We start from the raw sequence: 55,327 nt of genomic DNA on the forward strand, positions 1-55,327 counted from the left end.
GTCTACGTGTGCGTAGTGGCGAGTCGGGGTGTCATACTCAACGTGAGAGGTGTTGATGGTGATACCACGAGCTTTTTCTTCTGGTGCGTTATCGATCTGGTCGAAAGCACGAGCAGCACCGCCGTAGGTTTTAGCCAGTACGGTAGTGATTGCAGCAGTCAGGGTAGTTTTACCATGGTCAACGTGGCCGATAGTACCAACGTTGACGTGCGGTTTTGTACGTTCAAATTTTTCTTTAGACACGGCTATATTCCTTACTATAGTGCTCTCCCCTTCGGAGAGAGCACGGGACTTAGGTTTTAATCCTGTGGATTACTTACCACGGGCTTCGATAACGGCCTGAGCAACGTTGTTCGGCGCATCATCATACTTCAGGAATTCCATAGTGTATGATGCACGACCTTTGGTCAGAGAACGCAGCTGAGTTGCATATCCGAACATTTCAGACAGCGGAACTTCAGCGTGGATCTTAACGCCAGTTACTTCGGATTCCTGACCACGCAGCATACCGCGACGACGGCTCAAGTCACCGATAACGTCACCGGTGTTCTCTTCCGGAGTTTCTACTTCCACCTTCATGATTGGCTCAAGCAGAACTGGTTTTGCTTTCTTAAAGCCTTCTTTAAAGGCAATAGACGCAGCCAGTTTAAACGCCAGTTCAGAGGAGTCAACGTCGTGGTAAGAACCGAAGTGCAGACGAACACCCATGTCTACAACCGGGTAACCAGCCAGAGGACCAGCTTTCAGCTGCTCCTGGATACCTTTATCAACGGCAGGGATGTATTCGCCAGGAATTACACCACCTTTGATGTCGTTGATGAACTCGTAACCTTTAGGGTTAGAGCCCGGCTCCAGTGGGTACATGTCGATCACAACGTGACCGTACTGACCGCGACCACCAGACTGCTTAGCGTGTTTACCTTCAACATCGGTAACTTTCGCGCGAATCGCTTCGCGGTAAGCAACCTGAGGTTTACCCACGTTCGCTTCAACGTTGAATTCACGCTTCATACGGTCAACGATGATGTCCAGGTGCAGTTCACCCATACCAGCGATGATGGTCTGGTTAGATTCTTCATCAGTCCATACGCGGAATGATGGGTCTTCTTTCGCCAGACGGCCCAGAGCCAGACCCATTTTTTCCTGGTCAGCTTTGGTTTTTGGTTCAACCGCGATGGAGATTACCGGCTCAGGGAATTCCATACGCTCCAGAATGATCGGGTGATCCGGGTCACACAGGGTGTCACCAGTAGTCACGTCTTTCAGACCGATAGCAGCAGCGATGTCGCCCGCACGAACTTCTTTGATCTCTTCACGTTTGTTAGCGTGCATCTGTACGATACGGCCAAAACGTTCACGCGCCGATTTCACGGAGTTCAGGATGGTGTCACCGGAGTTAACCACACCAGAGTAAACGCGGAAGAAGGTCAGGTTACCCACGAATGGGTCGGTAGCAATTTTGAACGCCAGCGCAGAGAACGGCTCGTCATCACTTGCGTGACGCTCAGCCGGAGTATCTTTACCGTCGTCCAGGATGCCGTTGATCGCAGGAACGTCAACCGGGGATGGCAGGTAGTCAACTACCGCATCCAGCATTGCCTGAACACCTTTGTTCTTGAACGCAGAACCACAGGTTACCAGGATGATTTCGTTGTTCAGAACACGCTGACGCAGAGCAGATTTGATCTCTTGCTCAGTCAGTTCTTCACCACCCAGGTATTTCTCCATCAGCTCTTCAGAAGCTTCTGCTGCGGATTCGATCAGGTTCTGGTGCCATTCGTCAGCCAGGTCCTGCATCTCTGCCGGGATATCTTCGTATTCGAAGGTAACGCCCGCATCTGCTTCGTTCCAGTTGATGGCTTTCATTTTCACCAGGTCGATAACACCGGTGAAGCCTTCTTCAGCACCAATTGCCAGCTGAAGCGGAACAGGGTTCGCGCCCAGACGGGTTTTGATCTGGCCAACAACTTTCAGGAAGTTAGCACCCATACGGTCCATTTTGTTAACGAACGCGATGCGTGGAACTTTATATTTGTTAGCCTGACGCCATACGGTTTCAGACTGTGGCTGAACACCACCAACTGCGCAATAAACCATTACCGCGCCGTCAAGAACACGCATGGAACGTTCTACTTCGATGGTGAAGTCAACGTGCCCTGGGGTGTCGATGATGTTTACGCGATGCGGTTCGTACTGCTTAGCCATACCTGACCAGAAAGCAGTAGTCGCTGCGGAGGTGATAGTAATACCACGCTCCTGCTCCTGTTCCATCCAGTCCATGGTGGCTGCGCCGTCATGAACTTCACCGATTTTATGGTTTACACCGGTGTAGAACAGAATACGTTCGGTAGTAGTGGTTTTACCGGCGTCGATGTGCGCACTGATACCGATGTTACGGTAGCGTGCGATGGGTGTTGTACGAGCCATTTGATTCCTCGTTTATATCTTTAGGCGTTCAGTTAAGTTACCCAGAGCGGGCGGCTTCTCTGAAGCGCCCGCCTGGTGACTACGACTCCGAAGGGATTACCAACGGTAGTGTGCGAACGCCTTGTTGGCTTCTGCCATACGGTGAACGTCTTCACGTTTCTTAACTGCAGTACCTTTGTTTTCTGCAGCATCAGAAAGTTCGTTCGCCAGACGCAGAGCCATGGATTTATCACCGCGTTTACGAGCAGCTTCAACGATCCAACGCATTGCCAGAGCATTACGACGAACCGGACGAACTTCAACTGGAACCTGATAAGTAGAACCACCAACGCGGCGAGACTTAACTTCTACAGTCGGGCGCACGTTGTCGAGAGCGACTTCGAAAGCTTCCAGTTCATTTTTACCAGAACGCTGAGCCAGGGTCTCCAGCGCGCTGTATACGATTGCTTCTGCAGTAGATTTTTTACCATCTACCATCAGGATATTTACAAATTTTGCCAGCAGTTCTGATCCGAATTTCGGATCTGGAAGAATTTTACGCTGACCAATGACGCGACGACGTGGCATGGGATTACTCCGTTGTTAATTCAGGATTGTCCAAAACTCTACGAGTTTAGTTTGACATTAAGATAAATCAGTTTGGCCTTACTTAACGGAGAACCATTAAGCCTTAGGACGCTTCACGCCGTACTTGGAGCGAGCCTGCTTACGGTCTTTAACACCTGAGCAGTCCAGCGCACCACGAACGGTGTGGTAACGAACACCCGGAAGGTCTTTAACACGACCGCCACGGATCAGGATCACGGAGTGCTCCTGAAGGTTGTGACCTTCACCACCGATGTAGGAAGTCACTTCGAAACCGTTAGTCAAACGCACACGGCATACTTTACGCAGTGCGGAGTTTGGTTTTTTAGGAGTGGTGGTATATACACGAGTACATACGCCACGTTTCTGCGGGCAGGCTTCCAGCGCAGGCACGTTGCTTTTTGCAACTTTGCGTGCACGTGGTTTGCGTACCAGCTGGTTAACTGTTGCCATTAAATAGCTCCTGGTTTTAGCTTTTGCTTCGTAAACACGTAATAAAACGACCTCATACAATATGAGGACGCGAAATTTTAGGGCTACGTCGAAAAGGTGTCAAGAAATATACAGCGATCTCAAATCACCAGTTCATTTGACTGGCGTGCGTCACAGTAAGATTGACGAAATCAGTATAGCCAACCACGTCAATTTTGGCTGAAATTTGACCAGAAAGACCCCGCGCATCCAGATCCTCTTTAAGCGCAGAGACTGTTATGGGGGCATTAGCGAGGATTTCAACAAAACGGCTGCCATCAAGCGCCGCGAGCACGCCATCCTGAATCAGCAGCAGATCATCGCCTTCGCGCAGCATGCTCAGTAACGTGTCGATATCGCATTGCCACGGTGAACGGCTCAGGGTATGGAGCATGATAGCCTCAGAAAGTCAGAACGGTATCGTAGTGAGAAAGTTGTTCGCGCAGCGCAGAAGATGTCAGGATCGTCACGTCCAGCACGAACGGTATTTTCTCATTTAACCCACGAGCGGCCAGCGAGTCGGCGCACACATAGAAGGTTTCAATGTCATAGAGCGGCAGAACTTTAAAGGTCGCAATGTAGTCGCGCGCAAGAATGGCCTGCGGTTGTTGGCCTGCCAGAAGCTGGAATACGCCATCGCCTAAAAAGAAGACGCCAATATCTTCGGTTAAAGCCGAGGTCGCGAGCAATGCATCCAGCCCTTCCCGGCCTGAAGCGCTGCCATGCGGGGCAGAAGTAAAAACAAACGCTACGCGCTTCATCAAAATTGCACCACTCTGTCGCAGGTCAACGCCGCCTGTGCTAATGCGCCTAATCCGCTGAGCGAAAAGCCCGGTTGCAGGTTAGCCCCTGCCAGACCAAGGCGTTCGGCTTCAGTCGCATCCGTCACGCCGCGACGCAGTGCCGCCGCGACGCAGATATGCAGGTCGACGCCCTGCGTTTCGTTTAATTTTTGCCAGGCGCGCACAAGGTCAAACTCATCGCTCGCCGGGGACGTAAACTGGTTCGCGTTATAGACCCCTTCACGATAGAAGAAGACGCTTGCCAGTTCATGACCGGCATCAAGCAGCGCATGGGCAAACTGTAGCGCGCTGCTGGCCTGCTGGGTACCGTACGCCGGGCCCGTCACCATTAACGCAAAACGCATTACTTGTCTTGCCCCAGGAAGTCGCCGCTTTTGAACTGGCGAATATAGAGGTAAACCGTGTGTTTGGAGATATTCAGGCGATCGGCCACCTGGTTGATGGCATCTTTGATATCAAAAATCCCTTTCTCATAGAGGTTCAGGACGATCTGACGATTCTTGGCGTTGTTGGATACGTTGCGATCGGCATTCACCTCTTCAATGGTGAACTCCAGCGTCTGTGTCACGAGATCCTCAACAGAAGAGGCAAAGTTCACCGATGAGCCCACGTCCGGCGTTTCTGGCGGAATGAAAGTGCTCATGATTTGCGAGAATGGCACATCAAGGTTCATGTTGATGCACAGCAGACCGATCACCCGGTGTTCGCGGTTTCGAATCGCGATAGTTTCTGATTTCATCAGCACGCCGCTTTTGGCGCGGGTGAAATAGCATTTTGAGACGCTGCTGTCCGCGCCGGTCATGTCATGCAACATACGCAATGCAAGGTCGGTGATTGGCGAACCAATTTTACGGCCAGTGTGCTCACCATTCGCAATGCGGATAGCGGAACACTTAAGATCTTGCAGGGAATGCAATACGATTTCGCAGTGGGAACCAATGAGCATCGCTAACCCGTCCACTACCGCTTCGTAGGATTTCAGAATATCGAAGTCGGTCTGGTCAAATGGACGTTGATCCAGCAAATCAAGTTCACTGGTTTCGTTGGTTAAAAGCGACCTGGACATGAAAAAAACACTCCTTTTCAGGAGCCTGTCGTTAGGTTTTCAGGGCAGGCTCATTATCTACACGGACAACTAAATTAATACAGCGTGTATAACGCTTTCCAGTGTTAATTATATCTGCCCCACAATAAAAAAACCGCCGCCTGTAAAGGCGGCGGTTTTTTTCAGCATTACTTCTTAGCTGCTGCGGCTTTGTCGTCAGCCGGTGCGTCTGTTTTCGCATCCGCTTTCGGCGCCGGTTTGATGTCCAGCAGTTCTACATCAAATACCAGCGTAGAGTTAGCCGGGATACCCGGAACGCCGGTTTTGCCGTAAGCCAGATCCGGTGGGATGACCAGCTTGATTTTACCGCCTTTCTTGATGTTCTTCAGGCCTTCGGTCCAGCCCGGGATCACACCGTCCAGACGGAAGGAGAGAGGCTCACCGCGAGTATAAGAGTTATCGAACTCTTTACCGTCGATCAGCGTACCTTTGTAGTTAACTACAACGGTGTCGCTGTCTTTAGGCGCGTCGCCGGTACCTTCTTTCTCAACTTTATAGATCAGGCCAGTAGAAGACGTTTTAACGCCTTTCTCTTTAGCGAACTTATCGCGGTAGGCTTTGCCTTTCGCTTCGTTATCTTTAGCGTCTGCTTCCATCTTGGTCTGAGCGGCGCCTTTCACGCGCGCTTCAAACGCTTGCAGAGTCTGCTCGATTTCCTGGTCAGACAGTTTGCTCTTGTCTGCGAACGCATCCTGAACCCCTGCGATCAGCTGGTTTTTGTCCAGTTTGATGCCCAGTTTCTCTTGTTCTTTCAGAGAGTTTTCCATGTAACGGCCCAGAGACGCGCCAAGTGCGTAGGCGGATTTCTGGTCGTCATTCTTGAATGCCGCTTTGCTGTCTGTAGTCGCAGCAGGCTTCGCAGCAGTATCAGCAGCGAAAGACAGCGGCGCATTGAGCGCTACAGCCATAGTGGTCGCCAGCAGCGTAACTTTAAACAGTGATTTCATCCATATCTCCAGGACCTGAGGTCTCTCACCCCAGTGTTAAACGTAAATGAGTGACGTACTATAAAACGTTGTGGAAGAAATCTACAGACAGACTCCCCCGAATGTCGCTTCTTTTCAGACTATTTTTGTTTAAATAAGTTTCTTGTCAGGGAGATGGATACTGTACTTAAGGAAAAAGTCAGATAAACTTCGCCGCCGCTGGTCCATTATGGCGCATGAGAGATAAACGAGGTGAATGATGAAGGATACAACGATCGAAGCGAGACTGGCTGAGCTGGAAAGCCGCCTGGCTTTTCAGGACATCACCATCGAAGAACTGAACCAGACCGTGACGGCTCATGAGCTTGAAATGGCAAAAATGCGCGATTTGATGCGACTTCTCACTGAAAAAGTGAAGGCAACGCAGTCGTCGCACATCGCCTCTCAGGCTGAAGAGACGCCACCACCTCATTATTGAGGCGTAAAAAAAGCGGGATTATCCCGCTTTTTTATTTTCCGCAGTACGGAATCAGTGGCAGCCGCAGCCGCCGTTACCGCAACCACCTTTACCGTGGCCGTGATCATGACCATGATCGTGGCCGTGACCACCGCAGCAGCCGTCGTGGCCGTGATCGTGGTCATGGTCGTGACCGTGCGCACCATGAACGTGGCCATGAGCCAGCTCTTCTTCGGTCGCTTCACGGATAGCAACAACTTCTACGTTGAACTTCAGGTTCTGACCAGCCAGCATGTGGTTGCCGTCAACCACAACGTGGTCGTCTTCAACTTCTGTGATTTCAACCGGAACCGGACCCTGGTCAGTTTCAGCCAGGAAGCGCATGCCAACCTGCAACTCGTCAACGCCCATGAACACGTCTTTAGGAACGCGCTGAACCAGGTTGTCATCATACTGACCGTAAGCGTCGTTCGCGCCGACAGCAACGTCGAATTTGTCGCCAACTTCATGACCTTCCAGCGCCGTTTCCAGGCCGGAAATCAGGGAACCGTGACCATGCAGGTAGTCCAGCGGCGCACTCACCGGAGACTCATCAACCAACACACCGTCTTCTGTACGTACCTGATAGGCCAGGCTGACCACCAGGTCTTTTGCTACTTTCATGATATCTCCTGAGCGTGGGAAAATTGCTGGCGCAGATTGTAGCGGAATTCTGCACCCGTGTACCCTTAAGCTTAAAAAAACTCAGAGCATATCGCTAGTCTGGATGAAAAATGCCGATCACTTGCTCTTCTTTGCGAACGTGATCGCGGGCTTCTTTGTCGGCCTCACGCATCTGGTGACCGCACTTAACACATTCAACAATATCGATATTATTCTCCCGCCACATGGCCAGCGTATCTTGCGCCTGGCAGGACGGGCATTTTGCGCCCGCGATAAAGCGTTTACGTAAAGCCATCTTTCGTTACCCTTTATTCAAATTCATCCCAGCCGTCGAGCTGGCGTCGTTCCTGTTGCATCTCACGCTGGAAGATCTCCTCCAGTTCGCGACGCGCTTCCCGCACGCGGGAGATCTGCGCCGTGTCGCTGTGCACAGGCATCAGTTCACGCAGCATTCGCATATCCAGCCGGCGGAAATGCATCTGGGCGCGTTGCGCCTGGTGAGGATGCATACCCAGCGAAACCAGCGCCTTGCGCCCCAGCTCCAGCGCGCTGGAGAAGGTTTCGCGGGAGAAGTGTTTCACACCCGCCTGCAAAAGTTCGTGAGCCTCAACACGTCCGCGCGCACGCGCCAGAATATGCAGATGCGGGAAATGCTGCTGGCACAGCTCCACCAGCTTCATTGTGTCTTCCGGATCGTTACAGGTGATGACGATGGACTCCGCAGCCTCTGCGCCCGCCGAGCGCAACAGCTCAAGCTGCGTCGCATCCCCGTAGTACACCTTATAACCATATTTGCGCATCAGGTTGACGGCGCTGATATCGCGCTCCAGCACCGTAATGCGCATTTTATTTGCCATCAACAGGCGACCAATCACCTGTCCGAAGCGGCCAAAGCCCACGACGATCACCTGCGGTTTATCATCTTCCACCCACGGCGCTTCGTCTTCATCGTCTGCGGGATTCAGGCGGCGCGACAGCAGTTTGTCCACCAGCTTCATCAGCAGCGGCGTGGTCATCATCGACAGCGTGACCGTCACCAGCAGCAGCGCCATCTGGTCATCTTTGAACAGCTTCTGAGACGACGCAGTGGAAAACAGCACAAACGCAAACTCTCCGCCCTGACTTAACACGCTGGAAAACTGCATCCTTTCCGAGCTGCGCAGCCCGTAAATCCGCGCGAGGAGATACAGCACCAGCGTTTTGACCGCCACCAGCACGGCGACACTCGCAATAACCCACAGCAGATGGGTATAGAGCACGCCAAGATTAAGCGCCATACCCACCGAGATAAAGAACAGCCCTAACAGCAGCCCCTTAAACGGATCGATGGCGGTCTCCAGCTCGTGGCGGTACTCGCTTTCCGCAAGCAGCACCCCGGCGATAAACGTCCCGAGCGCCATCGACAGCCCCAGCGCATCCATAAACAGCGCTGAACCAAGCACCAGCAGCAGCGTTGCGGCGGTGAATACCTCGCGTACGCCGGATGCCGCAATAAACCGGAACACTGGACGCAGTAAAAACCGTCCGCCGATCAGCATCCCCGCGAAGGCCAGCACCTTCATGGAGATCTTCATCCAGTCGAAATGATCGTCTCCGGAGCCTGCCAGCAGCGGCACCAGCGCCAGCGCCGGGATCACCGCTAAATCCTGGAACAGCAGCACCGAAAAGCCCAGTTGCCCCGCCTCGTTGCGGTTCATCCCTTTGTCGCGCATCAGCTGAAGCGCCATCGCCGTCGACGACATCGCAAGACCGATCCCGCCAATCACCGCGGCCTGCCAGGAAAACTGCGTCAGCATCAGCAGGCCCGCCAGAATGGCGGCGCTGAGCAACACCTGCGCCGCCCCGACGCCAAAAATAGATTGCCGCAGTTGCCACAGCTTGGACGGATTAAGCTCAAGCCCGATGATAAACATCAGGAACACCACGCCCAGCTCGGAGAAGTGGAGAATTTCATCCACATCGCTGATAAACCCAAGCCCCCAGGGACCAATGGCTATCCCCGCCAGCAAATAGCCCAGCACCGCGCCAATGCCGAGACGCGCGGCAAGGGGGACCGCGACGACGGCGGCAAACAAAAACAGCACCCCGGCGAGGAGTAAATTCGAACCGTCCATTAGCGTCCTCCCGCCGGAATCGGTGACGCCAGCCATTCGCCATAGGCCCTGGCATGGCTCGCCAGCGCTTTCGGATCCTGCCGCCGTGCCCAGTAGATAATAATCGGGCTCATCCAGTGCATACGGCACATCGCCGCCGTCAGCTCAAACGGCCGCAGAATGTCGCTCATGGGGTAACGGTTCAGCCCGTCGTGACGGTAAGCGCTTTCCGGCTCACCGGTGGTGATGACACTCCGCCAGTACTTTCCCGCCAGCTGGTTGCCCCCCACCCCGCTGGAAAAGCCCCGGCTCAGCACGCGGTCCAGCCACTCTTTCAGCAGCGCCGGACAGCTATAGGTATAAAGCGGATGCTGGAACACAATCACGTCGTGCTGACGCAGCAGTTCCTGCTCGTAAGGAATATCAATAAAGAAATCGGGATAGTGCGCGTAGAGATCGTGCACCGTTACGTTACTGAGCTGTGTGGCCGGCTTAAGCAGCACCCGGTTTGCCACCGAGTCCTGTGATTCCGGATGGGCATACAGCAGCAGCACTTTCGCTGTCTGAGACATCACTCCCCTCCCGGTTCTGTTTTTGTGTATTGTTGTCGTTTTGGGCTACCATGGCGGCCCGGTGGGGAAATTGGCCCACACCTTACATTATCATAATGACAAATTAACATAGTCGGAACATACGGCGCTTCTATGATTGTTTTCTCCTCGTTACAAATTCGTCGCGGCGTGCGCGTCCTGCTGGATAACGCGACTGCTACCATCAACCCGGGCCAGAAAGTGGGGCTGGTCGGCAAAAACGGCTGCGGTAAATCCACCCTGCTGGCACTGCTGAAAAACGAGATAAGCGCGGATGGCGGGAACTTTACCTTCCCGGGCAACTGGCAGCTCGCCTGGGTAAACCAGGAGACCCCCGCGCTGAGCGAACCGGCGCTCGACTATGTTATCGACGGCGACCGTGAATACCGCAAGCTCGAAGCGGAGCTCAACGCCGCCAACGAGCGCAACGACGGCCACGCCATCGCCACCGTCCACGGCAAGCTGGACGCCATCGACGCCTGGACCATTCGCTCCCGCGCCTCCAGCCTGCTGCACGGCCTGGGCTTCAGCAACGAACAGCTTGAACGCCCGGTGAGCGATTTCTCGGGTGGCTGGCGTATGCGCCTTAACCTGGCGCAGGCGCTGATCTGCCGCTCTGACCTCCTGCTGCTCGATGAACCGACCAACCACCTCGATCTCGATGCGGTTATTTGGCTGGAGAAGTGGCTCAAGAGCTATCAGGGCACTCTGATTCTGATCTCCCACGACCGCGACTTCCTCGACCCGGTGGTGGATAAAATCATTCATATCGAACAGCAAAGCCTGTTCGAGTACACCGGCAACTACAGCTCTTTCGAGCGCCAGCGCGCGACGCGCCTCGCCCAGCAGCAGGCGATGTATGAAAGCCAGCAGCAGCGCGTGGCGCACCTGCAAAGCTTTGTGGATCGCTTCAAGGCCAAGGCGTCAAAAGCCAAGCAGGCGCAGAGCCGCGTCAAAATGCTGGAACGCATGGAGATGATCGCCCCCGCGCACGTGGATAACCCGTTCCACTTCAGCTTCCGCGAGCCGGAGAGCCTGCCGAACCCGCTGCTGAAGATGGAAAAAGTGAGCGCGGGCTATGGCGATCGCATTATTCTCGACTCTATCAAGCTCAACCTGGTGCCGGGTTCACGCATCGGTCTGCTGGGGCGTAACGGTGCCGGTAAATCGACGCTGATCAAGCTGCTGGCGGGCGAGCTTAACCCGGTCAGCGGCGAAATCGGGCTGGCGAAGGGCATCAAGCTTGGCTACTTCGCTCAGCATCAGCTGGAATTTTTACGCGCCGATGAATCGCCGATCCAGCACCTGGCGCGCCTGGCGCCGCAGGAGATGGAGCAGAAGCTGCGCGACTACCTCGGCGGCTTTGGCTTCCAGGGCGATAAGGTGACTGAAAATACAGCGCGTTTCTCCGGCGGCGAAAAAGCGCGTCTGGTGCTGGCGCTGATCGTCTGGCAGCGTCCAAACCTGCTGCTGCTCGATGAACCGACCAACCACCTCGATCTCGACATGCGTCAGGCGCTGACCGAAGCGCTGATCGAGTTCGAAGGGGCGCTGGTTGTCGTTTCGCACGATCGCCACCTGATCCGCTCCACCACCGACGATCTCTATCTGGTTCACGGCGGCAAAGTGGAACCGTTCGACGGCGACCTGGAAGATTACCAGCAGTGGCTGACGGACGTGCAGAAGCAGGAAAACCAGCCGGAAGAGTCAGCGAAAGACAACGCCAACAGCGCCCAGGCGCGTAAAGACCAGAAGCGCCGTGAAGCGGAACTGCGCACCCAGACTCAGCCGCTGCGTAAAGAGATTACCCGTCTCGAAAAAGAGATGGAAAAGCTTAACGCCACGCTTGCCGCCGTCGAAGAGAAGCTGGGCGACAGCGAACTGTACGATCAGAGCCGCAAAGCGGAGCTGACGGACTGTCTGCAAACGCAGGCGAAAACCAAATCCAGTCTCGAAGAGTGCGAAATGGCATGGCTGGACGCGCAGGAACAGCTGGAAGCGATGCTGCAAGCCGACTAACACGCCGGGAGGGTTATGGGCTTCGATACCACGAGCGAGATTACATTCCGTAAGCTCAGCATCTTTATGACGTTCATGGACAAGGGCAATATCGCACGTACCGCCGAAACGCTCGGCCTGAGCGGTGTCAGCGTGCACCGCGCGCTGCATACCCTCGAAGAGAACGTCCGCTGCCCGCTCTTTGCTCACAAAGGGCGTAACCTGATTGCCCTCCCCTCCGCGTGGACGCTGCTGGAGTATTGTCAGGAGGTGATGCAGGTGATGGAGCGCGGGCTGGAAGAGTCGCGCAAGATTGCCGGTATCGGCCAGGGACGGTTGCGCGTCGGTACGCTTTACTCGCTGACGCTGGAAACCGTGCCGCGCCTGATAATGGGCATGAAGCTGCGCCGTCCGGATCTGGAGATGGATCTGACGATGGGCTCGAACGAAACCCTGCTCCATATGCTGGATGAGGGTTCGCTGGATGCGATTTTAATCTCTATCTCCGAGAGCGATATCGACCGTAACAGCCTCGAAGTGCTGCCCCTGTTCCATGACGATATTTTCCTTGCCGCACCGGCCTCTGCCACGCTGAATACCAGCGGTCCCGCCGATCTGCGTGACTATAAAGATCAGAAGTTTGTCGCCCTCGCGGAAGGGTTCGCCACTTACGCCGGGTTTCAGGAAGCGTTTCATATTGCCGGTTTCGAGCCGGAGATTGTGACGCGGGTAAACGATATTTTCTCGATGCTGAGCCTGGTGCAGGCGGGGGTCGGGTTTACGCTGATGCCGGGCAGGATGAAGAAAGTGTACGAAAATTCGGTGCAGCTACTGAAGCTGGCACAGCCGTACCAGATGCAGCAGCTGATTGCGATCGTCTTTGCCCGCAACCGCGAGCAGGATCCGAGCCTGCGGGCATTGGCCGCGGAAGGGCGGATGTACGCCAGAAGTTTGCAGGACGGAGCCTGAGGCCTTGCCGGGTGGCGACGCGTTGCGTCTTACCCGGCCTACAAAATAATACAACCGAACCCGTAGGCCCGGTAAGGCGCAGCCGCCACCGGGCAAAAAAACTCACGCACGAAGTCGACCCCCCAGATGCACCGCCACGTCCACCCCGCTGCGCTCCAGCGAAATAGATTCGCCTTCCCACGCCGCCTGCCGCGTCAGGCAGGTTAATATGCCTCCCGGCGGCATCTCAATCGCCAGCCGCGCTTCACGCTCGTTAGCGGAAATCACCGCCTCCTGCCAGCGCACGGTTCGCGCCATGTTCATTGCCAGATCGTCGGCAATTTTCTCCGGCTGCCAGAGCACGCGTCCGGTACTGCCGCTCAGGTACGCGCAGCGGGGACGGGAAAGCGTGACCGATTCAAACGCCGCTGCCAGCTTCTTCGCCGGTTCCGCCAGCAGCGCGCAGTGCGATGGCACGCTCACCGTCAGCCGTTTGGCCTTGCTTGCACCCTTCGCCAGCGCGCGCTCCGCCACCTGCGCCATACCTTCATCGGTTCCGGCAATCACGATCTGCGTTTCGGCGTTCAGGTTAGCGATATAGGTTCCAGTCCCCTGAATCAGGTTTTCCACCTGCGGCAGGGTCAACCCCATAATCGCCGTCAGGCCGTAGCCGTGCGGATACGCCTGCTCCATCAAATCACCGCGCAGCGCCACCAGCTTCAGCGCATCCGTAAAGTCCAGCGAGCCTGCGATAACCGCCGCAGGATAAGCGCCAATGGACAGACCGCTGACAATATCCGGCGACACGCCGCGACGTTCCAGCTCGCGCGCCCAGGCCACGCCGGCAATCAGCAGTGAAAGCTGAACCGCACGGGTGTGGGTTAACGAGGATGCGCTGTCCAGGGTATCGACTTCCGCCCCCAGCACAGCACGGGCCTGCTCCAGCTCCGTTCCCGGCAGGTTTTGCAGCATACCTTCGTGCTGTGTGCCCTGCCCCGGAAAGGTAAACAGTATTTTCATTACTCCTCCCTGTGCCATGGATCCGCTACCAGGCGCGGTCCACATTGCGTTTTTAGCAGCGTTTTGCCGTCGCGTAACCATTCTGCCAGCGCGAATCCGCCCTCGGGCGTGTCCACCTGCGTATCCGCCCGGCACAACGCACGGCTGAGCTGAGCCTGCCAGTCAGTAAACGCCTCAGGGGAAACGGTACGCGGGGCGCGGATCAGCAGATCGAGATCGCTATCGGCGTGGATCACCGGAATGCCGGTCGCCAGCGCGTAACCCGTACTGCCGGTTATCCCCCACGTCCACGGCCACGACTGCTGCGCAAGCTGAAGCGCCACCTGAACCGGCGGCTGAGTGACAAACGGCGAACGCAGCAGGTCGGCGGCAACGCTCAACTCTTCGGGCGACACCACGCGCAACACGTTCTCAGGCTTCACCCATCCGGCCGCCCGCTGGTCGCGGCGCAATCCGCGCACGCCAACGGGAATACGGCCTTCATTATCAACATCACGCCGCACCACTACCGGCAGCCCGGTATGCCAGGCCGCGTCTGCCCAGGATTCGGTAATCCCTTCCAGGGCGTCGCGCGCGGTAAGCCAGATGAGGTCGTGTGGGCGTAATGTTGCGGTCATGATTACATTCCTGAAGTCAGCGAGATAAACAGCGGCAGCGACAGGATACACAGTATGGAGCTCAACAGCAGCACGGCTTCAGCATCCGGCGACTGCACGCCAAAGCGGTTACCGAACACCACGCCAAAGAAGCCCGCAGACAGCGCAATCATCAGGATGGCGGTGATCGCCACGGAGCCGTGCAGACCGAAGATTAAAACAATACCCCAGGCAATCGCTGGCTGGATCAGCAGCTTGGCGATAGTGGAAGTGATCACCATGGTGTTGATCTGAAGCTTACGCGCGGAGAGGATCACCCCGGTCAGGAACAGCGCCGCAGCGGTCGCGGACAGTCCCAGCGGTTTAATCGCCGCCAGTACCAGCTCTGGCATTTTGATGCCGATAGCGGACAGGATCACACCCAGCAGCGGGCCCATCACGATCGGTTTTTTAATGGAGCGCCACATCAGCACCGGCAGCATGGAAAGCGTTGAACCGGAGTTATTGCCCTCGGCGCGCGCTTTTTCACGCTCCAGAATAAGCAGGCAGAACGGGGTCATCAGCACCGAACCACAGGCGATGGAGACCGCCACGGAGAGTGAAGTAGAAGAACTTTCACCCAGCACGCTGCCCAGAATCGGCAGGCCGAGCGCCGCATAGTTTGGCAGGGCGACGGTCAGCGTCAGTACGGCCGCATCCTGCGGAGATTTTTTAAAGACTTTGGTGGCGAGGAAGTAGATGGCCGCATAGGTGATCCACATCGCCAGGGTGAGCACCAGGATCAGCGGCGACTGCGCCACAATGCCGGTCCACGGGGTTTGCACGGTGGCGCTGAACAGCGCGGCAGGGAGTGCAAAATCCATAACGAAGATATTCAGCAGGGAAACATTTTTGTTATCGACCATCTTTGCTTTACCGGCCCAGAATCCCAGCAGCATGATGACGAAAATCGGTGCAAGAGCATGAACAATTACGTAAGTCATAAATCACCTGTAGTAAAAAAGTTTAAGCACTGGCGCGATGTTTATTATTTTCAGGATGCAGGTTCCCGCGTGGACGCAACGGGCGCGCCCACGGGGTAATGCATCTGGCAGGTCTCTTTTTACTTACCAGCTGGCTCGCATACGTTCACGTACGAGCGCCGAGCTGCGGCGGTTGTCAGCACCCAGACGGTTTTTCAACGTGGTGTCCTGACGAGCGTCGCTGATGGCCTGTTGCAGGGTAGTTTTCACCCGCGTCAGATCGCTTTCGGAAGGGGCATCCGGGTTGCTGATATCCAGCAGGTCGGAGAGCAGCCCCAGCGTGGCGTAGTTGCTGATGTCGTACGCCATTGGCGGAATGGTTGCCGCCAGTTTTTCCAGCGCCTCCACGGTACGCAGCGTAATGCGCGCCGCAGACTCTTTGCCCATGGCATGGATCAGCACGCCTTTATCGTTGAAGGCAATCAGGCGGTTGGCCTGGTAGCCGTGCGCCAGAAACGCGCCGGACATGGCCTTACCGACGATAAGACCAATCACCGGATGCCCCGCCAGCCGCGCATTGGCATAGGCGGCAGCGGCGCCGGCCAGCGCCTGGTGGATACCAAACGCCTCTTCGCGACGGCCATAGGCCTGGCTTGGGACATCGATCACCGCCACAATCGGGCGCTTCACGGCTTTATCGGCGTCAGCGGCGACGGTTTCGCTGACCACTTTTGCCAGCGTCCAGCCCTCCAGCAGCCCCACTTCCCCTTGCGCCGCGCGCGGGAAGTGGTTGTTGGCGTCCGGCACCACGGCGACAAAACGCACCGTTTCACCGTTCAGCTCGCCGTCTGCCGCCTGCACGGACGGGCATAACCCCTCCAGACGTTTCGCGTTCGGGGCCAGAGTTTCCAGCCAGAGTTCGCCACGGCTAATTGAGTTAGTCATCATTTCACCTCCCGGGCAAAAAGCGCTTTAATCTGTTCGGCATCGGCCTGTTTGCGGGTGTCGAAATTCGTCAGACGGTTCAGGTAATCGTCATAGTTATCGGTGCGATGTTTCGCCGGTACGCCTTTGGCGATGGCCTCGTTCATCGCGGCTTTCACCGCGTTCACGCCGTCGCCCACCAGCGCGTCCACCAGCCCACTTTCATAGCGCACTTCGCCGCCGGTCATGCTCCAGATAAACGGACGGTCGCGGGAGTCATACTCTTCAATGCCCGCTTCCTGCTCAATAACCTGCGGGCCGTTGAGGCCAAGACGCGCTTCGCGGGTTACAATCAGGTAGCTGCACAGCGCCGCGGCGATAGACATCCCGCCGAAGCAGCCCACGGTCCCGGCGACAATCCCGACAACCGGGGTATAGCGACGCAGGTCAACGATCGCGGCGTGGATATCGGCAATCGCCGCCAGGCCGAGGTTGGCTTCCTGCAAACGTACGCCGCCGGTTTCGAGGCACAGTACCGCCTGAGTCGGAATGCCGTTGCGGTTATCTTCCGCCGCCAGCTCCAGCGCCGCCGCCATTTTGGCACCGGACACTTCGCCCATGCTGCCGCCCTGGAAGGTGCCTTCAATCGCCACCACCACTGCAGGCTGGCCGTTGATGGTCCCTTTCGCGACTACCATGCCGTCATCGGCCTGAGGAACAATCCCCTGTGGCCCAAGCCACGGAGAGATAATGCCTTCAAACGGATCCAGCAGTTCGCGGTAGCTGCCGTCGTCGAGCAGCGCCTGCGCACGCTGGCGCGCTTTTAATTCGATAAAGCTGCTGTCATCACGCATGGTTCACCCCTTCAAAAACCTGTTCGATACGAATGCGTGCCACGCCCGGCGTCGCGCCGAAGTCGTGGATGGTCAGCTTACCTGCGGGCAGGCTGCTGACGGTTTGCAGGCGATTGAACAACGCCTCCCAGCGCCCACGGCTGTTGTCGACGGAGGTGGTGATATCAATGGTTAAGGTCTGGCCCGGTTCGGCGGTGAAAAGCACCTCCATATCCCCGGAACCGACTACCCCTGCCAGCGCCCTGCCGCTTACTTCGCGGCTGGCGGGCACGGTCAATGTGATTTTTTCCATAACATCCTCTTAATGCTTTGAATAGGGCGTTTCGACGCGGTCAAGAAACAGCGTGGCGGCAAGCAGGTCTGCGGCTCCGCCCGGCGAGGCGTTAAGCGTCAGCATCTGACGGTCTAACCGCGCCAGCGCCTGCTGCCCCGCAAGTGTTGCGCATCCTCCCGCGTTCAGCACCGCACGGGCGCCGTTCTGCATGGCATCCAGCCCCTCCATGCCGGCGCGCGACAGCACGCAGGTGTCGGTGAGCGAGGTCATGATCGCCATCAGCGCGTCGAGTCTGGCCTGCGTTTCGCTGCTGCCGTTGAGGCGGCTGAGGTGAAGCTGCGGCAGCGCGCGCTGCATGATGTGCGGAAACGCCTGCTGAGCCTCTTCACGCGCGCCCGGTACACGGTAGCGGTGCGTGACGCGTAACCCCTTGCTGAATACTTTCGGCGCCGCGTCATCCGGCAGTTTCGCCAGCTGAGCGGCGGTGTTCGCGACGGTTTGCGCCCGGGCATCGCCGCCCAGCATCGCCACCGCGCTCACCAGCAATCCCAGCGCCCAGATCGCGCCACGGTGTGTGTTCACGCCGTCGGTAGCGGCCATCATCTGCCGTTCGCCTTCACGACCCAGGCGGCCAACGGTTTGCCTGAGGGCAATATCCGCCGGACGCTGCCAGCTCTGTTGCGCCAGCGCCTGAAACGTGGGGGTCAGGCTGTGAGCGGAGCGCTCCATCAGCGCAAGCGATAAATCGTGATGCGCGCCGTTCCCCCGGCTGTCCACCAGACCGGGCTTCGGGCTTAAACGTGCTTCGTCAATCAGACACTGCGTGGCGGTTCGCGCCAGCCATTCGGCACCGCCTTCAACCTGGATCTGGGGCAGAAGTTTCATTACCAGCTCCGGAATTTCGCAGGTGGGTTATACAGGCCGCCGGACCACTCAACGAGGTCAGCCACGCTGCCCGCAGCCAGCAGAGAGCGGGTGGCATCGGTACGACGAATGCCCATATCTTCCGGATACACAACCTTGCCGCTCTGGCGCAGTTCCGCCACGCGTTTGGCGTCAACGCCCAGACCGATATCGGTGATACCCGCCACGGCGGCGACCATGGCGCGACGCTCTTCCAGATCTTTCGCCCGGTAGAGGTAAGCAATCCCCTCTTCCGTCAGCACGTGGGTGACGTCATCGCCGTAAATCATGACCGGCGCCAGCGGCATGCCGGAGGCTTTCGCCACGTCTACGGCGTCGAGTTTCTCCACGAAGGTTGGCTTCACGCCCGCCTGGAAGGTTTCCACCATCTGCACAACCAGCTTTTTACCGCGCTGCATCGGGTCAGGCTCGGTGATCATGTTCAGCCAGGCCGGAGTGGCGTGGCGACGACCGTGCGGATCGTGGCCCATGTTTGGTGCGCCGCCGAAGCCGGAGAGACGGCCGCGGGTCACGGTTGAGGAGTTAGCGTAACCATCAACCTGTAGCGTGGAACCGATAAACATGTCGACCGCGTACTGACCAGCCAGCTGACAGAAGGCGCGGTTAGAGCGCATGGAGCCGTCAGCACCGGTAAAGAACACGTCCGGACGGGCGCGGATGTACTCTTCCATCCCCAGCTCGCCGCCGAAGCAGTGGACGCTCTCCACCCAGCCGCTTTCGATGGCCGGGATCAGCGTTGGATGCGGGTTCAAAGTCCAGTGTTTACAGATTTTGCCTTTGAGTCCGAGCTGTTCGCCGTAGGTTGGCAGCAGCAGTTCGATCGCTGCGGTATTAAAGCCAATCCCGTGGTTCAGGGACTGCACCTGGTGTTCAGCGTAGATGCCTTTAATCGCCATCATCGCCATCAGGATGTGTTCCTGTTTAATCAGGCGCGGGTCGCGGGTGAAGAGCGGCTCAATAAAGAACGGCTTGTCCGCCACCACCACGTAATCGATCCACGAGCCCGGAATATCGACGCGCGGCAGGTCGCACTCGTCGTCCACCAGCTCGTTCACCTGTGCGATGACGATGCCGTCGTGGAACGCGGCGGCTTCCACCAGCGCCGGGGTATCTTCGGTACTCGCCCCGGTGTAGAGGTTACCTTTACGGTCCGCTTTAAAACCGGCAATCAGCGCCACGTTTGGCGAAAGGTCGACGTATAAACGTGAGTAGAGTTCGATGTAGGTGTGAATCGCCCCGATTTCGAGCTGACCATCCTCCAGCAGCTGCGAAATACGCAGGCTTTGCGTACCGGAGAAGGAGAAGTCGAGCTTGCGGGCGATGCCTTTCTCAAAGATGTCCAGATGTTCGCTGCGGCCCACGCTCGGCATGATCATATGCAGATCGTGCACGATTTGCGGGTTCACTTCGGCCAGTGAACGGGAAAGGAAATCCGCCTGCTTCTGGTTGTTGCCTTCCAGAACGACTTTGTCGCCTGGTGCGATCAGTTTTTCCAGCATGGCGACAAGATCGCCGGTTGGCAGTACCTTGCCCTGCACCGGTACGGACGCCAGACGACGCGCTTTCTCGCTGCGTCGGGTGTTCCATTGCCGGGTGGGTGTTTGCCCAGATAACATTATTAACCTCCTGATTCAGCACATCATTCTGATTTGCTTAACGTTGAGTAAAGTGTGCGCTCTGGTGAGAAAGGCATCAATTAAGCGTAGGACGTAATCATTAGCCTGAGAGTAATAATCAAGGTAAAGAAATGTGATCGGGATCAGTTCATGTTTCGGAAAAACGGGCTAAACGGGGTACAATTCGGAAGGTATAGTTAATTTCTGACAAGAATCAGCATCGCCCTTATGACCCAAATCATTCCCTCAGACTTCGACATTGCAGCCGAAGAGAGCGCAGAGTTCGTGCCCATGCGCGGTGTGGCTAACCCTCACCTGCAAACCATGCTGCCGCGCCTGATCCGCCGCAAGGTGCAGTTCAACCCCCACTGGCAGCGCATTGACCTGCCGGACGGTGACTTTTTGGATCTCGCCTGGAGCGAAGATCCGGATCGGGCCAGACATAAACCCCGTCTGGTGGTGTTTCACGGCCTGGAAGGCAGCCTGCACAGCCCTTACGCACACGGTCTCATTGAGGCGGCGAAAGCCCGCGGCTGGCTTGGGGTGGTGATGCATTTTCGCGGATGCAGCGGCGAGCCTAACCGTCAGAAACGCATTTATCACTCGGGTGAAACCGAGGACGGCTCCTGGTTCCTGCGCTGGCTAAGAGACAATTTCGGCGAAGCACCAACGGCAGCGGTGGGGTATTCGCTGGGCGGGAATATGCTGGCCTGCCTGCTGGCGAAGGAGAGCGACGCGGTGCCGCTGGATGCGGCGGTGATTGTCTCTGCGCCCTTTATGCTGGAGCAGTGCAGTTATCATATGGAAAAGGGATTTTCGCGGGTCTATCAGCGCTACCTGCTCAACCTGCTGAAAGCCAACGCCGCGCGTAAACTTAAGGCCTATCCGGATACGCTGCCTGTGACGCTGCAACAGCTCAAACGCGTGAAGCGCCTGCGCGAGTTTGATGATTTGATCACCTCTAAAATTCACGGCTTTGCCGATGCGATTGACTATTACCGTCAGTGCAGCGCCATGCCTTTACTGAATCAAATCACGAAACCCACGCTGATTATCCACGCCAAAGACGATCCGTTTATGGATCATCACTCGATCCCCGCCCCTGACTATCTGCCGGATAACGTGGAGTATCAGCTCACCGAGTTCGGCGGGCACGTGGGCTTTGTTGGCGGCACGCTGCGTCGGCCAAAAATGTGGCTTGAGACGCGTATACCCGACTGGTTAACGGCCTATCTGGACGGTAAAAAATGATTATTCCCTGGCAGGATCTCTCTCCCGACACGCTCGATAATCTGATTGAAAGCTTTGTCTTGCGCGAAGGCACCGATTATGGTGAACATGAACGTTCGCTTGAACAAAAGGTCAACGATGTGAAGCGCCAGCTTAAAAGCGGCGACGTGGTGTTGGTATGGTCCGAACTGCATGAGACGGTGAATATCATGCCCCGCAACGCGTTTCATGGCTGATCTTACACTTTTCCAGTCAGGGAGTTGCTATGTCTGCCAGACATCCGGTTATTGCCGTTACGGGTTCGAGTGGGGCGGGAACCACTACCACCAGCCTCGCCTTCCGCAAGATTTTCGCCCAGCTTAACTTACGGGCGGCAGAGGTAGAGGGCGACAGCTTTCACCGCTACACGCGCCCGGAGATGGATATGGCCATCCGCAAGGCGCGCGATCTGGGTAAACACATCAGCTATTTTGGCCCGGAGGCCAATGACTTCGGCCTGCTGGAGCAAACCTTCCGTGAATACGGGCAGAGCGGCACCGGGCAGTCCCGCAAGTATCTCCACACCTACGATGAAGCCGTGCCCTGGAACCAGGTCCCCGGCACGTTCACGCCCTGGCAGCCGCTGCCGGAACCGACTGACGTGCTGTTTTACGAAGGATTGCACGGCGGCGTAGTGACGCCTCAGCACGACGTGGCGCGCCATGTGGATTTGCTGGTGGGGGTGGTGCCGATTGTTAACCTTGAGTGGATCCAGAAGCTGACGCGTGACATGAGCGAGCGCGGCCATTCGCGAGAGGCGGTAATGGATTCGGTGGTGCGCTCCATGGAAGATTACATCAACTTCCTCACGCCGCAGTTCTCCCGAACCCACATTAACTTCCAGCGCGTCCCCACCGTGGACACCTCCAACCCGTTCGCCGCAAAAAGCATCCCTTCCCTGGACGAGAGCTTTGTAGTGATCCACTTCCGCAACCTGGAAGGCATCGATTACCCCTGGCTGCTGGCGATGCTACAAGGTTCGTTTATTTCGCACATGAATACGTTAGTGGTACCGGGCGGAAAAATGGGGCTGGCGATGGAGCTGATCATGACGCCGCTGGTGCAGCGGCTGATGGAAGGAAAGCAAATCGCGTGAGTTGTTTTGCCCGGTGGCGCTGCGCTTACCGGGCCTACGGGCGTGCTTTTGTAGGGCGGGTAAGCGAAGCGCCACCCGCCAAAAATTAAGCCTCGATCACTTCATACGAATGGGTGATGTTTACCGCTTTCTCCAGCATTAGCGCCACAGAGCAGTATTTCTCCGCAGACAGGTCAACCGCACGCGAGACCGCCGCATCCTTCAGTTCTTTGCCGGTGACGATAAAGTGCAGATTAATATGCGTGAACAGACGTGGCGCCTCTTCGCGACGTTCTGACGTCAGCTTCACTTCACAATCGGTCACGTCATGACGGCCTTTTTGCAGGATCGACACTACGTCGATCGCGCTGCATCCCCCTGCCGCCATCAGCACCATTTCCATCGGGCTGGGGGCTTTATCGCCGGAGTTGCCATCCATCAAAACCTGGTGCCCGGAAGCAGACTCGCCCAGGAACGTTAACCCTTCAACCCATTTCACACGCGCTTGCATATTCACTCACTCCAACGTTGCATTTTTTATGACAGATTACGTGTACGTTACATTTCTCGCAACGGAAGGCGACCTGCGTCATGCTGAAGCGAGACACCAGGAGACACGCGGCGAAAGCTATGCTAAAACACTCTGGATGCTACAGTAATACATTGACGTTACACATGTATGCAGAGGACATCAAACTTTACTGGCTGCGAAACGTTACGACAGCCGACTTCCCAGGTATGGGTAAGAATTCGATTGCAACCCCAGAGTCCGGATGCATCTTATGACTCTGGTGACAGCTTATAACAGAGGATAACAGCGCATGGTGCTTGGCAAACCGCAAACAGACCCGACTCTCGAATGGTTCTTGTCTCATTGCCACATTCATAAGTACCCATCAAAGAGCACGCTGATTCACCAGGGTGAAAAAGCGGAAACGTTGTATTACATCGTTAAAGGCTCGGTGGCCGTGCTGATCAAAGATGAAGAAGGGAAAGAGATGATCCTTTCTTATCTGAACCAGGGCGATTTTATCGGTGAACTGGGCCTGTTTGAAGAAGGCCAGGAACGTAGCGCCTGGGTTCGTGCAAAAACAGCATGTGAAGTGGCTGAAATTTCTTACAAGAAATTCCGTCAGCTGATTCAGGTCAACCCTGACATCCTGATGCGTCTTTCTTCCCAGATGGCACGCCGTCTGCAAGTGACCTCTGAGAAGGTGGGTAACCTCGCCTTCCTGGACGTGACCGGTCGTATCGCGCAGACTCTGTTGAACCTGGCGAAACAGCCAGACGCCATGACCCACCCTGATGGTATGCAAATTAAAATTACCCGCCAGGAAATCGGTCAGATCGTCGGCTGCTCCCGTGAAACAGTGGGCCGTATCCTGAAGATGCTGGAAGACCAGAACCTGATCTCCGCCCACGGTAAAACCATCGTGGTTTACGGGACCCGTTAATTCCGGTCAGACGGCGTGCCGCCGCAGGGTGGCACGCCGTTTTTGTCTCTACTCCTTATGTGGCGCAGGCTGATCTATCACCCGGAAGTTAACTACGCACTGCGACAAACGCTGGTGTTGTGTCTTCCCGTGGCCGTGGGCCTGATCCTCGGACATCTTCAGCAAGGCCTGCTGTTTTCTCTCGTGCCCGCCTGCTGCAACATTGCCGGTCTGGACACCCCGCATAAACGCTTTTTCAAACGCCTGATTATTGGCGGCTGCTTGTTTGCCGGCTGTAGCCTTGCCGTGCAACTCTTACTGGCCCGCGACATTCCTCTGCCGCTGATCCTGACCGTGCTGGCGATGACGCTTGGCGTAACCGCTGAAATCAGCTCGCTGCACGCCCGCCTGCTTCCTGCGTCGCTGATTGCCGCCATCTTCACCTTAAGCCTTGCGGGCAATATGCCGGTGTGGGAGCCATTGCTGATCTACGCCCTCGGCACGCTGTGGTACGGGCTGTTTAACTGGTTCTGGTTCTGGTTGTGGCGGGAACAGCCGCTTCGCGAATCCCTGAGCCTGCTCTACGTGCAGCTTGCTGAATACTGCGAAGCAAAATACACCCTGCTCACGCAACATACCGACCCGGAAAAATCCCTGCCGCCGCTGCTGGCACGCCAGCAAAAAGTGGTGGATCTGATCAGCCAGTGCTATCAGCAGTTGCACATGCTTGCCGCCAACAAAAATCATGAATATAAGCGGCTGCTGCGTACCTTCCAGGTCGGGCTGGATTTGCAGGAGCATATTTCCGTCAGCCTTCATAATCCGGAAGAGGTGCAAAAGCTGGTGGAGCGCAGCCATGCGGAAGCGGTGATCCGCTGGAACGCGCAGACCGTCGCGGCGCGCCTGCGGGTGCTGGCTGACGATATCCTCTATCACCGCTATCCGACGCGCTTTAACATGGACAAACAGCTCGGCGCGCTGGAAAAGATTGCGCGTCAGCACGCGGATAACCCGGTCGGGCAGTTTGCCGCCTGGCATTTCAGCCGCATCGCCCGGGTGTTGCGCACCCAGCGCCCGCTTTATACCCGGGACCTGATGGCCGATAAGCAAAAACGACTGCCGTTGCTGCCTGCGCTCAAAAGCTACCTGTCACTGAAGTCTTCCGCCCTGCGCAACGCCGCAAGAATTAGCGTCATGCTCAGCATCGCCAGCCTGATGGGAATGGCCCTGCACCTGCCGAAACCCTACTGGATCTTAATGACCGTGCTGTTTGTCACCCAGAACGGCTATGGCGCCACGCGGGTGCGCATTCTGCATCGGGCGGGCGGCACGATGGCGGGGCTGATTATCGCGGGCGTAACGTTGCACTTCCACGTGCCGGAAGGGTATACGCTGGTCGGCATGCTGGCGATTACGATGGTGAGTTATCTGATCATCCGTAAAAACTACGGCTGGGCGACGGTGGGCTTTACGGTAACGGCGGTGTACACCCTGCAGTTGCTTACGCTCAACGCCGATCAGTTAATTATTGCCCGCCTGGTCGATACCCTGATTGGCTGCCTGATCGCCTTTGGCGGCATGGTCTGGCTGTGGCCGCAGTGGCAAAGTGGATTACTGAGGCAAAACGCCCACGACGCGCTGGAGGCGGATCAGCAGGCCATTCGCCTGATCCTGAGCGACGACCCGCAGCCGTCTCCACTGGCCTACGAGCGCATGAAGGTCAACCAGGCGCATAATGCCCTGTTCAACTCCCTTAACCAGGCCATGCAGGAGCCGGGCTTCAACTCGCACTATCTGGCAGACATGAAGCTGTGGGTCACGCACAGCCAGTTTATCGTCGAACACATCAATGCCATGACCACGCTGGCGCGCGAGCACACCATGCTGACGCCGGATCTGGCGCAGCGCTATTTGCAGTCGTGTGAAATTGCCCTCCAGCGCTGTCAGCAGCGTCTGGAGTACGACGCGCCGGGCGAGTCAGGGGATTCGAACATTCTGGAAGCGCCGGAGACGCTGACCCACGGGCCGATGAGCACCCTTGAGCAGCATTTACAGCGCGTTCTCGGGCATCTCAACACCATGCACACCATTTCGTCGGTGGCATGGCGTCAGCGTCCGCATCACGGGATATGGTTAACGCGCCGGTTAAAACGAACCGCGTATTAGCCTCTGACGATCTTCGCCACCGCCGCGGCAAAACGGGTTAACCCGTCTTCGATGTCTTTGTCTTCCACCACCAGCGACGGCGCGAAGCGCATCACGTCCGGCCCGGCGTTGAGCACCATGACGCCTTCGTGTGCGGCGGCGTGCAGGAAATCGCGCGCGCGGCCTTTGTACTGAGGTTTCAGCTCGGCGCCGATCAGCAGCCCCATTCCGCGGATGTCGCTGAAGACATCAAACTGTTCGTCAATCTGCTGAAGATGTTTCACAAAAAGGGCGCGTTTCGCATTCACGCCATTCAGGACGTCCGGCGTATTAATGATGTCGAACGCCGCTCCCGCCACGGCGCACGCCAGCGGATTACCGCCGTAAGTGGAGCCGTGTGAGCCCACATGAAATGCGGAAGCAATATCCTGGGTGGTTAGCACCGCGCTGACCGGGAAACCGCCGCCGAGCGCTTTCGCGCTGGTCAGAATATCCGGCGTTACGCCGTAGTGCATATAAGCGAACAGGTCTCCGGTACGCCCCATCCCACACTGCACTTCATCAAACACCAGCAGCGCCTGGTGCTCGTCGCACAGTTCGCGCAGCCCTTGCAGAAATTCCGGGGTGGCCGCCGTGACGCCGCCTTCCCCCTGAATGGGTTCGACCACCACGGCACAGGTGTGATCGTCCATCACCGCTTTAACGGCGTGCAGATCGTTAAACGGCACGTGGATGATATCCGCAGGTTTCGGACCAAAGCCGTCGGAATACTTCGGCTGGCCGCCAACGGAAACGGTAAAGAACGAGCGACCGTGGAAGGCGTTATGGAAGGCGATGATTTTGGTTTTGTACGGACTATGACGCGTGGTTGCGTAGTAGCGCGCAAGCTTAAAGGCGGTTTCGTTGGCTTCGGTGCCGGAGTTCATAAACAGCACGCGTTCGGCGAAGGTGGCATCGATGATCTTACGCCCCAGACGCAGCGCCGGTTCGTTAGTGAACACGTTGCTGGTGTGCCACAGCGTTTCGCCCTGCGCTTTCAGCGCGTCCACCAGCGCAGGATGGCAATGGCCCAGCGCCGTCACCGCAATACCGCCTGCGAAATCAACATACTCGTTGCCCTGCTGATCCCAGACGCGGCTGCCTCTCCCTTTCACCGGGATAAACTCAGCCGGTGCATAAATCGGCAGGATCACTTCATCGAATGTCGCGCGGGTAATTGCTGGTTGTTCAGTTGCCATGTCATGACCATCCATTTTTATGTCACAGTGATTGTGAAAATATAATCACAAAATATGCATAAAAAATCACAACAAGGCAACAGATATTCAGCGATTAAGGAAATTGGCCAGCAGCGCGTGCCCCTGTTCGCTGAGAATGCTTTCCGGGTGGAACTGCACCCCTTCCAGATCGTACTCGCGGTGGCGAATGCCCATGATTTCCCGTGTCTCACTCCAGGCTGTCACTTCAAAGTCTGCGGGCAGGGTCGGCGGATCAATCACCAGAGAATGGTAGCGCGTCACGGTTAACGGATTGTTTAGCCCCAGGAACACGCCGGTACCGGTGTGCGTGACCGGAGAGGTTTTGCCGTGCATGACTTTCGCGGCACGGACAATGCTGGCGCCAAAGACCTGCGCAATGGCCTGGTGACCCAGGCAGACGCCCAGAATCGGCAGCTTGCCCGCATAGTGGCGGATTACCTCCAGCGAGATACCGGACTCCGACGGCGTACACGGCCCGGGCGAAATCACGATTTTCTGGGGCGCCAGCGCGTCAATGTCAGCCAGCGCGATCTCATCGTTACGGCGGACAACCACCTCTGCCCCCAGTTCACAAAAATACTGGTAAAGGTTCCAGGTAAAGGAATCGTAGTTATCAATCAGCAGAATCATGGCGGCTCCTGAAAAAATGGCCGCCCTATTTTACTCAGATCCCCGCGCTTCGCTCACAACTTTGGCAAAGATAGCATTCAGGGCGGTCAGATCACCCATCGCCCCGCTCTGGTTGGCGGATGCCCAGTCGTCCGGGTCGATCCCCTGCCAGTTCAGCACGTAGCCCGCATGGATAGCCAGCTGTTCAAAGAAGATCCGCTGAGCCACGCCATTACCGCTCATAAACGGATGTAGCATGTTGATTTCACAGTAGTAATGACTGATTCTGTCTGTAAACTCTTCTTTCTGAAGGCCCACAAGATATTTATCGCTTTCCAGCGAAGCCATCAGCTCATTACCCACCTTCTCGATGTACTCGAAATGGCAAAATGGAATGTCGCCCTTGGAGATATCGGCGGTGCGCAGCTCGCCAGCGCCTTTCATTTCGTTGCGGAATAAATGGCGGTGAATAAGGCACAGATGGGGTAAACCCGGTGCAGAAGGCCCCAGTGCCAGCATCTCGATATCGGGTTCAGCGGGACCCTTGCCTTTTTCAAGGAGGCAACTGGCCTGAAGATTGGCGCTACGCTGTTGCTCCCAGAGTCGGGATTTTTGCTTGTCGGTGAGTTTTTTCACTACGCCTCCCTGAATAGTCCGTTTGCCACAAGTATAAGCAGCAAAACGCGCTTTCGCAGGGAGGGCGGAAAGACACGGGCAGGATGTGCCCGTGTGAGGGAACGATTACGGCAGCACTTTCGCGGAGAGAATCACCACTGGCTTAGACGGCACATTCTGGTATGGACCGACATCGTGAGTCTGAACCTGAGAGATCTTGTCCGCCACGTCCATGCCTTTCACCACTTTACCGAACACCGCGTAGCCAAAGTCGCGCTGGCCGTGGTCCAGGAAGGCGTTATCCGCCACATTGAGGAAGAACTGGCTGGTGGCGCTGTCTTTATCCGCCGTACGCGCCATAGAAATGGTGCCGCGCTTGTTCAGCAGGCCGTTATCCGCTTCATTTTTGATTGGCGGGTTAGGCTTTTTCTGCTGCATCTGCTCGTTGAAACCGCCGCCCTGAATCATAAAGCCCGGGATCACGCGGTGGAACGTGGTGTTGTTATAAAAACCACTGTTCACGTAGTCGAGGAAGTTTTTCACGGAAACAGGGGCTTTCTGGCTATCCAGCTCCAGCTCAATATTCCCCGCAGAGGTAGTCAGCAGGACGTGAGGGTCTCCTTTGGCTGCCAGCGCAGCAGGGGAAACGGCAGAAAGAGCAAACACAGCTGCGACAGCCGCCAGTGTTGATTTGAGCATGAGAATTCCTTAACAAAGCGCAGTATAAAAAGCGAATGGCTTGATTCTAAAGAGCAGTATGACCCCAGACCAGTCTTTTACCTAATTTTACGAAATTGAAACAATTATTACCGCGCAAACGATTGTTCACCCCGCGATGTAATGTGATCTCCATCACGTTAAAGCCTGCAATTGTGCTCAATATTTTCTGAAAAGATTTAATTAGATCACTTTCGCGACTAAAATCTGCCCGCTCAAACGCAGTCATTGCGTTTTTCTTTACTTTTAACAGGCCAGACATGACTAACAGCAATCGCATCAAGCTCACATGGATCAGCTTCTTCTCCTACGCCCTGACCGGCGCGTTGGTGATCGTCACCGGGATGGTGATGGGAAATATCGCAGACTACTTCCAGTTGCCCGTTTCCAGCATGAGCAATACCTTCACTTTCCTGAACGCGGGGATCCTGATCTCTATTTTCCTTAATGCCTGGCTGATGGAAATCGTGCCGCTGAAAACCCAGCTGCGCTTCGGCTTCGTGCTGATGGTTGCCGCCGTGGCGGGCCTGGTGCTGAGCCACAGCATCGCCCTCTTCTCTGCCGCCATGTTCGTGCTGGGCCTGGTGAGCGGGATCACCATGTCGATCGGTACGTTCCTGATCACCCATATGTATGAAGGTCGCCAGCGCGGCGCGCGTCTGCTGTTCACCGACTCCTTCTTCAGCATGGCCGGGATGATTTTCCCGATGGTCGCCGCGTATCTTCTGGCGCGCAGCATTGAGTGGTACTGGGTGTACGCCTGCATTGGTCTGGTCTATGTCGCGATCTTTATTCTCACCTTCGGCTGCGAGTTCCCGGTGCTGGGCAAAAAAGCGCAGACCACGTCTGAGCCAGTTGCGAAAGAAAAATGGGGTATCGGCGTGCTGTTCCTTTCCATCGCCGCGCTGTGTTACATCCTGGGCCAGCTGGGCTTTATCTCCTGGGTTCCTGAGTATGCGAAAGGTCTGGGCATGAGTCTGAACGACGCGGGTAAACTGGTGAGCGATTTCTGGATGTCTTACATGTTCGGCATGTGGGCGTTTAGCTTTATCCTGCGCTTCTTCGACCTGCAACGGATCCTGACCGTTCTGGCGGGTCTGGCAACCGTGCTGATGTATCTGTTCATCAACGGTTCCCCGGAGCATATGCCGTGGTTCATCCTGACCCTGGGCTTCTTCTCCAGCGCGATTTATACCTCGATCATCACCCTTGGCTCTCTTCAGACCAAAGTGGCCTCACCGAAGCTGGTAAACTTCGTGCTGACCTGCGGCACCATCGGCACCATGCTGACCTTCGTGGTCACGGGCCCAATTGTGGCGCACAGCGGCCCGCTGGCGGCGCTGCATACCGCTAACGGTCTGTACGCCGTGGTGTTCATCATGTGCTTCGTGCTGGGCTTTGTGACCCGTCACCGTCAACACAACCCGGCAACAGCTACCCACTAATCGCCGTAACCCCTTTGCGTACTGCAAAGGGGTTTTCCCCTGCTCACCCGCCCTGCCCGCCGATGGGTAAAAAACCCCACCAAAATTGTGCGAAAAACAAGCAAGCACAAAAATCAAACAATATCCGTCACTTATAAAAATCCTGACAAATCATAGATATACCCCCTAAGGGGTAGGTGAAGGCGTATTTGATTTGCATCAATAAGTGCCCCTGCTGAATCGTTAAGGTAGGCAGTAATAGAAAAGAAATCGAGGCAAAAATGAGCAAAGTCAGACTCGCTATCATCGGTAACGGCATGGTCGGCCACCGCTTTATTGAGGATCTTCTCGATAAAGCCGATGCTAACCAGTTCGATATTACCGTGTTCTGTGAAGAACCCCGCAAGGCGTACGACCGTGTGCACTTGTCTTCCTACTTCTCTCACCATACCGCCGAAGAACTCTCTCTGGTGCGCGAAGGTTTCTACGAGAAGCATGGCGTAAAAGTGCTGGTGGGCGAACGCGCTATCACCATCAACCGTCAGGAGAAAGTGATCCACTCCAGCGCCGGACGCACGGTTTTTTACGATAAGCTGATCATGGCGACAGGCTCGTATCCGTGGATCCCGCCGATTAAAGGTTCGGAAACCCAGGATTGCTTCGTTTACCGTACCATTGAAGACCTCAACGCCATTGAATCCTGCGCACGTCGAAGCAAACGCGGCGCGGTTGTCGGTGGTGGTCTGCTGGGTCTGGAAGCGGCAGGCGCACTGAAAAACCTCGGCGTTGAAACCCACGTCATCGAATTTGCCCCGATGCTGATGGCGGAACAGCTGGACCATATGGGTGGCGACCAGTTACGCCGTAAAATCGAAAGCATGGGCGTGAAGGTTCACACCAGCAAGAACACCAAAGAGATCGTGCAGGAAGGCACTGAAGCGCGTAAAACCATGCGCTTTGCCGACGGCAGCGAGCTGGAAGTGGATTTCATCGTCTTCTCCACCGGCATTCGCCCGCGCGACAAGCTGGCTACTCAGTGCGGTCTGGCCGTTGCGCAGCGCGGCGGGATCATGATCAACGATACCTGCCAGACCTCCGATCCGGACATCTACGCCATCGGCGAATGCGCCAGCTGGAATAACCGCGTATACGGTCTGGTTGCACCTGGGTACAAAATGGCGCAGGTCGCCGTTGACCATATCCTCGGCAGCGAAAATGCCTTCACCGGCGCAGACATGAGCGCGAAGCTGAAGCTGCTGGGCGTGGACGTGGGCGGTATTGGCGATGCGCATGGTCGCACCCCGAACTCCCGCAGCTATGTTTATCTGGACGAAAGCAAAGAAGTCTACAAACGTCTTATCGTCAGCCAGGACAACAAAACCCTGCTCGGGGCGGTGCTGGTGGGCGACACCAGCGACTTCGGCAACCTGCTCCAGCTGGTGCTGAACGCCATTGAGCTGCCGGAAAACCCGGACGCGCTGATCCTCCCGGCGCACGCCTCCAGCGGTAAGCCGTCCATTGGCGTGGATAAACTGCCGGACAGCGCGCAAATCTGCTCCTGCTTCGACGTGACCAAAGGCATGCTGATCTCCGCCATTAACAAAGGCTGCCACACCGTTGCGGCGCTGAAGGCGGAAACCAAAGCCGGGACCGGCTGCGGCGGCTGTATCCCGCTGGTTACCCAGGTGCTGAACGCCGAGCTGGCAAAACAGGGCATTGAAGTGAACAACAACCTGTGCGAGCACTTCGCTTACTCTCGCCAGGAGCTGTATCACCTGATCCGCGTGGAGGGCATTAAGTCCTTCGACGAACTGCTGGAGAAACACGGCCAGGGCTACGGCTGTGAAGTATGTAAGCCTACCGTCGGTTCCCTGCTGGCGTCCTGCTGGAACGAATATGTGCTCAAACCAGAACACACTCCGCTTCAGGACACCAACGATAACTTCCTGGCCAATATTCAGAAAGACGGGACTTACTCGGTGATCCCGCGTTCTGCCGGGGGAGAAATTACCCCTGAGGGGCTGGTCGCCGTGGGCCGTATCGCCCGTGAGTTTAATCTGTACACCAAAATCACCGGTTCCCAGCGTATCGGCCTGTTTGGTGCGCAGAAAGATGATCTGCCGGAAATCTGGCGTCAGCTGATTGAGGCGGGCTTCGAAACCGGTCACGCATACGCTAAGGCGCTGCGCATGGCGAAAACCTGCGTGGGCAGCACCTGGTGCCGCTACGGCGTGGGCGACAGCGTGGGCTTCGGCGTCGAGCTGGAAAACCGCTACAAAGGTATCCGTACGCCGCACAAAATGAAGTTCGGCGTCTCAGGGTGTACCCGTGAATGTGCGGAAGCACAGGGTAAAGACGTGGGTATTATCGCCACCGAGAAAGGCTGGAACCTGTACGTGTGCGGTAACGGCGGGATGAAACCTCGCCACGCCGATCTGCTGGCTGCCGATCTCGATCGCGATACGCTGATCAAATACCTCGACCGCTTCATGATGTTCTACATTCGTACCGCCGATAAGCTGACCCGTACCGCGTCCTGGCTGGATAATCTCGAAGGCGGCATCGACTATCTGAAGTCAGTCATTATCGACGACAAGCTGGGCCTGAATGAACAGCTGGAATCCGAGATGACTCGCCTGCGCGAGGCGGTGATCTGCGAGTGGACCGAAACCGTGAACACGCCAGCGGCGCAGACGCGCTTCAAACACTTTATCAACAGCACCCAGCGCGACCCGAACGTGCAGGTGGTGCCGGAGCGCGAACAGCATCGTCCAGCGACCCCGTATGAACGTATTCCGGTGATGCTGGTGGAGGAAAACGCATGAGCCAGTGGGTAAACATCTGCAACATTAACGACATTCTGCCAGCAACCGGCGTCTGTGCCCTGCTGGGCAACGAGCAGGTAGCGATTTTCCGCCCTCGCCACGATGAACAGGTTTTTGCCATCAGCAATATCGACCCGTTCTTCGAGGCCAGCGTGCTCTCCCGCGGTCTGATTGCGGAGCACCAGGGCGAACTGTGGGTTGCCAGCCCGCTGAAAAAGCAGCGCTTCCGCTTAACCGACGGGCGCTGCATGGAAGATGAAAGCTTCTCGGTCAAACACTACGACGTCCGCGTGAAGGACGGCGAGGTGCAGCTGAAAGCGTAACCCCTCGCCTTTTCAATAGGAAAGGCTTATGACCCCTTATGGGTAACGGCAGGAAAAACCGTATGTTCTGTACGATTCCTGCTGTTATCCTGACGTCAATTCTTCCCCCGCCATGAATGCTGTGAGGTAACGTCGTGGATCACCTGCCGATTTTTTGTCAATTACGCAACCGCGACTGCCTGCTCGTGGGCGGCGGCGATGTGGCTGAACGCAAGGCGCGCCTGCTGTTAGAGGCGGGCGCCCGACTGACCGTTAACGCCCTCACCTTCGCCCCACAGTTTGACGTCTGGGCGCAGGAAGGGATGCTCACGCAGGTGCAGGGCGAATTTGATGAATCCCTGCTGGATACTTGCTGGCTGACCATCGCCGCAACGGATAACGATGACGTTAACCAGCGCGTCAGCGACGCCTGCGAAGCGCGCCGCATCTTCTGTAACGTGGTGGATGCGCCGAAAGAGGCGAGCTTTATCATGCCATCCATTATCGACCGCTCGCCGCTGATGATTGCGGTGTCGTCCGGTGGCCGCTCGCCCGTTCTTGCCCGTCTGCTGCGGGAAAAACTGGAAGCCGTGCTGCCTCAACACCTTGGTCAGATTGCGCATTATGCCGGGCAGCTGCGTTCCCGCGTGAAGCAAACCTTCGCAACCGTGGGCGAACGCCGTCGCTTCTGGGAGAAGTTCTTTGTCAACGACAGGCTGGCGCAGTCCCTTGCCAATCAGGACACCAAAGCGGTTGAAGAGACGACCGAGCAACTCCTCTCTGAACCGCTGGATCATCGCGGTGAAGTGGTACTGGTGGGCGCAGGTCCCGGCGATGCGGGCTTGCTGACGCTGAAGGGTCTCCAGCAGATCCAGCAGGCGGACATCGTGGTGTATGACCGTCTGGTCTCTGATGACATCATGAATCTGGTGCGCCGCGATGCTGACCGCGTGTTCGTCGGCAAACGGGCAGGTTATCACTGCGTACCGCAGGAGGAGATCAACCAGATCCTGCTGCGGGAAGCGCAAAAAGGTAAGCGTGTGGTGCGTCTGAAAGGGGGCGATCCCTTTATCTTTGGTCGCGGCGGCGAGGAGCTGGAAACTCTCTGCAACGCGGGCATTCCGTTCTCCGTGGTGCCGGGCATTACGGCGGCATCCGGCTGTTCTGCCTATTCCGGCATTCCGTTAACCCATCGCGACTATGCCCAGAGCGTGCGCCTGGTGACGGGCCACCTGAAAACCGGCAGCGAGCTGGACTGGCATAATCTGGCCGCTGAAAAGCAGACTCTGGTCTTCTACATGGGGCTAAATCAGGCAGCCACGATTCAGGCGAAACTGCTGGAGCACGGCATGGAAGCAGATATGCCGGTCGCGCTGGTAGAAAACGGTACCGCCATTACGCAGCGCGTGGTCGATGGCGTACTGACGCAGCTGGGCGAGCTGGCGCAGCAGGTTGAAAGCCCGGCGCTGATCGTGGTGGGCCGCGTGGTAGCACTGCGTGAAAAACTGAACTGGTTCTCCAGCCACTAACGCACAATCTTTCTCCCGGGAGTAGTCTTGAAGCGGACTACTCCCTTCTTACCTCAGTCGATAACATACCGCCCGCGTAATGGAACTTTTCCATTTATTCCCTCGTGTTACATCCAATTTTTTGATTTTATTGACAAGGAATGCGTATGTTCAAACTGGCAAAAGCTGCCGTACTGGTCGGCCTGTTAACAACTCTGACGGCCTGCACCGGTCACGTTCAAAATACTAAAAATAATTGCAGCTACGATTACCTGCTGCATCCGGCAATCTCCATTTCGAAGATCATCGGCGGTTGCGGCCCGGCGGCACAGCAGTAAGCGTTTTTCAGGCGTAAAAAAACCGGGAATTTCCCGGTTTTTTTGTTTCGTCAGTTTTGTCGGGTGGCGGCTCCGCCTTACCCGACCTACACGGTCCTGTAGGCCGGGTAAGCGTAAGCGCCACCCGGCAAAGCGGCTTAAGGTTTCGCCACAAACCCAATCGCGTCGTACACCGCTTTCAGGGTTTCGGAGGCGCGCGCGCTGGCTTTTTCCGCGCCCTCTTTCATCACTTTTTGCAGGAAAGCTTCGTCGTTACGGTAACGGTGATAGCGCTCCTGCAACTCGGTCAGCATGCCGGAAACGGCGTCTGCCACTTCACCTTTCAGGTGGCCGTACATCTTGCCTTCAAAGTGTTTTTCCAGCTCAGGGATGCTCTGTCCGGTCACACCGGAGAGAATGTCCAGCAGGTTGGATACGCCCGCTTTGTTCTGCACGTCGTAGCGCACCACTGGCGGCTCGTCGGAGTCGGTCACCGCACGCTTGAGCTTTTTCACCACCGATTTCGGATCTTCCAGCAGGCCGATAACGTTGTTGCGGTTATCGTCAGACTTGGACATCTTTTTGGTCGGCTCCAGCAGCGACATCACGCGCGCGCCGGATTTCGGAATAAACGGCTCAGGCACTTTGAACACGTCGCCGTAAAGCGCATTGAAGCGCTGGGCGATATCGCGGCTCAGCTCCAGGTGCTGCTTCTGATCTTCGCCCACTGGTACCTGGTTGGTCTGGTACAGCAGAATATCTGCCGCCATCAGCACCGGATAATCAAACAGACCGGCGTTGATGTTTTCAGAGTAGCGCGCAGATTTATCCTTGAACTGGGTCATGCGGCTCAGCTCGCCGAAATAGGTGTAGCAGTTCAGCGCCCAGCCCAGCTGCGCGTGCTCTGGCACGTGAGACTGAACGAAAATGGTGCTCTTCTCTGGATCGATACCGCACGCCAGGTACAGCGCCAGCGTATCGAGCGTCGCCTTGCGCAGCTTCTCGGGATCCTGACGCGCGGTGATAGCATGCAAATCCACGATGCAGTAAATGCAGTGGTAGTCATCCTGCATGCTCACCCACTGACGTAACGCACCCATGTAGTTACCAATGGTCAGTTCACCTGAAGGCTGTGCGCCACTAAAAACGATGGGCTTAGTCATTATTCAATTCCTGATGTTCACTGTGCGAGAGCCCGAGTGCGGGCAACAAATCTTTGAAGTGGTCGAACACAACGTCCGGCTCACTCAGCGTAATGGCTTCACCGTAGTTGTAGCCGTAGGTCAACCCAACAGACGGGCAACCTGCCGCTCTGGCAGCCAGAATATCATTGCGGGAATCCCCGACAAAGAGCAGCTCCGCAGGCGCTAAGGATAATTTTCCTGCCACCAGCAATAGCGGTTCCGGATGCGGCTTTTTATTCTGCACGTCATCGCCGCCCACAATTACGGAGAAGTATTTCGCGATATCCAGCGCTTCCAGCAGAGGCGCAACGAACGGTGTTGGCTTGTTGGTCACCAGCCCCAGCGGGATGCCTTTCGCATGTAGCGCGCTCAGCGTTTCAGCGACATCCGGGAACAGGAAGCTGCCCTCTTCGACGGTCTCTTCGTAGAAACGGTCGAACAGTTTGCGCAGAATACGCTGCTGCTCATCCTGGGGAATATCCGCGTGGTCAACACTCGGTTTCCCTTGCGCAGAACGCTGAGAGGCACGTTCCTGACGAGCCCAGGTCAGCGCGCGCTCCATCAGCACGTCTGCACCGTTACCAATCCACGTCACGACGCGCTCTTCGCCCGCAACGGGGAGTTCAAGGGCATACAGCGCCTGATCGACGGCGCGGGTTAATCCAGGCGCGCTGTCGACCAGCGTGCCGTCGAGGTCAAATGCTACACCCCGAATAGCCTGCAATTTATCCATGACTTACCTTCGCCAGTTCACGGCGCATTTCATCAATGACTTTTTTGTAATCCGGTTGATCGAAGATGGCGGAACCTGCGACGAACATATCCGCCCCTGCCGCCGCAATCTCACCGATGTTATTGACCTTCACGCCGCCGTCCACTTCCAGACGAATATCATAGCCAGACTCATCAATGCGGCGGCGCACTTCACGCAACTTGTCGAGCGTCTGAGGAATAAACGACTGGCCGCCAAAGCCCGGGTTGACGGACATCAGCAGGATCACGTCCAGCTTGTCCATCACGTAGTCGAGATAGCTCAGCGGGGTCGCCGGGTTAAAGACCAGCCCCGCCTTACAGCCGTTCTCTTTGATCAGCTGTAGCGTGCGGTCAACGTGTTCGGAGGCTTCCGGGTGGAAAGTGATGATGCTGGCACCCGCCGCGGCGAAATCAGGCACGATGCGATCAACCGGTTTCACCATCAGATGCACGTCAATGGGCGCGGTGATCCCGTAGTTACGCAGCGCTTTAAGCACCATCGGACCGATGGTCAGGTTGGGAACGTAGTGGTTATCCATAACGTCGAAATGGACGACATCCGCGCCAGCCGCGAGAGCTTTGGCAGTGTCTTCACCCAGGCGGGCAAAATCGGCCGACAGAATTGAGGGGGCAATCAAAAACTGTTTCATCCGCATCTCCTTGAAATGTGTTTACCGGCGGGCAAAGGCTCAGGGTCGATAAAGCGCCAGAAGTTCGTCCACCTTTTTACGTGTGCCGCCATTGCTACTAATGCTACGCCGCACTTTTACCTGAAAATGCTTCGCGGCTTTGTACCATTCGCGCGTATCAGGCGTGTCGTGATTCGAAATTAACACCGGAATTCTTTTGCTGACCAGCTTTTCCGCCATCTCAGCCAGACGCGCCTGCTCGGCCGGGCTGAAGCTGTTGGTGTGGTAGGCGGTGAAATTTGCCGTGGCAGACAGCGGCGCGTAAGGCGGGTCGCAGTAGACCACCGAGTTTACGCCCGCCAGCTCCATGCACTCTTCATAGGAGAGACAGTAGAACTCGGCATTCTGCGCTTTTTCAGCAAAGTGATACAGCTCGTCCTGCGGGAAATAGGGACGCTTATAGCGGCCAAACGGCACGTTAAACTCGCCACGCAGATTATACCGGCACAGACCGTTGTAGCCATGGCGGTTGAGATAAAGAAACAACAGCGCGCGACGGAACGGGTCCTGGCTCTGATTAAACTCAGCGCGGAACTGATAGTAAATGTCCGGGTTGTTGTTCTCTGGCGTAAACAGCTTCCGCGCCTCTTCCACATACTCATCGGTACGCAGTTTGACGATGTTATAGAGGCTGATAAGGTCGCTGTTGATATCCGCCAGGATATAACGAGAAAAATCGGTATTCAGGAATACCGATCCAGCACCCACGAAGGGCTCGATAAGACACTCGCCTTTCGGCAGGTGCTTTTTAATATCGTCGAGCAGGGGGTATTTCCCCCCTGCCCATTTAAGAAAAGCGCGATTTTTTTTCATGCTGACTAACTGATTACACCTTCTCCGGCTGTGGAGAAAGCTCCGACAGCATCCTGCGCTTTAAACATTACTTCAGATCGGCCTGCACCTGATGAATTGGCTTCGCCCACGGGTTTTTCGCCTGCACATCGGCAGGCAGCGTGGAGACGGCTCGTTTTGCTTCATCTTTTGAGGCATAAACTCCGCTTACCAGAACGTACCAAGGCTGTCCGTTACGGGTCGTCTGATAAACCACATAGTTTTTCAGATTCGATTTCTTCGCCCAGGCGTTGAGGTTGTCGTAGTTAGACGAACTGCTCAGCTGCAACGTGTAGTTGCTGGATGATGCGGATTTCAGAGAACCCACGTTACCCGTCGTTTTACCTGCCGCGGTGCTGGATGCGCTAGCGGTTGGCGTAGCAGCCGGTGCCGCAGTTGCAGCAGGCGCGGTTGTGGTCGCCGTTGCTTTAGGTGCAGCGGTTGCCGCAGGCGTTGGCGCTTTAACCGGTTGGCTCACCGCAGGTTTTGTCTGCGCTGGCGCTTTCGTTTCTGGCGCTTTTGCCACGGTCTGCGGTTTCGTCTCACGCTTCGGCTCAATCACAGCCTGCTTACGCTCCTGACGCGGCGCAGTCTGGGTATGGCGCGGTTTGGTTTCCGTTGCCGCCGTTTGCTGCTGGGCATTGCTGCCATGAACTGGCGCAACGGTGGCAGGTTCAGTAGGCAGCGTGGAGTTCACCACGGCAGCGTTAACCTGCTCCTGATTCTGCGGCTGCGTCAGCGCGTTATTCAGATCGCCCTGAACTTCAACACGCTGCTGGCCCTCCGGCGTAACAGGCGCCTGGCCCTGAGTTGGGGTCGCAGAGACGGGCGGCAGAGAGATATCCTGACCGGCGCTGGTGTTACCTGCGGTCTGCTCTGCGGAAGTGGTGCCCGGCGCTGGCTGAGCGCCATTCGCCTGGTTGCTCGCATCGTTACCAGACAGGTCGATGCTCTTCTCGGCAGACGCTGTCTGCTCGGTAGAATGGGTAGAAGGTGCTTTTAGCGCGGAACCAATGCCGACAATCAGCAATACCAGAACCAAAACGCCAAGGCCCATCATGATGTACTGACGGGAGGCCGGTTTTGCCGCTACCGCTTTTTTACGTTTGCGCGGACGACGTTCAACAGGCTGTTCATCCATTAACTCTTCTTCGGATTCATACTCCTCGTCTTCACGCTCATTTCGCGCATTACGGCTACGCGAAGGGCGACGATCGTCTGCATCCAGATCGACATCGTCAAAGTTGATCTGCGGCTCGTTATCACGTTCTGAAGATTGACGAGAACGACCAGTACGACGATCGCTGGGATCGGGTTTCAGCTCGTCTTCTGGTTTGAATTCATCCATTTAACACCCCACTCAAAGGCTTCTGCCAACGACTCTGCATTTACCTGAAGCTAAAACGACCACCTGTTACAGCAGCCTGACCTTTCTAGTTGTTACGCCTGCTGACAATCAGCAATAGCGCCAAGTACGACTTCGTGCGGCACTCCGCCGCGCACTTCACTTTTCCCTATTGCAAGCGGGAGTACCAGACGCATCTCACCTGCCAATACTTTTTTATCGCGCATCATGTGGGGAAGGTACGCTTGCGCAGACATTTCCTGCGGACCACTCACCGGCAAGCCAGCACGTTTAAGCAACGTGATGATACGTGCTGTCTCTTCCGGCCTGAACTGCCCCAGACGTTCAGAGGCACGGGCCGCCATGACCATTCCGGCAGCGACAGCTTCACCGTGAAGCCAGTTACCGTAGCCCATTTCGGCTTCGATCGCATGACCAAACGTATGCCCCAGATTCAGTAAAGCACGTAAGCCGGTTTCACGCTCATCTGCGGCAACGACTTCTGCTTTCAGCTCACAGCAACGGCGAATACAGTAGGCCATTGCCTGCCCATCGAGGCGCAGCAGCGCATCCATATTCTCTTCCAGCCAGGTGAAGAACTCACCGTCAAGAATAATGCCGTATTTGATCACTTCTGCAAGGCCGGACGCCAGTTCGCGCGCTGGCAAGGTTTGCAGACAGTCGAGATCCACCACCACCGATGCAGGCTGGTAGAACGCGCCAATCATGTTTTTGCCGAGCGGATGGTTAACCGCCGTTTTACCGCCCACAGAAGAATCGACCTGTGAGAGCAACGTGGTTGGAATTTGAATAAAGCGCACACCGCGCTGGTAGCTGGCGGCTGCAAAACCGGTCAGATCGCCCACAACGCCGCCGCCCAGGGCAAGCAGTGTTGTATCACGACCGTGCGGTTTTTGCAGAAGTGCGGTAAAGACGGTATCCAGTACCGTCAGGCTTTTGTACTGCTCGCCATCGGGCAGAATCACACTGTCGACCTTCACGCCCGCCTGCTCAAGCAGGTGGCGTACACGGTCGAGATAAAGCGGAGCCAGCGTCTCGTTGGTGACCAGCATCGCCTGATCACCCGCTTTCAGTGGTAAGAAGGAAGCTGGATCGTTAAACAAACCAGCCGCGATGGTGATAGGGTAACTACGTTCCCCGAGAGTAACTGTAATCCTCTCCATGACGCGACATCCACCTTAAATGCTTTTACCCGCAGGCGAGTGTATATAAAGCCAGAATCAGTTGCTTTCCAGCATATGAATAATCTGGTTTGCAACCACTTTAGCGCTTTGATCGTCAGTACGAATGGTCACATCAGCAATCTCTTCGTACAGAGGATTGCGTTCATCGGCCAAAGCTTCCAGAACTTCACGTGGCGGTGTTTCAACCTGCAACAACGGGCGTTTTTTATCACGCTGCGTGCGTGCCAGCTGTTTTTCGATGGTCGTCTCAAGATAGACCACTACGCCACGGGCGGAGAGACGGTTGCGGGTTTCGCGAGATTTTACAGAGCCGCCGCCTGTTGCCAGCACAATGCCCTGTTTTTCCGTGAGTTCGTTGATCACTTTTTCTTCTCGGTCACGGAAACCTTCTTCGCCTTCTACGTCGAAGACCCAGCCCACATCCGCTCCGGTTCGTTTCTCAATCTCTTGATCAGAATCGTAAAATTCCATATTGAGTTGTTGAGCTAACTGACGCCCAATAGTGCTTTTGCCGGCACCCATAGGCCCAACCAGAAAGATATTGCGTTTCTCTGCCATTTTTTCGGTACTACTAAGACTATTCGTTAATGGTAATCCCCGCTGCGCAGACACCCGGCGTAGCAGGACATGAACTGAAACCTCATTTGCAATAGAGCGAGAGTCAGACGAAAAATTATCTCAATACTCCGGCTTGTTTGGCAACTGATTAAATCACCGTTCCCGGCGCATAAGGAAATAAGACGTAAGTCCAACTCAAATCGGTACTCCTTGTATGCTAATTCATGCCCCACGTCAAACATCTGCAACAAACTGAATGCAAAATCATTGCGGGGATCGTTACCCATTAATGAATACTGACCAGACGTGGCGTGATAAACACCACTAACTCGCGCCGTTCGTTATCTTTTCCGTCATGGCGGAACAACTGACCCAGCCACGGAATGTTGCCCAGCACGGGCACGCTGTCGCGTCCGGTTTTATTCTTTTGCGAAAAGATCCCGCCCAGCGCGAGCGTTTCCCCACTTTTTACCTCTACCTGCGTTTCGATCTCCTGCTTATCAATCGCCAGCGTTTCGCCGTCCGCCTGTTGCAGCACCTGGCCAGGCATATTTTCACTGATATGCAGCTTCAGACGAACGCGGCCGCCCGGAAGCACCACCGGCGTGACCTCCATGCCTAATACCGCCTCTTTAAACTCAACGGAGGTCGCTCCGCTTTCGCCGCTGGAAACCTGATACGGGATTTCGCTGCCCTGCTTGATGCTGGCCGGCTGCATGTGCGACGCCAGTAGCCGCGGGCTGGCGATGATATCCACCTGCTGCTTTTGCTCAAGCGCCGACAACTCAAGATCCAGCATCCTGCCGTTGATGCGCCCGATATTAAACCCAACGTGTGTGGTTGCACTGGCCACCGACAGGTCAGCGCCCAACGTCGTGACCTGACCCACCTTACCGGCCTCCGTTGCGTCAGCGAGGTTCCATTTCACCCCCAGTTCACGCAGGCTTTTTTCACTGATGGTCACAATCTGCGCCGCCAGTTCTACCTGCTCGACGGGCAGATCCATCTGCGCTGCCCAGCGCTGGAGCATATCCACCACCGACTTGTTATCCCTGACCAGGAGACGGTTGGTGCGCTTGTCGACGGAGAGACTGCCTTTCGGGCTTAAGAGCTTTTCCGCCGCTTTTTGCAATTCGGCCGCATCCGCATAAGCAAACGGAATGCTGTGAGAGAGCAGCGGAGCGTCGAGCAGACGCTGGGCCCGCTCCTGCTCTTTACGCGTCTGTTGCTCCCGCTGCCAGGCCGCCGTATGCACATAAAAAATGCCGCCCTCTTCCCGCAATACCAGCCCGGCACTGTTCACTACCGTCTGAAGCGCCTGCCTCCAGGGCACCCGCGTTAGATTCAGCGAAAGCGAACCGCTGACATCCGGCGACACCACCAGATTGCGATCCTCCTGCGCTACCATCGCCTGTAATACCTGCACCACCGGGACATCATCCACCAGCAGGGTGACCGGTTTTGGCGTCGCGGCCCACAGGGGCTGGCTGAGTGCCGCCAGTAACAGCCCTATCCATATCTTCACTTTTTTTCGTTCCTTCTCGCTGCCATGTCCATCGCTTCGGCTCGCACATCTCGCCGACATCAACGGTCAGTTGTTGTGTATCTATCGCACTCACCCGCCAGCCTGGCGGTAACCGCATCTGCGTTTTTACCCGGTGCCAGCGGTTCTGCCCGTCCTGCATAAGGCCGATATCCCTGCTGCCGCTGACGACTCCCTGATACCGCCACTGGCTGAGTTGCCCTGCTGCGCAACGCTCTTCCGGCACGGAGAAGGGATCCCGCATCCCGGTCAGGAAAAGCGGAGAAAGCAGGATCAGCAAACGGGTTTTACTGCGCATGGCCTATCTCCAGTTGCAGGCTAAGGCGTAGCTGTTTTCCCTGTGGGGTGATGGAAAACGCGCTCACCCGCACGTTCTCAAGCGCCAGCCGGGAAAAGAGCGCCGGAACTGCGCCCCACAAGGCATCCAGCGCCAGCTCTCCCCCACTCTGCTGCGGTTTCCAGTACACCAGCCTTGCGTCCTCACGCTGAAATGCCAGCGGAGAAAAGGGCTGCACCGGCTTCACTTGCGTAACCACAGGTCGCCGCCCGGCCTTCGGCCACAGCGAGGCGTTGATTCGCTTCGCACTGCTGGCCTGCGCCTGAATATCGGCGTAGCACAGAGCAGCGGGTCTGAGCAGCGCTCCCCAAATCGCAAACGCAACGATCCCCGACGCGATCAACCAGCAAAGGACGCGCCGGGAAGGACGTGCATCTGTCCAGCGTTGATACCAGATGCCCACTGGCTACCTCCGGCTATGCAGTTGAAAAGAGAACATCCATCGCCCCTGGCTATCCTGTTGCAATTCGCCTGCCGGTCCGGGGTTAAACCCCGTCACCCTTTTCAGCGCATCGGTCATGGCGGAGAGCGTCGGGAGTGAGGTGGTATAGCCCGTCAGGATCAGCGAGGGTGGCTGATAACGCAGCGCCGTCAGCCACGCCTGCCGGGGCATTGCACTGGCAAGGGATTCAAGCGCGGGTTGCCATGCCACCGTCTCAGGCGGCTGCGAAGGGGTTTCCACCCCCGCAGACTGCGGCTGACGGGCTTTCAATACCTTCTGCACCGCACGCGTTCCCGCCAGATCGCTCTGCAACGCCTGTGACGCGAGAGTCTGCGTCGCCCGAAGGCTGACGCCTCCCGCCAGCATCACCAACAATGAGGCGGTAAACAGCAGCCCCCAAAAACGCAGGCGCTGATTACGTTGCTGCCGACGCCAGGGTAAAAGATTGGGCATGCTCATTACGGCGCCTCGCTCATGGCCAGCGCCAGGGCGACAGTGTAATTAGCACCACATTCTGGCAACGGCGGCTGACACAGCGTCACCGCTTCCCACGGATCCCGTGCAGCATCAAACACGGCGATATCAGAAGGAGAAAGTGCAAGCAACGCCGCCAGCTCATTCACCGTCGCCGCTTCTGTGGTGTAACGCCGCCCCCACTGGTGACGCATCGCCCACAGCCACTGGTCTTTATCCCTCCAGGCTACGCACCGGACGGGTGCAACAGCAGAGAGAAGATTAGCCAGTGCGCCGGCATCCGGGACGATTGCGGCCAGGCGCAAACGCAGCGCTTTCGCCAGCGACAACAGGGTATCGACCTCTCTGTTTTGCGCGGCGGTAACCTGAAAAGTGTTGCTGAACGTATCCTGCGCGTAGTCAAAGCAGAGCGTATCGGGAGACATCTCCAGCTCACGCGCTAATGCGGCGCCTACCCAGGTGAGCTGTTCGCTGTCACGCAAGGTAACGGATGGACGGGGCAACGCGCGTTGCAGAACGCGCGTTGCCGGAAATGAGAGAAATACCCGATGCGAGTGCGGCAATGTTTTCCGCCAGCCACGTAATGCGTTAACCAGTTGTTCTGGCTTAAGTATTTTGCCTTCACCCATAACCCCGTCCGACAGCGGCACCGCCCACCAGCGCCGTAAACGCCAGCCGGCCCGCTCTCTGGTCAGCGCCACGGCAATCACCTTATCCTGTTGAATATGAACGCCTGTTTGCCACGTTTTAAAAGCCATACTTCACGATCTCCTTATCGCCCGTCGGAGTGACGGCTATATCAATGAATCAGGCTTGCCTTTATACTACCGCGCGATTGTTTAGAAACTGCCCAGGCTAAACCAAATGGGAAATCTCCGGTGAAGTTCGTAAAGTATTTATTGATCCTTGCAGTCTGTTGCATTCTGCTGGGAGCAGGCTCGATTATTGGATTGTACAAATATGTCGAGCCGCAACTCCCTGATGTCGCCACACTTCGTGATGTGCGGCTTCAGATCCCTATGCAGGTCTATAGCGCCGATGGTGAACTGATGGCGCAATACGGCGAGAAACGTCGTATCCCACTGACCTTAAATCAAATTCCACCCGTGATGGTGAAGGCTTTTATCGCCACCGAGGACAGCCGTTTTTACGAGCACCACGGTGTCGATCCGGTCGGTATTTTCCGTGCGGCAAGCGTGGCGCTGTTCTCCGGTCATGCCTCTCAGGGGGCAAGTACCATTACCCAGCAGCTGGCGCGTAACTTCTTCCTCAGCCCGGAAAAGACGCTGATACGTAAGATCAAAGAAGTGTTCCTCGCGATCCGCATTGAGCAACTGCTGAGCAAAGACGAGATCCTTGAGCTTTACCTCAACAAGATCTATCTGGGCTACCGCGCCTATGGTGTAGGGGCTGCGGCTCAGGTCTATTTCGGTAAGTCGATCGATCAGCTCACGCTGAGCGAAATGGCGACCATTGCCGGCCTGCCAAAAGCGCCATCAACGTTTAACCCGCTCTACTCGCTGGACCGCGCCACCGCGCGCCGTAACGTTGTGCTATCGCGTATGTTGAGCGAAGGCTACATCAGCCAGGATGAGTACGATCGGGCACGCAGCGATGTGATTGATGCCAATTACCATGCACCGGAAATTGCTTTCTCATCGCCGTATCTGACGGAAATGGTTCGCCAGGAGATGGTGCGCCGCTACGGCGACAAAGCATATGAAGACGGCTATCGCGTTTATACCACCGTGACCCGCAAGGTGCAGCAGGCTGCCCAGCAGGCGGTGCGTAATAACGTGATGGATTACGATATGCGTCACGGCTATCGCGGCCCGTCCAACGTGCTGTGGAGAGTGGGCGAAGGCGCATGGGACAGCAAAAAAATTACTGATTCCCTGAAAGCGCTGCCGACCTATGGCCCGCTGCGTCCGGCTGTGGTCACCCAGGCCGATCCGCAGGAAGCGGTGGCGATGATGGCCGATGGTACATCCGTTTCGCTGCGTATGGAGGGTATCCGCTGGGCGCGTCCGTACCGTTCTGACACCCTTCAGGGGCCTACTCCACGTAAAGTGACGGATGTGGTACAAACTGGACAACAAATCTGGGTGCGTCAGGTAGGCGATGCCTGGTGGCTGGCACAGGTGCCGGACGTCAACTCTGCCCTGGTCTCCATCAATCCGCAGAACGGTGCCGTGATGGCGCTGGTTGGCGGGTTCGATTTCAACCAGAGCAAATTTAACCGCGCAACCCAGGCGCTGCGTCAGGTCGGTTCGAACATCAAACCGTTCCTGTATACCGCGGCGATGGACAAGGGGCTAACGCTCGCCAGCATTCTCAACGACGTGCCAATTTCCCGATGGGATGCCGGTGCGGGCTCTGACTGGCAGCCGAAGAACTCTCCGGCGCAATACGCTGGCCCTATCCGTCTGCGTCAGGGCCTTGGCCAGTCGAAGAACGTGGTCATGGTTCGCGCGATGCGTGCGATGGGCGTTGATTATGCGGCAGAGTATCTGCAACGCTTCGGCTTCCCGGCGCAAAACATCGTTCATACCGAATCTTTGGCGCTCGGCTCCGCGTCCTTCACGCCGCTCCAGGTCGCGCGTGGCTACTCGGTAATGGCAAACGGCGGCTTCCTGGTCGATCCGTATTTCATCAGCAAAATCGAGAACGATCAGGGCGGCGTACTGTTTGAAGCGAAGCCGAAAATTGCCTGCCCTGAATGCGATATTCCGGTGATTTACGGCGACACGCCAAAATCCAATGTCCTTGAAAACAAGGATATGGAAGATGTTGCCATCTCTCAGGAACGTCAGAATCTGGCGGTGCCGCAGCCTCAGCTGGAACAGGCCAATCAGGCGCTGGTCGCCCAGAGTGGCGCGCAGGAGTATGCTCCGCACGTGATCAGCACGCCGCTGTCGTTCCTGATTAAGAGCGCGCTGAACACCAACATCTTTGGCGAACCGGGCTGGCAAGGCACCGGCTGGCGAGCGGGCCGCGATTTGCAGCGCCGCGACATCGGCGGCAAAACAGGCACAACCAACAGCTCAAAAGATGCCTGGTTCTCAGGTTATGGCCCGGGCGTTGTCACCTCGGTCTGGATTGGTTTTGACGATCACCGCCGCACTCTGGGACGCACAACCGCTTCTGGCGCAATTAAAGATCAGATTTCCGGTTACGAGGGTGGGGCTAAGAGTGCGCAACCGGCCTGGGATGCTTACATGAAGGCCGCTCTCGAGGGCGTGCCGGAGCAGCCGCTAACGCCTCCGCCGGGCATTGTCACGATCAATATTGACCGCAGCACCGGACAGCTCGCGAATGGCGGCAACAGCCGTGCCGAGTATTTCATCGAGGGTACGCAGCCAACCACGCAGGCGGTGCATGAGGTGGGTACCGAAATCATTGATAACGGCGAAACGCACGAACTGTTCTGACGCCAACAAAAAAGCCGGGCGGTGACGACGCCTGACCCGGCCTACAGCGTAATGCAAAACGGCAACCATCGGTTGCCGTTTTTACGGGTGGCGCTACAAACGCCCCTGCCCCTTCAGCCACTCCCGCACCAGGAAAAGTGCGCTCACGTTGCGTGCCTCGTTAAAGTCAGGATCTTCCAGCAAATCCATCAGATGAGCCAGCGGCCAGCGAACCTGCGGCAGCGGTTCCGGCTCGTCTCCTTCCAGCGATTCAGGATAGAGATCTTCCGCGACAACAATGTTCATTTTGCTGGAGAAATAGGACGGCGCCATGCTCAGCTTTTTCAGGAACGTCAGCTCTTTCGCGCCAAAGCCGACCTCTTCTTTCAGCTCCCGGTTTGCCGCTTCAAACACCGTTTCGCCCGGATCGATCAGTCCTTTGGAGAAGCCCAGCTCGTAGGATTCAGTGCCCACGGCGTATTCACGAATAAGGATCAGGTGCTCGTCGACGATAGGCACTATCATCACCGCTTCACGCGAGGAGGGGCGCATACGCTCATAAACACGACGCACACCGTTGCTGAACTCCAGATCCACACTTTCAACATTAAACAGACGCGATTTTGCGACGGTTTCAACATTCAGAATGGTGGGCTTTTGTAAGGGTTTGGTCATCTTGACGGGTCTTTGCTGGGTGAACTGGCTTTATTGTGCGATACGCCGCACGGTTTCGGCAATGTCAATTGCTCTTTATTTACATTTATGCAACGTAACTGTAGGCAATTCTCATTTCAAAACAAATGTCAAGAGGTTGAAAAGTTTCCAGGAATTTGCTGATATCGCGCCGGAACAGGCTTTGTTATCATTACCGGTCACTGGGATGCGCGTCAACATGCTCAAGTTAGACTCCATACTTGCCGATAGCCGACCACAGAATCTCATTCATTGTACAAAAGGTGCGACTGACAACACCTGTAAGAAGATAAGTAAGATGGGGAAAGCATGAGCACCATTTTGATTTTTCTCGCTGCTGTGCTGGCCTGCGCGTCGATTGCGGTGTGGGTATTCAGGCGCCGCGTACATCGCCGTTATCGGCTGCCCTTTTTGAACGCGTTTGCCGGGGCAAACACGCGCAAGCTTTCGCCAGAGGAACGCAGCACCGTTGAGCAGTATCTCGACACGCTGAACCGATCCCGGCTTTCGCCTGGCCCTACCGGCGCCAGCGCCGCCCCCGTATCGCTCAACCTGAACGCCCAAAGCGACACCGTTCTGTGCGTAACGCGCTCCATTACCCGCTACGGCATCACAACCGACGATCCCAACAAATGGCGTTACTATCTCGACTCTGTTGAAGTGCACCTGCCTCCCTTCTGGGAGCAGTATATCAACGACGAAAACAGCGTCGAGCTCATCCATACCGATACGCTGCCGCTGGTTATCTCCCTTAATGGTCATACTCTGAGCGAATATGTTCAGGAAGCGCCACGCTTTGCGCTGGAACGCGCAAGCGGAACGCAGGCCTCTATTCGTGGTGAAGAGACAGAGCAGATTGAACTGCTCAACATCCGCCAGGAAACGCATGAAGAGTACGTCCTGAGCCGCCCGGATGGCATTCGCGAAGCGGTGCTGATTGTCGTCTCGTTCCTGCTCTTTTTTATCTGCCTGCTGACGCCGGACGTGTTTGTTCCGTGGCTCGCGGGTGGCGCAGTACTGCTTCTGGCCGCCGGGCTGTGGGGCATATTTGCCCCGCCGGCAAAAACGTCATTACGCGAAATTCACTGCCTGCGCGGAACCCCAAAACGCTGGGGACTGTTCGGCGAAAACGATCAGGAACATATCAACAATATCTCGCTCGGGATCATCGATCTCATCTATCCGCGCCACTGGCAGCCGTGGATTGCGCAGGACCTGGGCCACAAAACGGATATTGATATCTATCTCGACCGCCACGTTGTACGCCAGGGACGTTACTTATCCCTGCACGACGAAGTAAAAAACTTCCCGCTTCAGCACTGGCTTCGCAGCGCGGTGATTGCCGGTGGCGCCGCGTTAATCTTCCTCATGCTGCTGCTTTTCGTGCCGCTGGATATGCCGATTAAATTTACCCTGTCATGGATCAAAGGGGCGCAAACCGTGGAAGCCACCAGCGTACAGCAGCTCGAAGAAGCGGGTGTACGCGTGGGGGATACGTTGCGGCTGAAAGGCACCGGGATGTGTAATATCCACTCACCGGGCGCCTGGAACACGCGCCAGAACTCGCCGTTCGCGCCGTTCGACTGCTCTCAGATCATCTGGAATGACGCCTCTCCGCTGCCGCTTCCGGAATCGGATGTGGTCAATAAGGCCACCGCGCTCACCCAGACGATTAATCGCCAGCTCCATCCAAAACCGGATGATGATTCTCGCGTCAGCCCTGCCCTGCGTTCGGCCATTCAGAAGTCCGGCATGGTGCTGCTGGATGACTTTGGCGAAATCGTCCTGAAAACAGAAGATCTCTGCTCAGCTCAGGATGACTGTATCCGGCTGAAGAACGCGCTGGTCAACCTCGGCAACAGCAAAGACTGGGACGCGCTGGTGAAACGCGCCGAAGCGGGACGCCTCGATGGTGTAAATGTGCTTCTGCGTCCGGTCAGCGCCGAGTCGCTGGATAACCTGGTGGCGACCTCTACCGCCCCCTTCGTGATGCGTGAAACCACCCGTGCCGCCCAGGCGCTTAACAGCCCGGCGCCGGGTGGTTTTGTGATTGCCAGCGATGAAGGCAGCGACCTGGTGGATCAACCCTATCCGCAGGTTTCGCTGTATGACTATCCTGCCCAGGAGCAGTGGAGCGAATTCCAGCGTCTGGCGCAGATGCTGATGCAGACGCCATTCAGCGCGGAAGGGATCGTCACCACCCTCTTTACCGATGCCAACGGCACGCGTCATATTGGCCTGCACCGTATGCCGGATAGCGCTGGCCTGTGGCGCTATGTAGGGACATCCCTGCTGCTGATTGCGATGCTGGCGTGTATTATCTGGAACGGTTATCAGGCCGTACGCCGCTATCAGCGCTCCCGCACGCGACTGGCAGAAATCCAGGCCTACTACGAAAATTGCCTAAACCCGAAACTGATCTCCTCTTCTGAGAGCCTGATCGGATAACGTCTCTGCGCGACAAGTTGTGCTACCCTGTCGCGCACGTTTCTTCTGGCTGGAGTTCCCCCTTATGCATCTTAATATCGACTGGCAGGCGGTCGATACCGTCCTGCTTGATATGGACGGCACGCTGCTTGATCTCGCCTTTGATAACTATTTCTGGCAAAAGCTGGTTCCGGAAACGTACGGTGAACAGCAGGGGATCTCCCCGGCGGAAGCGCAGGAATTCATTCGTTCGCAATATAGCGCGATGCAGCATACGCTAAACTGGTACTGTCTTGACTACTGGAGCGAGCGACTCGGTCTGGATATTTGCGCCATGACCACCGCCCAGGGCGCACGCGCCGTTCTGCGCGAAGATACGGTCCCGTTCCTGGACGCGCTGAAAGCCTGCGGTAAGCGCCGTATTTTGCTGACAAATGCGCATCCCCATAACCTGGCCGTGAAGCTGGAACATACCGGTCTTGCTTCGCACCTTGATTTATTGCTTTCCACCCACACATTTGGTTATCCGAAAGAGGATCAGCGGTTGTGGCATGCCGTGGTGGAAGAGACCGGTTTACAGCCGGAACGCACGCTGTTCATTGACGACAGCGAGCCGATTCTGGATTCTGCGGCCGCTTTTGGCATTCGCTATTGTCTGGGCGTGACCAATCCTGATTCCGGCCTGGCTGAAAAAAGCTATCTGCGACATCCGGGGCTGAACGACTATCGCCGGATGATCCCCTCACTCACCGTGAAGGAGACGCCATGAAAGAAAAACCCTCTGATGGGGTAAGACTGGATAAATGGCTGTGGGCCGCCCGTTTTTACAAAACGCGCGCCCTTGCCCGAGAAATGGTTGACGGCGGAAAGGTGCATTACAACGGTCAGCGCAGCAAACCGAGCAAGCTGGTTGAACTGAATGCCACGTTAACGCTTCGCCAGGGCAACGATGAGAAAACGGTGGTGGTGAAAGCCATTACCGAACAGCGGCGGCCAGCAACCGAAGCCGTTTTGCTGTATGAAGAGACGGCCGAAAGCATAGAGAAGCGCGAGAAAACCGCGCTGGCGCGCAAAATGAACGCGCTGACGATGCCTCACCCGGACCGGCGACCGGATAAAAAAGAGCGCCGCGATCTGATGAAATTTAAACACGGTGAGAGCGAGTAACCCTCACCTGCATGAGAGATGAAAATGGCCCAACACGACCAATTACACCGCTATCTGTTTGAACAATTCGCCGTGCGCGGCGAGCTGGTCACCGTATCCGAAACCTGGAAACAGATTCTGGAAAACCACAACTACCCGCTGCCGGTAAAAACCCTGTTGGGCGAACTGCTGGTTGCCACCAGCCTGCTGACCGCCACGCTGAAGTTTGCTGGCGATATTACCGTCCAGTTGCAGGGCGATGGCCCAATGTCGCTGGCGGTGATCAACGGCAATAACCAGCAGCAGATGCGCGGCGTGGCGCGCGTTCAGGGCGATATCCCTGAAAATGCGGATCTGAAAACGCTGGTCGGTAACGGCTACCTGGTCATCACGATTTCGCCTGAAGAGGGGGAACGCTATCAGGGCGTTGTCGGTCTGGAAGGCGATACGCTTGCCGCCTGCCTGGAAGATTACTTCATGCGTTCCGAACAGCTGCCAACCCGTCTGTTCATCCGCACCGGTGAAGTGGATGGACAGCCTGCTGCCGGCGGTATGCTGCTTCAGGTTCTGCCTGCGCAGGATGCGCAGACCAATGATTTCGAACATCTGGCAACGCTGACGGAAACCATCAAAGCGGAAGAGCTGTTCACCCTGTCGGCGACCGACGTGCTGTGGCGTCTCTACCACGAAGAAGAAGTGACGGTTTACGATCCGCAGGCGGTGGAATTTAAGTGCACCTGCTCCCGCGAGCGTTGTGCTGGCGCCCTGAAAACGCTGCCGGATGAAGAGATCGACAGCATCATGGCGGAAGACGGTGAAATCGATATGCACTGTGACTACTGCGGTACGCACTACGTGTTCAATTCGATGGATATCGCGGAGATCCGCAATAACGCCTCTCCGGCGGATCCGCAGGTTCACTAAGCTCTGAGCCTGTTGCCCGGCGGCGCTACGCTTGCACGGGCCTACAATGAATTGTGCAATTTTTTGATATGATTGCTAATTGTAGGCCGGGTAAGCGTAGCGCCACCCGGCAAGAAAGAGCACTAACGCCGCTGCGCATTATTGTAACTGTCGTAGCTCATATCGACACGCTCCCCAAAAATCTCAATATCCGCCCAGGGCTTCACGACAGATTTCACTTTCCTCTGCCTTAATGCGCGGTCAAGTTCTTCTCTGGTCAATGCCTCCGGCATTTTCCACGCGTCCCCGGCGATCCTCCAGCCCGTGTTGGTTTGTGTGTAAGCCACGATCGTGCGATCGGTAAATTGAAATAGCACGGCTTCAGGCTTGCCGTCGCCGTTAAGATCCAGCGGCATGAGTAAACAGTTACTCTGGGCGCTATCGCAGCTCTCAAAGCGATACTGATTGCTGAGCATGGCTTGCCACAATGCCTTATCAGGACGAGCCATTCCCGGTGCGAGCTGGACCTGTTTTTCCAGCATCGCGGCGGTCATCTTACCTGCTCCGCCAGCGTTCCTGGAGAGAAGACCATTTATTTCACGCTGGCGTTTTGGGTTAGAGATAAACTGCGGATCGTTTTGCAGCGTGAGCATCGCCTCCCGCCCCTTTCGTCTAGCGTTACTGAGCATATACAGGCTGACTTGATCCGCAGTTATTCTGCCGTCCTGATAGCGGGCCATATGGCTTGCAACGCTTATTCGCCACGGATCCAGCACGGGGGTATGGATCAACGCCAGGAAGATGAGGGAAAGCAGCCCGGTCGTCGGGATGACGTACGCATGGATCTTCTGCGGCTCACGGCGCTGAATCAGAACGCTGGCGCAAAAACCGACCGCCCAGACCAGCGCCACGATGGTTATCAATACCCCGTACAGACGCTCGGGTGACCAGCCGTATTGCGAAATGCGTAGCCACAGCGCCCACCCCGCCAGAACCGGATACGCGGGTACGATAGCCACAGCAAGGCGAATCATCCCTCGCAGCGGGGCATAGTAAGGCAGCGTTTGACGCTGTGGATGCCACACTATCGTCACCAGGAATAACAGCAGCAGCGCTAAGGTGGTCAGCAAGCCCGCGGCGGATATTCTGGCTGAAATGGATTCAAAGCCGACAAAAGGCAACGCGCCAATAAAGAGCAGCGCCAGCGCCGCCATCAGGGGAAGCAGACCGGTGGCGATGAGGGTCAGCAGATTTTGCAGGGCAAGGATTAACCTTACCTGCATGCGCGTGAGCACGGCCGCACTGGCTGAAACCACGCCAATCGCCACTGAAATAAACCCGTCAGAATGAAAGAAAAGCCGATCAAAAAAGCCGATGCCGATAAGTTCGAAAAGCTCGGCCCAGAGGAAAAGCACCAGCCAGAAGAGACCATTCGAAACAAAAATAATGAGCAGCGTCAGCGCGTTATGCCAGTTTCGTTGATAAAAGTCGCTGTAGAATGAGGTAGTCGGGACGGGATCCAGACGCCGCTGAAGCCATGGCAACACGAACAGCGTCATCAGCAGCAGATGAAAGCCGAAAACGAGCATCTCATCTCTGAGATTCCAGCTTTCGAGTCCTGCAACGCTCCACTTAAGCCAGCCGCCCATACCC

The 55,327-nt window shown here is 56.4% G+C and carries 58 protein-coding genes (1 of these 58 cut by a window edge); 18 read left to right on the forward strand and 40 right to left on the reverse strand.

Translation table 11 applies throughout. The features are described from left to right. From ACNQ0T_RS20685 to fkpA, 9 genes are all read right to left on the reverse strand, one after another. On the reverse strand, positions 1-243 hold a 243-nt coding region (locus tag ACNQ0T_RS20685; protein ID WP_000031670.1), incomplete at its 3' end, for a GTP-binding protein. A 69-nt stretch (positions 244-312) separates the two neighbouring features. Next, positions 313-2,427: an elongation factor G gene (gene fusA / locus ACNQ0T_RS20690; RefSeq protein WP_022649591.1), complete on the reverse strand. Its 2,115-nt coding sequence runs from the start codon at positions 2,425-2,427 to the stop codon at positions 313-315. Between the two features lie 96 nt (positions 2,428-2,523). Continuing rightward, the gene (rpsG, locus tag ACNQ0T_RS20695; protein WP_003861706.1) at positions 2,524-2,994 is read right to left on the reverse strand and encodes a 30S ribosomal protein S7; all 471 of its coding nucleotides are present in this window, start codon (positions 2,992-2,994) and stop codon (positions 2,524-2,526) included. A gap of 96 nt (positions 2,995-3,090) precedes the next feature. Further along, complete coding sequence (gene rpsL / locus ACNQ0T_RS20700) at positions 3,091-3,465, reverse strand: 30S ribosomal protein S12 (RefSeq protein WP_000246815.1); 375 nt, start codon at positions 3,463-3,465, stop codon at positions 3,091-3,093. A 124-nt stretch (positions 3,466-3,589) separates the two neighbouring features. Further along, a complete protein-coding gene (gene tusB, locus ACNQ0T_RS20705) occupies positions 3,590-3,877 on the reverse strand; it encodes a sulfurtransferase complex subunit TusB (protein ID WP_022649592.1) in 288 nt (95 codons plus the stop codon). Positions 3,878-3,884: 7 nt separating this feature from the next. Further along, complete coding sequence (gene tusC / locus ACNQ0T_RS20710; protein ID WP_023298759.1) at positions 3,885-4,244, reverse strand: sulfurtransferase complex subunit TusC; 360 nt, start codon at positions 4,242-4,244, stop codon at positions 3,885-3,887. Then, on the reverse strand, positions 4,244-4,630 hold the full coding sequence (gene tusD / locus ACNQ0T_RS20715; RefSeq protein WP_003861699.1) for a sulfurtransferase complex subunit TusD: 387 nt from the start codon (positions 4,628-4,630) through the stop codon (positions 4,244-4,246). Before tusD ends, tusC begins: the two co-directional genes overlap by 1 nt. Then, complete coding sequence (locus ACNQ0T_RS20720; RefSeq protein WP_003861697.1) at positions 4,630-5,352, reverse strand: helix-turn-helix transcriptional regulator; 723 nt, start codon at positions 5,350-5,352, stop codon at positions 4,630-4,632. Before ACNQ0T_RS20720 ends, tusD begins: the two co-directional genes overlap by 1 nt. 167 nt (positions 5,353-5,519) lie before the next feature. Further along, complete coding sequence (gene fkpA, locus ACNQ0T_RS20725; RefSeq protein WP_003861695.1) at positions 5,520-6,338, reverse strand: FKBP-type peptidyl-prolyl cis-trans isomerase; 819 nt, start codon at positions 6,336-6,338, stop codon at positions 5,520-5,522. A gap of 238 nt (positions 6,339-6,576) precedes the next feature. Between fkpA and ACNQ0T_RS20730 the strand changes: the two genes are divergently transcribed. Beyond that, positions 6,577-6,795, forward strand: a complete 219-nt coding sequence (locus ACNQ0T_RS20730) for a protein SlyX (protein ID WP_023298761.1) — start codon at positions 6,577-6,579, stop codon at positions 6,793-6,795. Between the two features lie 51 nt (positions 6,796-6,846). Here the strand turns inward: ACNQ0T_RS20730 and slyD are convergent, their stop codons facing one another. The 4 genes from slyD to kefG form a co-directional block, all read right to left on the reverse strand. Then, positions 6,847-7,437: a peptidylprolyl isomerase gene (slyD, locus tag ACNQ0T_RS20735; protein ID WP_003861691.1), complete on the reverse strand. Its 591-nt coding sequence runs from the start codon at positions 7,435-7,437 to the stop codon at positions 6,847-6,849. A 94-nt stretch (positions 7,438-7,531) separates the two neighbouring features. Continuing rightward, positions 7,532-7,732: a YheV family putative zinc ribbon protein gene (locus ACNQ0T_RS20740; protein ID WP_022649597.1), complete on the reverse strand. Its 201-nt coding sequence runs from the start codon at positions 7,730-7,732 to the stop codon at positions 7,532-7,534. Between the two features lie 13 nt (positions 7,733-7,745). Next, positions 7,746-9,551 carry a glutathione-regulated potassium-efflux system protein KefB gene (gene kefB, locus ACNQ0T_RS20745; protein ID WP_003861688.1) on the reverse strand — a complete coding sequence of 602 codons (1,806 nt, stop codon included), beginning with the start codon at positions 9,549-9,551 and terminating at the stop codon, positions 7,746-7,748. Continuing rightward, positions 9,551-10,102, reverse strand: a complete 552-nt coding sequence (gene kefG / locus ACNQ0T_RS20750) for a glutathione-regulated potassium-efflux system ancillary protein KefG (protein ID WP_003861686.1) — start codon at positions 10,100-10,102, stop codon at positions 9,551-9,553. Before kefG ends, kefB begins: the two co-directional genes overlap by 1 nt. Positions 10,103-10,234: 132 nt before the next feature. Here kefG and ACNQ0T_RS20755 point away from each other — a divergent pair, with 132 nt between their 5' ends. Together ACNQ0T_RS20755 and ACNQ0T_RS20760 are read left to right on the forward strand one after the other, a co-directional pair. Beyond that, the gene (locus ACNQ0T_RS20755) at positions 10,235-12,139 is read left to right on the forward strand and encodes an ABC transporter ATP-binding protein (RefSeq protein WP_023298762.1); all 1,905 of its coding nucleotides are present in this window, start codon (positions 10,235-10,237) and stop codon (positions 12,137-12,139) included. A gap of 15 nt (positions 12,140-12,154) precedes the next feature. Further along, positions 12,155-13,087 (forward strand): LysR substrate-binding domain-containing protein, encoded by a 933-nt coding sequence (locus ACNQ0T_RS20760; RefSeq protein WP_022649599.1) that lies wholly within the window; start codon positions 12,155-12,157, stop codon positions 13,085-13,087. Between the two features lie 102 nt (positions 13,088-13,189). On the opposite strand, the gene mdcH is transcribed toward ACNQ0T_RS20760, so the two are convergent. From mdcH to mdcA, 8 genes are all read right to left on the reverse strand, one after another. Next, positions 13,190-14,086, reverse strand: a complete 897-nt coding sequence (gene mdcH / locus ACNQ0T_RS20765; protein ID WP_417930359.1) for a malonate decarboxylase subunit epsilon — start codon at positions 14,084-14,086, stop codon at positions 13,190-13,192. Next, positions 14,086-14,703, reverse strand: a complete 618-nt coding sequence (locus ACNQ0T_RS20770; protein ID WP_063149302.1) for a malonate decarboxylase holo-ACP synthase — start codon at positions 14,701-14,703, stop codon at positions 14,086-14,088. Before ACNQ0T_RS20770 ends, mdcH begins: the two co-directional genes overlap by 1 nt. 2 nt (positions 14,704-14,705) lie before the next feature. Further along, on the reverse strand, positions 14,706-15,665 hold the full coding sequence (locus tag ACNQ0T_RS20775; protein WP_023307100.1) for an AEC family transporter: 960 nt from the start codon (positions 15,663-15,665) through the stop codon (positions 14,706-14,708). Between the two features lie 123 nt (positions 15,666-15,788). Further along, complete coding sequence (mdcE, locus tag ACNQ0T_RS20780; RefSeq protein WP_003861675.1) at positions 15,789-16,589, reverse strand: biotin-independent malonate decarboxylase subunit gamma; 801 nt, start codon at positions 16,587-16,589, stop codon at positions 15,789-15,791. Then, the gene (locus tag ACNQ0T_RS20785) at positions 16,589-17,422 is read right to left on the reverse strand and encodes a biotin-independent malonate decarboxylase subunit beta (protein WP_003861672.1); all 834 of its coding nucleotides are present in this window, start codon (positions 17,420-17,422) and stop codon (positions 16,589-16,591) included. Before ACNQ0T_RS20785 ends, mdcE begins: the two co-directional genes overlap by 1 nt. Then, positions 17,415-17,714 carry a malonate decarboxylase acyl carrier protein gene (mdcC, locus tag ACNQ0T_RS20790; RefSeq protein ID WP_000411786.1) on the reverse strand — a complete coding sequence of 100 codons (300 nt, stop codon included), beginning with the start codon at positions 17,712-17,714 and terminating at the stop codon, positions 17,415-17,417. Before mdcC ends, ACNQ0T_RS20785 begins: the two co-directional genes overlap by 8 nt. A gap of 9 nt (positions 17,715-17,723) precedes the next feature. Then, a complete protein-coding gene (locus ACNQ0T_RS20795) occupies positions 17,724-18,581 on the reverse strand; it encodes a triphosphoribosyl-dephospho-CoA synthase (protein ID WP_022649605.1) in 858 nt (285 codons plus the stop codon). After that, entirely contained in the window at positions 18,581-20,236 is a 1,656-nt protein-coding gene (gene mdcA / locus ACNQ0T_RS20800; RefSeq protein ID WP_023298766.1) for a malonate decarboxylase subunit alpha, read from the reverse strand. Before mdcA ends, ACNQ0T_RS20795 begins: the two co-directional genes overlap by 1 nt. Before the next feature lie 228 nt (positions 20,237-20,464). On the opposite strand from mdcA, the gene ACNQ0T_RS20805 reads away from it, so the two are divergent. From ACNQ0T_RS20805 to ACNQ0T_RS20815, 3 genes are read left to right on the forward strand one after another with little or no spacing between them, the layout of a single operon-like run. Then, positions 20,465-21,487, forward strand: a complete 1,023-nt coding sequence (locus tag ACNQ0T_RS20805; RefSeq protein ID WP_048966613.1) for a hydrolase — start codon at positions 20,465-20,467, stop codon at positions 21,485-21,487. Continuing rightward, positions 21,484-21,702 carry a YheU family protein gene (locus tag ACNQ0T_RS20810; RefSeq protein ID WP_014171926.1) on the forward strand — a complete coding sequence of 73 codons (219 nt, stop codon included), beginning with the start codon at positions 21,484-21,486 and terminating at the stop codon, positions 21,700-21,702. Before ACNQ0T_RS20805 ends, ACNQ0T_RS20810 begins: the two co-directional genes overlap by 4 nt. Before the next feature lie 29 nt (positions 21,703-21,731). Then, positions 21,732-22,601 (forward strand): phosphoribulokinase, encoded by an 870-nt coding sequence (locus ACNQ0T_RS20815; RefSeq protein WP_003861663.1) that lies wholly within the window; start codon positions 21,732-21,734, stop codon positions 22,599-22,601. A gap of 85 nt (positions 22,602-22,686) precedes the next feature. Here the strand turns inward: ACNQ0T_RS20815 and ACNQ0T_RS20820 are convergent, their stop codons facing one another. After that, positions 22,687-23,091, reverse strand: coding sequence for an OsmC family protein (locus tag ACNQ0T_RS20820; protein WP_022649609.1), 405 nt, complete (start codon positions 23,089-23,091; stop codon positions 22,687-22,689). A 310-nt stretch (positions 23,092-23,401) separates the two neighbouring features. On the opposite strand from ACNQ0T_RS20820, the gene crp reads away from it, so the two are divergent. Continuing rightward, positions 23,402-24,034, forward strand: coding sequence for a cAMP-activated global transcriptional regulator CRP (crp, locus tag ACNQ0T_RS20825; protein ID WP_000242758.1), 633 nt, complete (start codon positions 23,402-23,404; stop codon positions 24,032-24,034). 57 nt (positions 24,035-24,091) lie between these two features. After that, positions 24,092-26,179: a YccS/YhfK family putative transporter gene (locus ACNQ0T_RS20830; protein ID WP_022649610.1), complete on the forward strand. Its 2,088-nt coding sequence runs from the start codon at positions 24,092-24,094 to the stop codon at positions 26,177-26,179. Here the strand turns inward: ACNQ0T_RS20830 and argD are convergent. From argD to ppiA, 4 genes are all read right to left on the reverse strand, one after another. Next, positions 26,176-27,396 carry a bifunctional acetylornithine/succinyldiaminopimelate transaminase gene (gene argD / locus ACNQ0T_RS20835; protein WP_207788680.1) on the reverse strand — a complete coding sequence of 407 codons (1,221 nt, stop codon included), beginning with the start codon at positions 27,394-27,396 and terminating at the stop codon, positions 26,176-26,178. The genes ACNQ0T_RS20830 and argD overlap by 4 nt on opposite strands. A gap of 87 nt (positions 27,397-27,483) precedes the next feature. Continuing rightward, positions 27,484-28,047 (reverse strand): aminodeoxychorismate synthase component 2, encoded by a 564-nt coding sequence (pabA, locus tag ACNQ0T_RS20840; protein WP_165716080.1) that lies wholly within the window; start codon positions 28,045-28,047, stop codon positions 27,484-27,486. A 30-nt stretch (positions 28,048-28,077) separates the two neighbouring features. Next, positions 28,078-28,662 carry a putative adenosine monophosphate-protein transferase Fic gene (locus ACNQ0T_RS20845; RefSeq protein ID WP_165716079.1) on the reverse strand — a complete coding sequence of 195 codons (585 nt, stop codon included), beginning with the start codon at positions 28,660-28,662 and terminating at the stop codon, positions 28,078-28,080. A 105-nt stretch (positions 28,663-28,767) separates the two neighbouring features. Beyond that, a complete protein-coding gene (ppiA, locus tag ACNQ0T_RS20850) occupies positions 28,768-29,340 on the reverse strand; it encodes a peptidylprolyl isomerase A (protein WP_022649614.1) in 573 nt (190 codons plus the stop codon). 278 nt (positions 29,341-29,618) lie between these two features. Here ppiA and tsgA point away from each other — a divergent pair, with 278 nt between their 5' ends. From tsgA to ACNQ0T_RS20875, 5 genes are all read left to right on the forward strand, one after another. After that, positions 29,619-30,803: an MFS transporter TsgA gene (gene tsgA / locus ACNQ0T_RS20855; protein WP_022649615.1), complete on the forward strand. Its 1,185-nt coding sequence runs from the start codon at positions 29,619-29,621 to the stop codon at positions 30,801-30,803. Between the two features lie 260 nt (positions 30,804-31,063). Next, complete coding sequence (gene nirB / locus ACNQ0T_RS20860) at positions 31,064-33,607, forward strand: nitrite reductase large subunit NirB (protein WP_022649616.1); 2,544 nt, start codon at positions 31,064-31,066, stop codon at positions 33,605-33,607. Continuing rightward, positions 33,604-33,930, forward strand: coding sequence for a nitrite reductase small subunit NirD (gene nirD / locus ACNQ0T_RS20865; protein ID WP_022649617.1), 327 nt, complete (start codon positions 33,604-33,606; stop codon positions 33,928-33,930). Before nirB ends, nirD begins: the two co-directional genes overlap by 4 nt. Positions 33,931-34,064: 134 nt before the next feature. Beyond that, positions 34,065-35,438 carry a siroheme synthase CysG gene (gene cysG, locus ACNQ0T_RS20870; protein ID WP_023298772.1) on the forward strand — a complete coding sequence of 458 codons (1,374 nt, stop codon included), beginning with the start codon at positions 34,065-34,067 and terminating at the stop codon, positions 35,436-35,438. Positions 35,439-35,584: 146 nt separating this feature from the next. After that, entirely contained in the window at positions 35,585-35,755 is a 171-nt protein-coding gene (locus tag ACNQ0T_RS20875) for a YhfL family protein (RefSeq protein WP_003861638.1), read from the forward strand. Positions 35,756-35,892: 137 nt separating this feature from the next. Here ACNQ0T_RS20875 and trpS read toward each other — a convergent pair whose 3' ends face one another. From trpS to ACNQ0T_RS20935, 12 genes are all read right to left on the reverse strand, one after another. Continuing rightward, positions 35,893-36,897: a tryptophan--tRNA ligase gene (trpS, locus tag ACNQ0T_RS20880; RefSeq protein WP_015571430.1), complete on the reverse strand. Its 1,005-nt coding sequence runs from the start codon at positions 36,895-36,897 to the stop codon at positions 35,893-35,895. Further along, positions 36,890-37,651, reverse strand: coding sequence for a phosphoglycolate phosphatase (gene gph, locus ACNQ0T_RS20885; protein WP_017384158.1), 762 nt, complete (start codon positions 37,649-37,651; stop codon positions 36,890-36,892). Before gph ends, trpS begins: the two co-directional genes overlap by 8 nt. Continuing rightward, positions 37,644-38,321, reverse strand: coding sequence for a ribulose-phosphate 3-epimerase (rpe, locus tag ACNQ0T_RS20890; RefSeq protein WP_003861634.1), 678 nt, complete (start codon positions 38,319-38,321; stop codon positions 37,644-37,646). The genes gph and rpe overlap by 8 nt, the downstream gene beginning before the upstream one ends. A 39-nt stretch (positions 38,322-38,360) precedes the next feature. After that, positions 38,361-39,173, reverse strand: a complete 813-nt coding sequence (dam, locus tag ACNQ0T_RS20895; RefSeq protein ID WP_022649620.1) for an adenine-specific DNA-methyltransferase — start codon at positions 39,171-39,173, stop codon at positions 38,361-38,363. A gap of 67 nt (positions 39,174-39,240) precedes the next feature. After that, positions 39,241-40,539 carry a cell division protein DamX gene (damX, locus tag ACNQ0T_RS20900; RefSeq protein WP_022649621.1) on the reverse strand — a complete coding sequence of 433 codons (1,299 nt, stop codon included), beginning with the start codon at positions 40,537-40,539 and terminating at the stop codon, positions 39,241-39,243. A gap of 92 nt (positions 40,540-40,631) precedes the next feature. Beyond that, positions 40,632-41,720, reverse strand: a complete 1,089-nt coding sequence (aroB, locus tag ACNQ0T_RS20905; RefSeq protein ID WP_022649622.1) for a 3-dehydroquinate synthase — start codon at positions 41,718-41,720, stop codon at positions 40,632-40,634. A gap of 57 nt (positions 41,721-41,777) precedes the next feature. Next, complete coding sequence (gene aroK / locus ACNQ0T_RS20910) at positions 41,778-42,299, reverse strand: shikimate kinase AroK (protein WP_003861630.1); 522 nt, start codon at positions 42,297-42,299, stop codon at positions 41,778-41,780. A gap of 286 nt (positions 42,300-42,585) precedes the next feature. Then, positions 42,586-43,824: a DNA uptake porin HofQ gene (hofQ, locus tag ACNQ0T_RS20915; RefSeq protein ID WP_045308978.1), complete on the reverse strand. Its 1,239-nt coding sequence runs from the start codon at positions 43,822-43,824 to the stop codon at positions 42,586-42,588. Next, positions 43,736-44,140, reverse strand: a complete 405-nt coding sequence (locus tag ACNQ0T_RS20920) for a HofP DNA utilization family protein (protein WP_032621951.1) — start codon at positions 44,138-44,140, stop codon at positions 43,736-43,738. Before ACNQ0T_RS20920 ends, hofQ begins: the two co-directional genes overlap by 89 nt. After that, complete coding sequence (locus ACNQ0T_RS20925; protein WP_023298776.1) at positions 44,130-44,582, reverse strand: hypothetical protein; 453 nt, start codon at positions 44,580-44,582, stop codon at positions 44,130-44,132. The genes ACNQ0T_RS20920 and ACNQ0T_RS20925 overlap by 11 nt, the downstream gene beginning before the upstream one ends. 3 nt (positions 44,583-44,585) lie before the next feature. Beyond that, complete coding sequence (locus ACNQ0T_RS20930) at positions 44,586-45,080, reverse strand: PilN domain-containing protein (protein ID WP_023298777.1); 495 nt, start codon at positions 45,078-45,080, stop codon at positions 44,586-44,588. Next, the gene (locus ACNQ0T_RS20935) at positions 45,080-45,853 is read right to left on the reverse strand and encodes a DNA utilization protein HofM (RefSeq protein ID WP_417930360.1); all 774 of its coding nucleotides are present in this window, start codon (positions 45,851-45,853) and stop codon (positions 45,080-45,082) included. Before ACNQ0T_RS20935 ends, ACNQ0T_RS20930 begins: the two co-directional genes overlap by 1 nt. A 120-nt stretch (positions 45,854-45,973) precedes the next feature. On the opposite strand from ACNQ0T_RS20935, the gene mrcA reads away from it, so the two are divergent. Further along, positions 45,974-48,526 (forward strand): peptidoglycan glycosyltransferase/peptidoglycan DD-transpeptidase MrcA, encoded by a 2,553-nt coding sequence (gene mrcA, locus ACNQ0T_RS20940; RefSeq protein WP_045308980.1) that lies wholly within the window; start codon positions 45,974-45,976, stop codon positions 48,524-48,526. A gap of 93 nt (positions 48,527-48,619) precedes the next feature. On the opposite strand, the gene nudE is transcribed toward mrcA, so the two are convergent. Then, entirely contained in the window at positions 48,620-49,180 is a 561-nt protein-coding gene (gene nudE, locus ACNQ0T_RS20945) for an ADP compounds hydrolase NudE (protein WP_003861622.1), read from the reverse strand. Between the two features lie 327 nt (positions 49,181-49,507). On the opposite strand from nudE, the gene ACNQ0T_RS20950 reads away from it, so the two are divergent. From ACNQ0T_RS20950 to hslO, 4 genes are all read left to right on the forward strand, one after another. Then, positions 49,508-51,646, forward strand: a complete 2,139-nt coding sequence (locus tag ACNQ0T_RS20950) for an intracellular growth attenuator family protein (RefSeq protein WP_023298780.1) — start codon at positions 49,508-49,510, stop codon at positions 51,644-51,646. A 64-nt stretch (positions 51,647-51,710) separates the two neighbouring features. Continuing rightward, complete coding sequence (gene yrfG, locus ACNQ0T_RS20955; protein ID WP_417930361.1) at positions 51,711-52,394, forward strand: GMP/IMP nucleotidase; 684 nt, start codon at positions 51,711-51,713, stop codon at positions 52,392-52,394. Beyond that, entirely contained in the window at positions 52,391-52,792 is a 402-nt protein-coding gene (gene hslR / locus ACNQ0T_RS20960; protein WP_003861618.1) for a ribosome-associated heat shock protein Hsp15, read from the forward strand. Before yrfG ends, hslR begins: the two co-directional genes overlap by 4 nt. A gap of 18 nt (positions 52,793-52,810) precedes the next feature. Then, positions 52,811-53,695 (forward strand): Hsp33 family molecular chaperone HslO, encoded by an 885-nt coding sequence (gene hslO / locus ACNQ0T_RS20965; RefSeq protein ID WP_006812239.1) that lies wholly within the window; start codon positions 52,811-52,813, stop codon positions 53,693-53,695. Between the two features lie 122 nt (positions 53,696-53,817). Here the strand turns inward: hslO and ACNQ0T_RS20970 are convergent, their stop codons facing one another. After that, on the reverse strand, positions 53,818-55,327 hold the 3' portion of the coding sequence (locus tag ACNQ0T_RS20970) for a DUF4153 domain-containing protein (protein WP_337258520.1). It continues 248 nt past the right edge of the window; the window shows 1,510 of its 1,758 coding nt (coding positions 249-1,758); the start codon falls outside the window, past its right edge; it ends in the stop codon at positions 53,818-53,820.

Source organism: Enterobacter cloacae complex sp.6700776, assembly GCF_048284255.1.
Lineage (GTDB): Bacteria > Pseudomonadota > Gammaproteobacteria > Enterobacterales > Enterobacteriaceae > Enterobacter > Enterobacter intestinihominis.

What these genes read in the sequence shown, in the direction of transcription:
- fusA (WP_022649591.1), bottom strand. Translation starts at nt 2,427, where the DNA reads ATGGCTCGTACAACACCCATCGCACGCTACCGTAACATCGGTATCAGT.
- rpsG (WP_003861706.1), bottom strand. Translation starts at nt 2,994, where the DNA reads ATGCCACGTCGTCGCGTCATTGGTCAGCGTAAAATTCTTCCAGATCCG.
- rpsL (WP_000246815.1), bottom strand. Translation starts at nt 3,465, where the DNA reads ATGGCAACAGTTAACCAGCTGGTACGCAAACCACGTGCACGCAAAGTT.
- tusB (WP_022649592.1), bottom strand. Translation starts at nt 3,877, where the DNA reads ATGCTCCATACCCTGAGCCGTTCACCGTGGCAATGCGATATCGACACG.
- tusC (WP_023298759.1), bottom strand. Translation starts at nt 4,244, where the DNA reads ATGAAGCGCGTAGCGTTTGTTTTTACTTCTGCCCCGCATGGCAGCGCT.
- tusD (WP_003861699.1), bottom strand. Translation starts at nt 4,630, where the DNA reads ATGCGTTTTGCGTTAATGGTGACGGGCCCGGCGTACGGTACCCAGCAG.
- ACNQ0T_RS20720 (WP_003861697.1), bottom strand. Translation starts at nt 5,352, where the DNA reads ATGTCCAGGTCGCTTTTAACCAACGAAACCAGTGAACTTGATTTGCTG.
- fkpA (WP_003861695.1), bottom strand. Translation starts at nt 6,338, where the DNA reads ATGAAATCACTGTTTAAAGTTACGCTGCTGGCGACCACTATGGCTGTA.
- ACNQ0T_RS20730 (WP_023298761.1), top strand. Translation starts at nt 6,577, where the DNA reads ATGAAGGATACAACGATCGAAGCGAGACTGGCTGAGCTGGAAAGCCGC.
- slyD (WP_003861691.1), bottom strand. Translation starts at nt 7,437, where the DNA reads ATGAAAGTAGCAAAAGACCTGGTGGTCAGCCTGGCCTATCAGGTACGT.
- ACNQ0T_RS20740 (WP_022649597.1), bottom strand. Translation starts at nt 7,732, where the DNA reads ATGGCTTTACGTAAACGCTTTATCGCGGGCGCAAAATGCCCGTCCTGC.
- kefB (WP_003861688.1), bottom strand. Translation starts at nt 9,551, where the DNA reads ATGGACGGTTCGAATTTACTCCTCGCCGGGGTGCTGTTTTTGTTTGCC.
- kefG (WP_003861686.1), bottom strand. Translation starts at nt 10,102, where the DNA reads ATGTCTCAGACAGCGAAAGTGCTGCTGCTGTATGCCCATCCGGAATCA.
- ACNQ0T_RS20755 (WP_023298762.1), top strand. Translation starts at nt 10,235, where the DNA reads ATGATTGTTTTCTCCTCGTTACAAATTCGTCGCGGCGTGCGCGTCCTG.
- ACNQ0T_RS20760 (WP_022649599.1), top strand. Translation starts at nt 12,155, where the DNA reads ATGGGCTTCGATACCACGAGCGAGATTACATTCCGTAAGCTCAGCATC.
- mdcH (WP_417930359.1), bottom strand. Translation starts at nt 14,086, where the DNA reads ATGAAAATACTGTTTACCTTTCCGGGGCAGGGCACACAGCACGAAGGT.
- ACNQ0T_RS20770 (WP_063149302.1), bottom strand. Translation starts at nt 14,703, where the DNA reads ATGACCGCAACATTACGCCCACACGACCTCATCTGGCTTACCGCGCGC.
- ACNQ0T_RS20775 (WP_023307100.1), bottom strand. Translation starts at nt 15,665, where the DNA reads ATGACTTACGTAATTGTTCATGCTCTTGCACCGATTTTCGTCATCATG.
- mdcE (WP_003861675.1), bottom strand. Translation starts at nt 16,589, where the DNA reads ATGACTAACTCAATTAGCCGTGGCGAACTCTGGCTGGAAACTCTGGCC.
- ACNQ0T_RS20785 (WP_003861672.1), bottom strand. Translation starts at nt 17,422, where the DNA reads ATGCGTGATGACAGCAGCTTTATCGAATTAAAAGCGCGCCAGCGTGCG.
- mdcC (WP_000411786.1), bottom strand. Translation starts at nt 17,714, where the DNA reads ATGGAAAAAATCACATTGACCGTGCCCGCCAGCCGCGAAGTAAGCGGC.
- ACNQ0T_RS20795 (WP_022649605.1), bottom strand. Translation starts at nt 18,581, where the DNA reads ATGAAACTTCTGCCCCAGATCCAGGTTGAAGGCGGTGCCGAATGGCTG.
- mdcA (WP_023298766.1), bottom strand. Translation starts at nt 20,236, where the DNA reads ATGTTATCTGGGCAAACACCCACCCGGCAATGGAACACCCGACGCAGC.
- ACNQ0T_RS20805 (WP_048966613.1), top strand. Translation starts at nt 20,465, where the DNA reads ATGACCCAAATCATTCCCTCAGACTTCGACATTGCAGCCGAAGAGAGC.
- ACNQ0T_RS20810 (WP_014171926.1), top strand. Translation starts at nt 21,484, where the DNA reads ATGATTATTCCCTGGCAGGATCTCTCTCCCGACACGCTCGATAATCTG.
- ACNQ0T_RS20815 (WP_003861663.1), top strand. Translation starts at nt 21,732, where the DNA reads ATGTCTGCCAGACATCCGGTTATTGCCGTTACGGGTTCGAGTGGGGCG.
- ACNQ0T_RS20820 (WP_022649609.1), bottom strand. Translation starts at nt 23,091, where the DNA reads ATGCAAGCGCGTGTGAAATGGGTTGAAGGGTTAACGTTCCTGGGCGAG.
- crp (WP_000242758.1), top strand. Translation starts at nt 23,402, where the DNA reads ATGGTGCTTGGCAAACCGCAAACAGACCCGACTCTCGAATGGTTCTTG.
- ACNQ0T_RS20830 (WP_022649610.1), top strand. Translation starts at nt 24,092, where the DNA reads ATGTGGCGCAGGCTGATCTATCACCCGGAAGTTAACTACGCACTGCGA.
- argD (WP_207788680.1), bottom strand. Translation starts at nt 27,396, where the DNA reads ATGGCAACTGAACAACCAGCAATTACCCGCGCGACATTCGATGAAGTG.
- pabA (WP_165716080.1), bottom strand. Translation starts at nt 28,047, where the DNA reads ATGATTCTGCTGATTGATAACTACGATTCCTTTACCTGGAACCTTTAC.
- ppiA (WP_022649614.1), bottom strand. Translation starts at nt 29,340, where the DNA reads ATGCTCAAATCAACACTGGCGGCTGTCGCAGCTGTGTTTGCTCTTTCT.
- tsgA (WP_022649615.1), top strand. Translation starts at nt 29,619, where the DNA reads ATGACTAACAGCAATCGCATCAAGCTCACATGGATCAGCTTCTTCTCC.
- nirB (WP_022649616.1), top strand. Translation starts at nt 31,064, where the DNA reads ATGAGCAAAGTCAGACTCGCTATCATCGGTAACGGCATGGTCGGCCAC.
- nirD (WP_022649617.1), top strand. Translation starts at nt 33,604, where the DNA reads ATGAGCCAGTGGGTAAACATCTGCAACATTAACGACATTCTGCCAGCA.
- ACNQ0T_RS20875 (WP_003861638.1), top strand. Translation starts at nt 35,585, where the DNA reads ATGTTCAAACTGGCAAAAGCTGCCGTACTGGTCGGCCTGTTAACAACT.
- trpS (WP_015571430.1), bottom strand. Translation starts at nt 36,897, where the DNA reads ATGACTAAGCCCATCGTTTTTAGTGGCGCACAGCCTTCAGGTGAACTG.
- gph (WP_017384158.1), bottom strand. Translation starts at nt 37,651, where the DNA reads ATGGATAAATTGCAGGCTATTCGGGGTGTAGCATTTGACCTCGACGGC.
- rpe (WP_003861634.1), bottom strand. Translation starts at nt 38,321, where the DNA reads ATGAAACAGTTTTTGATTGCCCCCTCAATTCTGTCGGCCGATTTTGCC.
- dam (WP_022649620.1), bottom strand. Translation starts at nt 39,173, where the DNA reads ATGAAAAAAAATCGCGCTTTTCTTAAATGGGCAGGGGGGAAATACCCC.
- damX (WP_022649621.1), bottom strand. Translation starts at nt 40,539, where the DNA reads ATGGATGAATTCAAACCAGAAGACGAGCTGAAACCCGATCCCAGCGAT.
- aroB (WP_022649622.1), bottom strand. Translation starts at nt 41,720, where the DNA reads ATGGAGAGGATTACAGTTACTCTCGGGGAACGTAGTTACCCTATCACC.
- aroK (WP_003861630.1), bottom strand. Translation starts at nt 42,299, where the DNA reads ATGGCAGAGAAACGCAATATCTTTCTGGTTGGGCCTATGGGTGCCGGC.
- ACNQ0T_RS20920 (WP_032621951.1), bottom strand. Translation starts at nt 44,140, where the DNA reads ATGCGCAGTAAAACCCGTTTGCTGATCCTGCTTTCTCCGCTTTTCCTG.
- ACNQ0T_RS20930 (WP_023298777.1), bottom strand. Translation starts at nt 45,080, where the DNA reads ATGAGCATGCCCAATCTTTTACCCTGGCGTCGGCAGCAACGTAATCAG.
- ACNQ0T_RS20935 (WP_417930360.1), bottom strand. Translation starts at nt 45,853, where the DNA reads ATGGCTTTTAAAACGTGGCAAACAGGCGTTCATATTCAACAGGATAAG.
- nudE (WP_003861622.1), bottom strand. Translation starts at nt 49,180, where the DNA reads ATGACCAAACCCTTACAAAAGCCCACCATTCTGAATGTTGAAACCGTC.
- ACNQ0T_RS20950 (WP_023298780.1), top strand. Translation starts at nt 49,508, where the DNA reads ATGAGCACCATTTTGATTTTTCTCGCTGCTGTGCTGGCCTGCGCGTCG.
- yrfG (WP_417930361.1), top strand. Translation starts at nt 51,711, where the DNA reads ATGCATCTTAATATCGACTGGCAGGCGGTCGATACCGTCCTGCTTGAT.
- hslR (WP_003861618.1), top strand. Translation starts at nt 52,391, where the DNA reads ATGAAAGAAAAACCCTCTGATGGGGTAAGACTGGATAAATGGCTGTGG.
- hslO (WP_006812239.1), top strand. Translation starts at nt 52,811, where the DNA reads ATGAAAATGGCCCAACACGACCAATTACACCGCTATCTGTTTGAACAA.